The following is a 57671-nucleotide window of genomic DNA, read 5'->3' as shown; positions in this document are numbered from 1 at the left end:
AACACCGTCCAATTGGCTGTTTTTTTACCCAGCCAATTTGTTATACTAAATGTATATAAGAGTTACGGAGGCGTTTTTTATGGAATGGAAGCTAGATAGCGACAGTAAAATCCCTATTTATCAGCAAGTTGTTGACTTTATTGAGAAACGTATTACATATGGAGAACTTCCTCCAGGTAGCTTCCTCCCTTCCGAACGGAAATTAGCTACACAGTTAAATGTAAACCGAAGTACAGTAACGACTGCTTATAATGAACTTCGTGCTATGGGAATTGTAGAAAGTACGACTGGTAAAGGAACACGAGTGAGTACACATATGTGGGGCGTTTCTCCAACATTAACGCCGAACTGGAGAAATTTCGTAGAAGGCGGTACATTTTTACCAAACTTACCGTTACTTCGCCATATTCGGGCAGAAATACAACAAAATGAAAATATTATAGATTTTGCAAACGGAGAGCTCGGTTGTAACCTCTATCCTCACGATCAACTACAAATGATTTTACGAGAACAACCGTTAACGCATTCATTAAGTTATGATCACCCGCAAGGCTATCTCCCACTAAGACAAGCGGTCGTAAAATATATGAAGGAATATTTAAAAGTTGAAGCGACTGAACAGTCCATTATGATTACTTCTGGCGCACAGCAAGCCTTGCACCTTATCGTACAATGTTTATTAAATCCAGGTGATGCTGTTGCTTTTGAAAGTCCTTCACACTGTTATTCCTTACCGTTATTCCAATCAGCAGGTATTCGTATTTTCCCGTTACCTGTCGATGAACACGGTATTAATCCAGATGATGTGCAAGAGCTATATCGGAAGCATCGTATTAAAATGATCTTTTTAAATCCAAACTTCCAAAATCCTACAGGCACAATGCTGCATCCAAGCCGTAGAAAAAAACTATTATCACTTTGTGCAGACTTACGAATTGCGATTGTTGAAGATGATCCGTCTAGTTTACTTACGTTAGAAAAAAAACAACCTTGCCCTACTTTAAAATCAATAGATGAAAATGGAACAGTCATCTATGTACATTCTTTATCAAAAATGATTGCACCGGGATTACGAGTCGGCTGGCTTGTCGCCCCGCAATCGGTAGTAGAAAGGTTATCTGACGCACGACATCAAATGGAATTAGGTATGAGCATTTTCCCACAGTGGCTTATGCAGCAATTTTTTGAAACTGTACCATTTCAGTCTCATATCGTACCGTTACGAAAACAACTAGCAGAAAAAAGAAACGTTATCGTCCGTGCCCTAAACGAGCAACTTCATGATAAAATCTCTTTTTCCAACCCTACTGGTGGTATTTACATATGGGGAAAATTAAAAGAACCGATAAACGAAAAACAACTCATTATGCAAAGCTTAAAACAAGAAATAGCCTTTATGCCGGGGAGTATTTTCGGCGCGAAAGATGGTTATATTCGTTTATCTTATGGAAAAGTGAATATTGATCAAATTGAGGAAGGGGTTTCTCGTTTGCGTGAGGCTATTTTGGTTTGTGAAAAGTAACTTTAGATACAAAACCCTCGTTTGACAAAAACTAAATCTACCATTATCATCAACACGAACCTAGTTATAGGAGTGATACCAATGAAAATCTATGTTGATGCAGATGCTTGCCCTGTAAAAGATGTGATTATTTTTGAAGCTACGAAGGCAGAAATTCCTGTTACCCTCGTTACAAGCTTTTCTCATTATTCTAATGCAGAGCAGCCAAAAGGCGTGGAAACAATTTATGTTGATTCTGGAGCAGATGCTGCGGATTACCGAATTATGCAGTTAGCCCAAAAAGAAGATTTAATCGTAACACAAGATTACGGTCTTGCTTCGCTTGCTTTAGCAAAAGGCTGTATCGTTCTTCATCATAAAGGGTACAAGTATACGAATGAAAACATTGACCAACTATTACAAACACGTTATTTAAGTGCAATGGTTCGAAAAAGCGGTAAGCGTACAAAAGGACCGAAACCATTTACAGCAGAAGATAAAGAGAACTTTAGAGCGCTCTTTAAAAGTATGATCGCACTGTAGAAAACCGTCTATTTGTAGAGAAAGAAAAGAAGAGAATATCCAAATGAACATTCTCTTCTTAAGGCTTACCCGTTTAAAATGAAGGTAAATTATCTAGGTTATTTTCTTTTATTCCATCAGGTTCACTACGTATAATATCTCTGCCATACTTATGAAATACATCCACATGAGCTAACTTCCCTGATTTTGCTTCTTCAAGAGCAGTCATATAATCTAACTCTCTCCCGCTACTTGTTTTAAACGCTATTAAATCCCCATCATCATTTTTACGAACGGCAACAATTTGTTCTGCTTCTGAATTGACTTCATGGTCTACTTCAAATTGAGCTTGCTCTTCTCCTTGATGTAAGTAATCATTATACACTTTTTCAAAATCTTTTTTGTCCATTAAACTCACCTCCAAAACATTTTATTAGTATGGTTGGGATGTATTGGTTTTATGTAATTTCCTCTAAACTTTAGTATTTTCAAATGAAAACATTGTCCCCTCACTATTTGATTGTAAAGTGTATTTTATATCAAACATCTTTGATATATCTTCAATATTTTTCAAACCAAGTCCTGTTCCTTTACTATTTATATCGAACCCAATCCCATTATCTCTAAAATAAACAATATCTTCATCTATAATGATTTTAAGTTTCTTAGCTTTTGAATGTTTAAGGACATTTTGAAAAATATTATCAAATAGCCTTTGAATCCATAACTCATTACTATTCCATATCAACTCTTTATCTTGTGGATTATATACTAATTCAATTTTATGAATGCTATACAAATAGCTCCATTTTTTAATCATATTTTCTATTAAATTATGTATATTCACTTCATCATGCACAATATAAGTATTCTCTAAGGTTTCGGTAGATTGCATATTAAATTCGTTAGTTAAATCACTTATATATTGTATCTGCTCATACAGTGATTCAAGTACTGGTGCTTGTTCCTTGTACTCACCTTCTAAATAATATAATTGTAATCTGACCGCTGTTAAGGGTGTATTAATATCATGCCGTAATTTATTTAATAGTTCCTTTTTTATTTGTTCCTGTTGTTGTAGTTCCAATTCTCGATAAGTTGTTCTTTCTATAAGCAAGTTTACTGATTTAATCAGTTCTCCCATTTCATCATCGCTTTTAACATCTATTATATTAGGGATTTTTTTATCACTCGCTAAATCTCGAATTGTTTGATTTAATATATTAATTTTATTTAATACGGTGTTAATCGACCTTGAAAATACAAAAGCTAATACTAATAGTGATAACAAAAATATGATTAACATAGTAGGATATGCATAGGATTCATGAAAAGGGATGTTCTTATTTTTAGTTTTAAAGACAGCATTATAAATAACTGATACAAAGATACTAATCAACAACAATAACAGTGGTACGCTAATAATAGCGGAGAATAATAGTAACTGATATTTTTTCTTTAAGTTCATTTCTTCATATAGGTATTTAATCTATACCCTTCTCCATATATGTTCTGAATAATATCACCTGTTTTATCATCAATTTTGGTTCTGATTTTCTTTATATGTACGTTCATGATATTTTGATTTCTATCTTCGAGTTGCCATAGGTAATCATAGAAGTGTTCTTTCGATAAAATTCTATCTCTATTTTCATATAAATAGAAGAATATTTTACGTTCAATTGCTGTAAAAGCAACTTCATTACGCAAATCATTAATAAAAACTCTTTTATATTCTGCATCTATAAATACATGGTTAATTTGCGTGAACATACCATATTGATTACCTAACATTTTCTGAATCCTTAACAACAACTCTCTAGGGTCAAAAGGTTTTATCATGTATTCTTCTCCAATAGTTAAACCTTTTAGTTTACTATCCATATCATTCCTTGCTGATAGAAATATAATTGGAATATTTAATCCTAGATTTTTTATTTTCTTTGTAATTTGATAACCATCTTCGCCTGGTAACATAACATCCATTACGACTAAATCTATTTCATGAATTATATCAAGAACTTTCTTTCCCTCTTTCTCCCAATACACATTATACTTCTCACGCTGTAAAATTTTTTGTAATAAATCTCCTATAATTAAATCGTCTTCAACAATTAATATGTTATATACTTTCATTATGTAGACCTTTCATCACTAAAATAACAATTGCTTAGTTCTTCACTACTTTATTCTTAATAAAATCCATAGCAATTTTGTATATTTCATCAGGAGCATATAAATAAATACTATGTGTACCTTCAATTATTTTCACATCAGCTATTAATAACTTGCTAGCAAACTCCTTATAATCTTTGTTTTTTTGCTTTGTATACTTCGAATCTTTATATTGCCTAGCAATCGCATCTATAAATAACATAGGTGTTTCTTTTGGGATCGATAAAGAATTTGATTTTTTACCGCTATTGTAGCTTTGTAAAAGTTCTTGCTTCATATCATCATTAAAAGCCCGCTTATACATAAGCGCTTTATAAACATCTTTTTCCTGTTCGTTTAAAAAGGATTGACGAATGACTTCGGGATTATAAGTAATAGAGGGAGCTAATCTCTGAAAACCAATTTTCGTTAAAATATTCATCCCTTTTATTTTTAATGAATCAACCATACCTATTTTATTAGTCACGTACTGTTTAGGTAAACCAATATCTAACGCAATAATCCCTTTTACTTCACTTGGATATTTTTGTGCCCAATAAATGGCCTCAATACCCGATAGAGAGTGTGGTACTAAGATGTATGGTGGTTTATTCCCACTTCGAATAAGCGCTTCTCTTGTTTGTTCTAGTATCGTATCAATATCTCTATCATCTTGAAAAACATCACTGTATCCATAACCAGCTCTCTCAATTACAGAAATCTTGTTTTCTTTCGAAAATTTACTGTATAAGCCTTTCAACTCATAAACAGGAGCGGCAATTCCAGATCCGGCCATAAATACAAACGTATCTTCCCCGCTCCCCTCATTATAAACATTCACTTTTTTATTATCGAAATTAACAAGTTCACCTTTATTGTTCATTAATTTCGATTCCATTTTTAATTGACAGTTATGATATATAAATACAGCACCTGTACCAAAGAAAATAATACTAATACACATTAAAAAAATTATTTTCACTAACCTCAATATTTTTTTCATTTGACACCCCTTTCAGCCTATACTAAAAGGGTACAATGTAAAAATAAATTTCTAATAAATTTTTCAAAATTAATATTTATTCTTGGTTTCTAAGGCTGGAGCATTTTTAATACCTACGCAAATCCTTCAAAGTTTCCAAAATATCATCTGTAAAGGCTGTACTACCCTCTGTCTCTAAAACTCTAAAGTATAAACTTCTTAAAAAAGCTCTAATATTTTGTACTAAAATATCATGCTGAGGATGCGGGATGTCTTCAACGATTGCTATACTATGTAACCAGTTGCTCCACTCTTCTTCTGTTAAAAGATTTTGATTACGTAATGACATAATTGGCGTTACTAATCTCTCATCCTCAAAGTGTATGTAAACATAGTCATTTAGGCGAACTTTCTGACGAACAGCTGCAAGAATCGCATATGAAAACTCACGATTTTGTATTGTACGTGCTAACGCATCGAGCGCATCCGCTGCATGTGCAGTAGAGTGTGCCCATCCTTTTCCTTCTACATAACCTCTTACATCCTCTTCTAAATATACATATTCCAGCACTTGTTCTGCTACACTGTACAGTTGTTCTTCGGATAACAACGGTTCTCTTTCATGAACAGATAAAATAAGTGGTGGAATTAATACGGAGAATGCACGTTTAAAAACAGAGTCTGTGCCTTTTTCACCAATTTTATAAAATAAATAATCTGGACTAATTGCTTGTAGCATTAACCCTCGTAATTCTTTTTGTCTAAACACATCAGTTGTAATCCATGTATGAAGCGTACTATAAATTAAATCATCGCGTAATTCAGCATCTGGTGATCCGATATAATCTAGCATCCACTGCGCATATGGATAAGCATCTACGTCTTCTGGTACAGCATAATTATTATTTTTAATTTGTAGTAGTTCTTCTTTTAATTCTAGTACTTCATTCATTATATTTTTTCTCCCCTTTTTGCGTTTCTTATTGCCTTATCCCCCGTTTTTCACTTTCTAAAGCTAATATAATTATACGAGAATTATAACTATTAATAAAAGGCTATACATATACTTTTGATTGTGTATTACATTCGCTCTTGAAATATAACTTCTGGATTTGCTAAATCACTATTCCGAAATACAACATCTACACAATCTTTCGGATTATGCTCATCTATATACATCTTACAAGCCGCATGATACCTGTTTAAAAACATTTTTTCAGCTTCTTCATAACTTCCAAAAGCTTCTGTCTCCCGCTTCGCACCACGTTTTCTCGCAATCTCAAAATCTGTATCTACAAAAATTTTGTAATCAAATAAATGCGCAACGTCTTTTTTTAATAGAAACGTTCCATCTACTATGAGTACCATATTGGGTTGAGCGAATATAGGCGTATTATATACAGGAATATCCGTTATTAAGTTATGAGAAATCGTTTCATACTGTAAATTCCCGTTAAGTCCTAAAGGCTTTAATAATCTTTCTTTGAAAGCTGTATAATCGTGTGCATCTTCATAATACCCTTTTGCAGATTCTTTACCTTGGGCATAACGAATCACTTTTGGGTTATGAAAATCATCAATGCTAGCGCGTGTTACTGGTAACCCTCGTTTTTTTATTTCTTCTGCTAATTCGTTTGCAAATGTTGTTTTTCCTGAAGCTGTAATACCGCTTACTCCAACTCTTGTTGGATGAGTTAAGTTTAATTTTAAAATATGATCTACAATTTCTTTAATTTGTTGTTTTCGGTTCATGATATTTCCCCCTCCATTTAGTTTACATAACAAAATTATAATTAACTTTTATGTCACTATTTGTCGGTAAGTCGATATCCTTTGTCGAATCGTCGATATATCAAAAAAATCGTTGATATATTTTAAGTTACGATAGATATATTATGGATTGGTTTACTTCCCCTTAAATCCTCGATACAATGCAGTTCGTAACTCTTGTTTGTATTCTGCAATCTCTGGCATATCAATTTCTTCTGCTAATCGAATTGCCAATTCAATATCATACGGTACACGTACGAGTTGTATGGAAAAGCTCGCTGCTTCTTTTTCATTGTATAGCCCTTCGAATATTAAATAAGAAGCTTGTGTAATTTCAAGCGGATTTCCTACACTACCAGCATTACATAACGTTTTCCCTCTGAAATTTTGAACGAATGCTTGATGAACGTCACCGTAGCAAACGACATCTGGTTTTCTTCCTCCTTCTATATTCTCCGTGAGCTCACTGTTTTCGAACATACTAATTCGCTCTTCTCTTGAAGCGTGTGGTTGAATTCTTTCATATAAACTTCTCGGTGAAGCGTGAAACATTCGAATGAGTTTTCCACTCATATAAAACTCGATTGAAAATGGTAAGCTTCTTAAATAGTCATTTTGTTCTTCCGATAGTTGCTTTTGATGCCATTTTAATGCCTCAAATTCAGTCGGTTTTGTAATAAAATCATCCCAGTTTCCCATTACAACTACTTCACATTCTTTACGAATGATTTCAATTACTTCGCTAGAATGAGGGCCTTTTCCGACTAAATCTCCAAGACAAATTATTCGTTCGATTCCCCTCAATTTAATATCTTGCAGTACCGATTCTAAAGCTGGAATATTACCATGTATATCTGAAATTACCGCAATTTTTTCCATATGTATTCCTCCTTTATTTATTACATTCACTTGATTGATACCATTTTGGAATATAGGATGAAAAATGATTATGATCATCTAAAATTCCGTTTAATCTTTCCTTCATATCATCTACTAAATGCGGCGTGCTTCGGTTTGTCCAAACGATATCCGCTGGGAATGTCATTGCTGCATATAATGAGTACAGTTTCCAAAAATGAAGCGACGGTTCACCTCCGCAATAACCGTGAACTTGTCCAACCGCAAATGGTTTGCTTATTCTTGTAGTAAAAATCGCTACGTTATAAAAATCGTGTATCGGATCTCCAAAATCATATCCACCAAAATCAATAACGATAAATTCCTTATTATGAATCATACTATTTGCTGGATGGAAGTCATCGTGTAAAAATGTGATTGGACGATTTCCCAATAATTGTTTATGCTCCGCTACAAATCTTAATACTGGCTTCAAATCAAGGAAATCTATTTCATAGTTTGCTAACGCTTCTACGTATCTTTCGTATTTATTCCATCGAACCGTTTCCCATTTATCACTTGCACTTTCTCTTTCAATTGAGTGAATTCGCTTTAATACTTCTCCAGCTTTTCTTCCTGCATGATACTGTTCTTCCGCCGATAACTTACTTAAGCCCTCTTCACCATTTACACCTTGGGCCCATTCAAATACTTGAACACATTTATTTAATTCCTCAAGTTTTATGAAGTGAATTAACTTAGGCGTTGGAATATGTAATGACTCTAATTGTTTCATATATGTATATTCTTCTTGTTTACGTTCAAAGTTTACAGCATCACATACTTTCACAAAATATGTTACTCTGTTTTCTAATTTTATTTTATATTTCTCTTCATGTGAAAAACCTTTTGAAATAGCTGTACACTTTACAATACGAGGCCATTCTAGTTTTCTCTCTATCTCTCTAAGCATTTCTTCCACAACGTTCACCTCTATCAATATATGTACAAACTACCTAGTACTTCATGCTCTCGTTTACTTTCACCTTTAAACTCCACTGCAAATGGATTTTCGCCATGATGATTCAATCGTTCTAGCACTAGCCCTTCTCCAATTGGTTCACAAAACTGCACTTGAATGTCGCCAAACGATACACTTTGACATTCCGCATTCCATTCTTCATTTTTAACGATTTGGCTTGCAGTTAGTCCCATTACTTCTTCCCATTTCCGCACTGTTTCTCGAACATTTTTCACTGCGTAATGAATCGTTTCAATTTGTTGCACTTTGTTTTTATGTTCCGTGATTGTGCCAATGTTACGTAAATCGTTTCTTCTTTCTTCATCCGTTTCATTCCACTGTATAAAGAAAGGCAATTTCGGTCCGTTCTCTTCTTGCTTTACAAATAACATTTTCCACTCTAAAAGGCGACCATCTTTTCTCATTCGTTTCCCTTCAAATGGTCCTATCGTATGTAATCCATGTTTATTAAACTTAACTGCTAGTTCTTCAATTGCATCTGTTCGAATTGCGATTTGTAACATTCCTTCTCCATCTTGTAATTTCACTACCGTTTCTTGTACTAATGGATTGTCTGCTTTCTTCGCTTTTTCTTCATGCTGAACTGCCAAAAATTCTATATATGATAAATCAAAATAACATAAACTATTCCAAGTACCCCAATTTGTATGCTCTCCGCCTAGTACAGTATGAAATCCACGCTCCTGCATTTGTTTTGCTGCTTCCTCCGGTGTACAATGTACTGCGTGAACGAGATGATCAAATCGTAACATGTCTTTCTCCCCTTTCTCTCCATCCTTTTATTGTATATTTTATTTTTATTTCATTCAATTTAAAAAACTTTAAAGCCCAGTTGATTTATACGATTAATATGTATTATAATGAAACAAATTTAATTATTGCTGATTGGAAAAACCAAAGGCACTTTTCTCATACGGGAAAAGTGCCTTTTTCATTTACTATTACAGGGGGATTATTTATGCAGAAATTAATTGTATTTGCTATTATTGGATTTTTCGCTCAATTAATCGATGGAGCGCTTGGAATGGCGTACGGTGTAACATCTACCTCACTATTACTAATGTTTGGTATCGCACCAGCTGTCGCTTCCGCCTCTGTTCATTTAGCTGAAGTCGTTACAACCGCAGCTTCTGGTGCATCTCACATCAAATTTGGAAATGTTGATAAATATACCGTTTCCAGGCTTACATTACCAGGAGCAATTGGCGCATTTGTGGGGGCATGTTTTTTAAGCAATTTACCTGGGGATGTCATTAAACCGTACATTTCTGTATTTTTATTTACTTTAGGGGTTTATATTTTATTACGATTCATTATTCAAAAACAAGTTATTACTTCAAATAAACGTATGTCGGCTAAACAACTTGTTCCACTTGGCTTATTTGCTGGATTCGTTGATTCAACTGGTGGTGGTGGCTGGGGGCCGATTACGACACCTGTACTTTTAGCAAGAGGAAATGAAGCTAGAAAAGTTATCGGATCTGTAGATACGAGTGAGTTTCCTGTCTCACTCGCTGCAACAATTGGTTTCTTCATCTCACTCGGCTGGGAACAAGTAAGTTGGGTTTGGGTATTTTCGTTAATGCTTGGCGGTATTGTCGCAGCTCCAATCGCTGCATGGTTAGTGCGCATCGTTCCTTCTCATTTACTTGGCGTATTAGTTGGTGGCCTTATTATCTTTACAAACATTCGTACACTACTTACTACATTTAAAGTGGATCCAACTATTATTTCACTTTCTTACGTGGCAATTGGTCTTGTCGTTATTATTTCTATTTTCATTGCTGTTCGCAATCATTCCAATCGTTCTAACACACCGACAACTGGATATCCGAATGATCAAAAACAAATGCTTCCATAACAATAAAAATACCGCCCGATATACTTCGAGCGGTATTTTTTATTTTTCTAATTTCCAATTCATCATCGTTTCTGTAGTGCCAGTTCTCTGCATATGTAATTTCTCTAATACACGAATGGAGCTTTCGTTTTCCAGAAGTGTCTCCGCAATAATCATTTCTACCTCTCCAGTTTGAAAAGCCCAATTTATTAGTTCTCTTACAGCTTCTGTTGCATACCCTTTATTCCAATATTTCTCAATAAAACCGTAACCAACTTCTACTGTATGTTCCTCATTTGGTTTCCCTTTAAACCCTATATCGCCTAGAACGATGTCATCTTCTTTTCGAATGACATACCAGGCGCCCCAAGGTAATAAATCCTTATCCTGTTTTACATTTTCAACATGCCCTACAATATGCGGACCACTATTATATCCTTGCTCGTTAGCAACGTGTATACTCTCCTCTGTACAAGGCACTATATAGAGCCTTTCTGTTTCTAATTTCATTTTGATTTCCCCTTTTCACTTAAACGTTACTCTAATTATAGCAAAAAATATGACTTTATTATGAATGTCGAATTATATTTTCTGAATTTTCTTTTAATTTTTGAAGGGTTTTTCAATATTTTTTGCGAAACATTTGTATAACAATTTTTTCTTTGCTTATTGTTACATAATAGTAGGTTCGGGTGGAGTTTTGCAAGCGTTTCCTATACAATAACCGATATTTTTTGACTTTTCCTAACAAAATATCTTGCAATATATTCAGAAACTCATTACAATTGCCATATATTAAAAATCTTAGCAATATATAAATCCTCATCAATCCGATGAGGTAGAGGTTGCGACTTTTAATAGTAAAACGGACGAGACACAGAGAATGTCTTAGACTCCGTTTGAAAGGAAAAGTTGCCGAAGTTTATATTTCTTCTCTGGAAATATGAGCTGGGGCTGTCTCCGAAAGGAACAGAACTGTCACGTTTACAAAATTACCGTGTAAACGTGGGGTGCTATCTTAACGGAAGGGTATGATGGGGTGGTTATTTGTGAAACGTTCCGCCAAATTCCTTTGGCGGTTTTTTGTATTTTTCTCCCCCGCTCCTTCCTATCTTACAAGAAAAGGAGTGTTGAACATGAATAGCGCAACGAATCAAGCTACCTCTAAAACAGAAACTACAAAAGGAAAAGGTGAATTAAGACGCGGTCTAAAATCTCGGCACCTTACGATGATTTCTCTCGGCGGTACAATTGGTACCGGACTATTTCTTGCCAGCGGTGGTGTCATCCATTCAGCTGGACCTGGTGGCGCATTAATTGCATACGCCGCAATCGGAATTATGGTTTACTTTTTAATGACAAGCCTAGCTGAACTCGCAGCTTACATGCCTGTTACTGGATCTTTTAGCACGTACGCAACAAAATTTGTTGATCCATCACTTGGCTTTGCACTTGGATGGAACTATTGGTATAACTGGGCAATTACTATCGCTGCTGAACTAGCGGCTGTAACATTAATTATGAAATTTTGGTTCCCAAATACCCCTTCTCTTATTTGGAGCGGATTATGTTTAGCTATTATTTTCCTTTTAAACTACTTATCTGTTAAAGGGTTTGGTGAATCTGAATATTGGTTCGCACTTATTAAAGTCGTTACTATTATTATCTTTTTAATTGTCGGCTTTATGATGATTTTCGGAATTATGGGCGGTGAAACTGTTGGATTTAAAAACTTCACTGTTGCAGACGCACCATTTAACGGTGGTATTATGGCAATTATTGGTGTATTTATGGCAGCTGGTTTCTCATTCCAAGGAACAGAATTACTTGGGGTAGCTGCTGGTGAAACTTCTGATCCAGAGCGTAATATTCCGAAAGCAATTCGTTCAATTTTCTGGCGTATTCTTTTATTCTATATCCTTGCCATTCTCGTTATCGGTTTATTAATTCCTTATACAACTGAAAGCCTTGCAGCAAGTGATGTAACAGTAAGTCCATTTACACTTATTTTTGAAAAAGCGGGCGTTGCCTTCGCTGCTTCTGTTATGAACGCTGTTATTTTAACGGCAGTACTGTCTGCTGGTAACTCTGGTATGTATGCTTCAACTCGTATGCTTTGGGATTTAGCTCGCCAAGGAAAAGCACCAAAGTTTCTTGGTAAATTAGATAGCCGCGGTGTACCTGTTAACGCATTAATCGTAACATCGATTGTCGGTAGTATCGCTTTCATTGCTTCTCTATTCGGTGACGGCGTTGTATACATTTGGTTATTAAATGCATCAGGAATGTCTGGCTTTATCGCTTGGGTTGGAATCGCAATTAGTCATTACCGTTTCCGTAAAGCATATATTGCACAAGGAAAAGATTTAAATGACTTACCTTATAGAGCAAAATGGTTCCCGTTCGGACCAATTTTCGCATTTACACTTTGTATCATCGTAATTTTAGGACAAAACTACGGGGCATTTATGGGTGAGTCAATCGACTGGAACGGCGTACTCGTTTCTTACATCGGTTTACCACTCTTCTTAGTACTATGGTTAGGATATAAATTTACGAAAAAAACAAAAGTGATTCCACTTGATAAATGTGAACTGAAATAAAGGGAGACGAGCAAACATATTTGTTTGCTCGTTTTTTATTGCAAACCTCTTTGCTTCCCTATTGCCCCTGTTTTTGCAATAATAAAGAAAATATAAATAAAGGTTGGGATACCATGAACATTCGCATTACTGATGAAGCAAAAGCAGCTATACATAGATTAGAACGTGAAGACAAAAAGATCATTCGCATTAGAGGGACAATGACAAACTCTTGTAGTATATTCGTTGATGTCGATTTAATTTGGGATACATATGTTGCAGATGATGTTGTATATGAAGATGCAGACCTTATCGTACAAATGGATTCATTTACGAAAGACTACACTGGTGATACGGTGAAGCTTGATTATAAAACGACAGGTTTTAGTATTACGACTCAGAGTGAGACTTTAGTTTATGGGTTGTCGATTAAAAAATAAAGATTGTTTTTATTTGACCGCCGGGGTAAAAAAACGAGTTGAGAACGGTAATAAAAAATGATACTTTACCAAAGGATTTTTGTTTTTGAGTATTTTAAACAAAAAGTCCTTATACTTCAAAAATGAAGTATAAGGACTTTTTCTCTCCCAAGCATTATCCTTTCCTTAAAATATTTTGAAACATTTCCGGCCTATTTCGTTCAAAACTTTCTATTACTCCTTTTCCAAATATCGTTATACTCTTCTCCCAAGGATGACCTAAATAACCCCACTTAATGTCCTTCTGAATAAAAAGTAGTAATCTCCATTCGGAAATATTGGTATAATCCACTCATCAAATTCATTTCTTTCAAACTCTAAGTGAGGATTCACCCAATAACACTCATGTTGCCAATCTAGTGCCATTATATATTCATTCGATGCTGTATTTTCCTTAAACACTTGTAACGCTTTATCTTCCAAATCGTCATACACATCTAAATCTACCGATTCTCCAAAGTAATGAGAAATATTATATGTAATAAAAGGACTTGGCACCTTAAATGATGGAAATGTAGAAACACTTGGCGAAAACTCAAGTTCACTATATAACTTGTTCCAAATTCGATCATCCTCTTTGTCTGTAAACTCCATCCAGTTCTTCATTAAACAACACCTTCCCATGTAAGTTCAAAGGATTTTCACTCTATAATGCCGAATATATAAATAACCATTCTCAAAAGGAGCGAATGTATATGAATCTATTCGAACATGAAACGTAAAACCGCTTCTCTTTCATAAGAGGTCCTCCCTTTTTCCTTTCTCATCATATCATTCATTTATGAAATAGGAGGACAAATTTATGAAACGTGATCCATTATTATTAACTTTATTAGAAAGTGCAAATACAAACTTTAGCGGCTGGGATTTTCTTTCATTTCAGAAACGGGCCGAATGAAGAGCGAGCCTTTATCATGGTCGTATGGTAGCACTGCTTATCAGCTTATGCAACGTGCTAAATCAATGCTCGATATGGGTACTGGCGGCGGAGAGTTTTTATCTATGTTACAACCATTCCCGCCAACTATTTATGCGACTGAAGGTTATGCTCCAAATGTGCCAATTGCTCGAAAGAAATTAGAGCCTTTAGGGGTTACCGTTTTAGAAGTAACTGATGATACTGCATTACCATTTCAAGATGGGCAGTTTGATTTAATTATAAATCAACATGAATCGTATGCCGCTTCTGGGGTAAACAGACTCCTTTCTCCAAGTGGCGTTTTTCTTACACAACAAGTTGGGGGTCTTGATTGCGCGGAACTCAATGAACAGTTTGGCTCACCGCTAAATAGCGAATTTGCAAGTTGGTCTCTTGAAACAGCATGTAGTGAGTTAAAGGAAAATGGATTTACTATTTTAGAAGAAAAAGAAGAGTTTCCTTTCCAACGCTTTTACGATGTTGTTGCTATTGTCTATTATTTAAAAGCGATTCCGTGGCAAATCCCTAATTTTACTGTCGAAAGGTATTATGAGGAATTATATCGTATACATGAAGTCATCTTACAAAAAGGGTATTTTGATGTGACGCAACATCGTTTTCTGATTAAGGCGATTCGCAGTTAATCATGGAGCATATGAAAAAGAGATGGATCTACCATCTCTTTTTTATTTTCACTCAATATTTTCTACAGTTAAATACTTCGTTTCACAGTAATAGCCTTTGCCACCAACATAAACCTTTTCTATTTTATTCTTGCTATCGGTTGCTAATTTAACTAATATTTCAGAAGGCGAGTGTAGAGAATAACCTTGTTCAAATACATAGACTTCTTTTTGTAAGTATTGCTGTTCATAAAGGTAGCAAGCTAATGCACCGTTTGAAGTTCCAGTGGCTGCTTCTTCATTGATATCATATAGTGGAGCAAAGTTTCTGCATATTATTCGATTGTCATTAAAAGTATATAGGTGCATCCCGACAACATTATAAAACTTGCTGATTTCTTTAATTTTTTCAAAATTAGGTTGCAATGTATGTAATTGTGTTTCGCTTTTTATAGGAATTAAAATATCTTTTAAGCCCGTGGAGACAATTTGAATTGGGTATGTATTGTCTATAGCTTTACTATCAAAACAGTCAATGAACTCGTTTGGAGATATAACATCATAGAATATCGGTTCGTTTTGTTCCATGAATATGATGTCATCTTTTATGGTAATAGTAAGAACACCGCTGTTCGTTTCAATCGTATAGCGATTCTTAAAAAGTTTATTTACATGCATCAGTATCGCGAAAGAGCCAATTGTGGCATGCCCACATAAATCAACTTCCTCTTTTGGTGTAAAATACTCAATTTTATAATCCGCAATTTCAGATTCTGATATAAATGCGGTTTCCGCATAGCCCAGTTGTTTGGCTATTGCCATTTTTTGAGTAGTGGTCAATGTATCCTCCATAAATACCACTCCTGCTTTATTTCCACCTTTATGATCCTTGCTAAATGCACTTGCAACATAAACGGATATTTTCATAAGACACCTTCCTCCCTTATAGTAAATTGTAGCATAGAACGTACTACATATATATATTGTTGGATAAATTCTCCATAAAGCAAAAGACAAACTATTTTTTAGCATCTAAACTCTCCAAAAATGTTGTCTACAACCTGAGAGATGGGTCTACATCTCTTTTTTTCCGTTTATTTTTAAAAATTTTGTGGTGGTTTCTAGATTGTTAAGTACGTCCACGTCTTGCAATCACATCAGCTTAATTACATAATGATTGTTATTTCTATTTGATGAGAAGTAGTACCCCTCCCCATCTTTTGCATTACTCATTATACTTTGGCCATCCACTTCTATTTTACTAATCTCATTTCCTTTCTTATCATATGCATATATGTAACCACCGGCTTTCATTGCATTTGAATAGGATACGAGGTAATCTACTTTTTGAATGTCTTTAAGTTCTGTATCACTTTTAGAACAGGCTACAAAAAGGAACATCGTACATATGACGATTATGACCAATGAATTGTATTTCTGGAACATATCATCACCTCACATATATAACGAAAGCAATCAGCATAAAAATACTGATTGCTCTTTAAAATATTTTATCAATTAGAGTATGAAAGTGATTTTTTTATATACCGTTTGTTTACATCATCTTCTGGCAAAAATAAAGTTGTGTAATTAATAATATTCCGGTTATCATATGTGAATATATGCTCTAACTTATTTTCTTCTGTTAATACTATCGGTAAATATTTTGGTAAATTGCTAACTACACCTCTATTATCCTTATTTAATATCCAATCAATTTCTTTCCATTCTAATAATCCTTCCGCCGTACTTACTGGTGTGTCCATATGTACTCCAGCTGGCAGGTCAGCAAGGAATACGTACATTCCTTCACGCCCCTGAGGCTCGTCCTTGCTTTTAAAAACTACATTCCCTTTATACGTTACACTTGGAAGATCTATGCCTGTTTCCTCAAGCGTTTCTCTAATTATTCCTTCATATGGTGTTTCATTGTCTTCAATTTTTCCACCAACACCATTCCACATTCCCATATTCGGCTTTTTGTTTCTATTCAATAAGAGTATTTTCTTTCCCTTTTTAATGAAACAAATTGTGTACTTATACATACGTTCATCTCCTTTCCTTTTCCCCTCATTTACAGATTTAAACTGTAACTTCCTGCAAAAAGTTTTTTATTATACAAACAATTGGTTTTTAATGAGGTATTTTGCTCAATTTTATTAAAAAACATTCTCCTTACAATTATATTTCACATAATATATTGTACAACTTTCGTTTCAGAAAGGAGTGTTCAAAATCGATAACATAAGCAGCGAATTTTTAAAACAATTTTACGATAGTCGAGTCTGGTTATATGATACACATTGGCTTGGAGTCCCCATTCTCAAACTTCCTTCTGATCTTTTTTTGTATCAAGAAATGATTTACGAATTAAAACCCGACTTAATTATTGAATGTGGCACTTGTTATGGTGGTAGTGCACTATATTTAGCTTCTATATTAGATTTAATTGGAAAAGGTCACGTTCTTACTATCGATATATTTCCACAACCAAATCGTCCATCCCATGATCGCATTACGTATTTAACAGCTTCCTCTGTTTCAGTAACCGCTGTGCAAACAATATTAAGTATGCGCAAACCTAATGATGTAATTTTAGTTATTTTAGATTCTGATCATAGTAAAGAGCATGTAGCAAAAGAATTGTTGCTTTATAAATCTATCGTTACTAAAGGCAGTTATATTATCGTAGAAGATACATCTATTAATGGAAATCCTGTTTCTCCCGATTGGGGGCCTGGTCCAATGGAAGCAGTTGAAGAGTTTTTAGCTAAAAATAACAATTTCATAATCGATGAATCTAAGCATAAGTTTTTCATATCCTTTAACCCAAAAGGTTTTTTAAAAAAGATAAAGTGAAACGTTAATAAGTGGGGTTTGGTAACTCCCCACTTATTTGATAATCTTCATTTTTGAAAAAGGATAATATACAAATTCCACTTTTCCTATTATATTATCTTCTTCAATATACCCTAAGCCGTTTCGACTATCTCTACTAAGTTCACGATTATCTCCCATTACAAATAACTTATTTGGCGGGATTTTTGTCTTTTGAAAGTTATAAAACACTTGCGTATTATTGAACAAATCTTTATTTGTATACGGTTCTTCTTGTTTTTTATCATTCACATATACGAATCCATTCGTTATGTTAATTACGTCACCTGGAAGTCCTATTACTCGTTTCACATAATATTTTGATTCATCCTCTTCCTTTATAATGACAATTTCTCCATGCTCTAAATCGGAAAAGTGTACCGCTGCTTTATTTACAAATACGTAGTCTTCTTCATATAAAGTCGGTTGCATCGATTTCCCTTCCACTTTACATAAAGTAAAAGAATGATAGGCTACGACCAAAACAAACACGAAGAGTATGTATTTCCCCCAACCTCTCTTAATCTCCTGTTTCATATCCATTCCCACCTTATTCAAACGCTTTTTAAATCAAAAAATATATCACTGCACCATAAGTCTCAATGCAGTGATATTATTTTTACTGGGCCTTGTTCGGCTGCTCTACTGGGACTGGATTTCCACCCGATCTTTTCGTTTTCAATTCAAAATACGCATCCAAAATCTCTTTACCAATCGCGGAATTAATTCCTGATTTGTCATCATTTACCCATGGTACAACAACTGAAAAAGCTACTTCTGGATCAGCATCATATGGTGCATAACCGGCAAGAGTTAAATTATAACATTTTTTTCTATTATTGTTTTCATCTCTTCCAATTTCACTTTCTCCACCATACACGGTTTCAGCTGTTCCTGTTTTTCCAGCTGGTTTATATGGTAATCCTTTAAACGTTGCAGTACCAGTTCCGTCATTCTCTTGAAAAACTCTTCTAAATCCTTCTTTTACATGATTAATGTATGAGGTGTTCATATCCACTCGATTTAAAATAACTGGCTCAATAGACCGAATAACTTTTCCAACACCCTCTGGTCTATGTGGTTGCTCTCTCACTTCTTGCACAATTTGCGGTTTCATTCGGTAACCACCGTTTGCAATTGTTGAAATATATTGAGCAAGTTGAAGCGGCGTATATGTATCGTATTGTCCAATCGCATAATCGAGTAAAAAACCAGGTATGTTATCTGTTCTACCCATTTGACCAATCGATTCATTCGGCAAATCAATACCAGTCGGTACACCTAAGCCAAACTGTCTAAAATAGTAACGCATTTTATTAAATGTCTCTTGTTTAATGTCTAATGGATTGTTTGGCACATAATTTATACCTGCCATTTTTAAAGCCGTGTTAAACATATAAACGTTTGATGAAACTTGTAAAGCTCTTAAATCATCAATATCACCAAATTCTTTCCACGATTTCTTCGGCTTGGAGCTTCCTTTAAAATACATTGGTGCATCAAAGAAATGCGTATACGGCTTAATTGTGTCAGTTTGATAACCGGCTAATAACGTGGCCCCTTTCACAGTTGACCCTAACTCATAAGAACTTGTCATCGTTCCTAAAGCGTAGTCTTCTATTTGCATCCCGCCATCTTTATTTACAATTTTCTTTCCTGCCATCGATAAAATTTGACCGTTTTTCGGGTTCATCATTACAACGAATGCACGATCCATCATCGGCTCTGCAGAATGAAATGCTCGTAAATTCTTTTCAAGACTTTGCTCTACTTTTTTCTGTAATTCCATATCCACTGTTAACATTAAATTATTTCCACTTTTTCCTTCGGTCACTTTTTCATTTCGAATCACATTCCCTGTTTTATCTGTAATACTTCTAGTCTGTTCTTTCGTTCCATGGAGTGCATCTTCATATTGTTTTTCAATGTAACTCTTACCAATACGATCATTTCTGTTATAATCACGTACTAAGTAATAATCTAATTGTTCTCTTGGCAATCCTTCATTTTCAGTAGAAACGCTACCAAGGATAGAACGAAGTATTTTATCATTTGGATATTCACGTTCCCAGTCTACTGTCGTATCTACTCCAGGCAAGCTTGCCAATCTTTCACTTACGACTGCATATTCATTTTGACTTACATCTTTTTTAACGATTTGTGGCGTCATTTTATATCCCGCATTCATTTTGCTTTTAATTGCTAATACTTCTAGATCCTCTTTTGAAAGTTCGCTTAATTCTTCTTGTGTAATTCTTTCCCTACGTAACTCTTCAACTTTTTTATCTAATTCTTTCCCTTCTATCTCCTGCTTCCTAAATTTACTCTCATCTTCTTTCGTTACTTTTGCTGCTGCCCGCTTTTCATTTAACTGCATCCAAAAATCTTTTTTATCTGTTTCTGTTAACTTGTCTATATCCTCTGGCGACATTTCAATTAACTGGGCTAAGTTTCTTGCTACTTGTAAAACTTCTTTCGAGTCTACTCCTTTCATTTTTGTATATGTAACGGTTCGTAGTGGTTTGTTATTTACAATCACCTGACCTTGTCGATCAAACATTTTCCCTCTAGGAACAGGTGTACTTACCGTTACATCTTCCTTTTTGTTCACTTCATTTCTATACGTTTCTCCATCAATGATCTGTACTTTACCTAATTGAATTATAATAGCTGAAAATAAAAGAAAGACGATAAAAAATAGTACATTTAACCGAAAAGGAATATGAGTCTTTTTCTTTTTCGATTGTTTCTTCTGCTCCTTTTTCTGTCTCATTTCGCTCCCTCGCTTCATTCTATTAACATTTCTACGGAAAATCATTATGTATCAAATTTATTTATATGATATATATAGAATTTTATATTAATTACAAAAGAAATAAAAGATTTAATTTTCAGTTTTTTAATTTTATATCCTATTTATTACCATTCCCTTATTAAGGAATAACATGAATGTTATTCTAAAAGAAAGGTTGTATACTTAAGAAATAAATCAATAAAAGACATTACTAAGGAGAACATGAAATGACAGATTCATTTACAATATATACTAATGCGTCACATTGTTTAAACTTTATGATTTATATTCAAAATATGTATCTCAACCAAAAAGAGAAAAAAGAAAATTTACGTTTTCCTTACATAGTAAAAACATTACATTTCTCAACTGACTTTGAAACGAATTTCAAAGAATTATGGCATACACTTCGCAAACAAGTTGCTAATGACAAGTATGATTCGCAAATTTTTTATGATGAAAATCATATTTTTTATGAGAAGCTTTTTAATGCTGATTTATGTAATGAAGAATCATTCAAAGAATTAATATGTAGTTTTAAAGTATGGTGGACTAGCATAGCAGGTCAGCTTTCATTAGAATGTTCTGTAAGTGATTTTAGTAGACAACTTTACGAGGACTTAGTTTTATATATAAAACAACACCAAATAGAACCTTTACAACAGCTACATATTAACTTACTTTATGACGACTGTGTATTCGTTAAAAATAATACTACTTCTTACTCTGCTATTTTACCTACGAAACACTTCTTTATAAATTATAGAGATGTAGTTACTACGTTATCGACATGTTTTCATATTGCTTAATATAATGATTACTCAAATAAAAAACTGAGGCGGATACCTCAGTTTTTTCGATAACTTATTTCCTTGAAGACAATCCTTCAACAAATTCACCAATCTTATTTTGAAAAACATAATCAAAGTTGTATTCCTGTCCTGTTAACTCTTCATTTACTAAGATGGTTGTTGCTCCTACTTCTCTCTTTGCGATTTGCGGGAATGAAGCGACAGGTTGTACTTTTAATGACGTTCCCATAACGATTAGCACATCTGTTTCATATAAACGTTTTATCGCATTTTGATATTGCGGCAATGTATCTCCGTATAAAACAACGTCTGGATTTAAAATGAAATTACACTTCTGACAGCGCGGCACTTCATGATCTATCATATACTGTAAATCATATCTCGCTTTACACTTCGGACAATGCGCTGTTTGCAGTGTACCGTGTAAATCAATGACATGTTTACTACCACCTAATTGATGTAAACCGTCAATATTTTGCGTTAAAATCGTAATATCTTTCCCTTGTTCTTCTAATTCAGCTAAAAAGCGATGGCCACGATTTGGTTTATATTGATAGAAGGTATTAATTTGAAATATTTCTTTATAATGCTTCCAAAATTCTTTGGGACTTCTATTATAATATCCTCTTGATAAATACATCTCCACATTCGCATCAGCATACAATCCATTTGCTGAACGAAAATCTGGGATACCACTTTCCGTACTTGCACCAGCACCTGTTAATACTGTAATTTTCTTTGCTTTTTCTAAAATTGAACGTACTTCTTCAAATTGTTGCACAAAAATCACCTCTATGTATTTTCCTATACTTATTATACCAGTTGTTTACAGGAGGTGTCGTACAATTCATTCTACTTAATGCGTCGCACCCCCAACCTCTACAATATCCACCTCAACGGTCATCGTTACCTCAACTGCCAACTCTATCCCTTTACGAATAGTAGAAAGAGCCATACTCGGTTGCCCTGGATACTTGCTCGCTTGCTCTGGTAAAAACGGAATATGAACAAATCCGCCTTTTATTTTCTTATCACGCTTCTCTAGTTCATGCATGAGACCATAAAATAAGTGATTACAAACGAATGTACCTGCTGTTTGTGAAACGGAAGCTGGTATGCCTTCTTCTTGAAGTCTTTTTACAATTGCTTTCATCGGAAGTGTAGACCAATAAGCAGCTGGTCCTTCTTCTACGACTGGTACATCTACCGGCTGGTTCCCTTCATTGTCAGCAATTCTTGCATCATCAATATTAATTGCGACACGCTCTATCGTAATATCTGGTCTGCCCCCAGCCTGTCCGATACATATAATTATTTCAGGGTTTAGTTCATCTATATATTCTTTTAAAACTTTTATTGATTTATGAAATACGGTCGGTACTTGTTTACTAATAATCTTGTATTCCCCGGTTGTTTTTTCATGCAAACTTTTTGCGACTTCCCAAGCTGGGTTAATGCTTTCTCCGCCGAACGGATCAAAGCCTGTTAATAATACTGTTTTCATAGTTTTTCCCTCCTAATTAGAAACGATATACGAGACCGTACATAATAAACATATTTATGATGAAGATTGAAAGAGCAATTGGTACTTGTGCTTTAATAACGGCATTTTTATCTTTTAGTTCTAAAAGCATTGCTGGAACGATATTAAAGTTTGCTGCCATTGGTGTAAGTAACGTTCCGCAATATCCAGCAAACATACCGAGCGCTGCCATAATCGCTGGGTTTCCGCCGTGCATTTGTACAATTAAAGGTAAACCAATTCCACCAGTAATAACAGCAAACGCTGCGAAAGCATTTCCCATTACGACTGTGAAAAGCATCATCCCTAAACAGTACGCCATAACAGCAACGAACGGATACTCTGTCGGTAACACTTGGCCGACTAAATCAGAAACGACTTGTCCAACGCCAGATTTTGCGAAAATACCGCCAAGTGCCGCTAACATTTGTGGTAAAATGACAGCCCAGCCGACAGCTTGTAATAGTCTACTTCCTTCTTGTACAGGAGTTGTTATCTTCGATTTTGTAATACGCATCGCCGCAACGAATGCAAGTAATGCTCCTAGTGCTAATGCTACTAGCGTTACTTTATCTGGATCAACAAGGGAGACATTTCCCCATTTAATTTTCCCTAACGTTAACGTACCTATAATTGTAAAAATAGGAATTAATAGTGCAGGCATAAAGATTTTATTTTTTAATTTCTCCGCATGTTTTACACGTTGTTGTACTGGAACTTCTTTCTCCTCTGATTTTGTTACTTTATTTAGTGAAGCTAACACAACCATAGCGAGTACAATACAGCCAACGTAAAACGAAGGGATTACATTTCCAAATAAAAATGTAACTGCAAACAACGCCCAAAATAAACTAGAACCAAATCGGTTTGGATGCTCACGATCAAAGGCAATACGTACAGCGATAAAGGCAACGATGATACCTAATACATAGTAGATTGTATCCATTGTGATGATGTTCATTTTATATTGCCTCCTTCTCTTCTTTTTCTTTTGATTCCATCGTTTTTGCTATATATTTATCAAATCTTCTAAATCTAATCCAGCTTACGATAAGTGCAGATATTGCAGTTGGAATACCCCAAAGCGCCATATCCCATACACCGACATGCATACCTACTGAATCGAAGAACCCTTTCATTAATAAAATAGCTCCAGTCGCGATAAATATATCCTCTCCGAAAAACCAAGCTGTATTTTCCGCAGCTGCTGCATTTGCTTTAATCTTTTCTCTTAACTTTTCAGGAAGCTTACCGTATTTACCTTGCGCAGCCCCTTCGGCCATCGGCGCAACGAGTGGTCTTACCGTTTGTGCATGACCACCAATATTCAGTCCAAGTGCTGCTGACGATTCTCTTATCGTAAAATATGACATTAATACTCTTCCAGTTGTTGCTCCTTTTGATTTCGTTATAAGTGCTTCTGCTCTTTCTTTCAAACCGTAACGCTCTAAAATTCCGATTACCGGTAAAGTTAATATAATTGGCATAGACATATATCTATTTTCTATGAAAAATTTACCGAACATACTGATGACATCATAAAAGCTTAATCCTGAAACCATACCCGTAACAATACCTGCAACCATAACGACTAACAATGTGTTTAGTCTAAATAAAAAACCAACTGCAACGAGTAGTATCCCGATTAATTTAATCATTTCAGCACTTCCCCTCATATTTTTACTTCGGTGCACAAATAGAAATACCATTAAGTTCGAATGTTCTGTATATTCTCTCCGCAAATTGTACTGCTTTTTCACTATCACCATGTAAACAAATCGTTTTCGCTTGAACTTCTACTTTCTCGCCATTCACCGAATTTACATACCCTTCTTTCACCATTTGAAGCACTTGCTTTATCGCTTCGTCTTCATTTTTTATAAGCGCATTTTCTTCCGTACGACTCGTTAATGTTCCATCTTGCTTATACGTACGATCTGCAAAGGCTTCTTGTACGAGAGTTATATTATATTTTTCCGCAGCCTGTATAAACGCCTCGCTATTTGCTAATCCGTAAAGTAATAGATTTGGATTACTATGATATATTGCCTTTGCAATTGCATCTGCAATTTCCGGATTAGTTGCCGCCATATTATATAGAGCACCGTGTGGTTTCACATGATGCATCTTCCCGCCAGCTGCTTTTACAAAACCGTCTAATGCACCAATTTGATATAAAACATAATCGTATACTTCACTTACTGAAACATTCATGTTCCTTCTACCAAATCCAATTAAGTCTGGAAAACCTGGGTGTGCCCCTATCGCTACGTTATGCTGTAGAGCTTTTTCAACCGTTTGCCGCATAACAGACGGATCACCTGCATGAAAACCGCAAGCAACATTTATAGAGGATACGAATGGAAGAATTTCATCATCATTCCCCATTTTATAAGCGCCAAAACTTTCTCCTAAATCACAGTTTAAATCAATTGTAGTCACAATGTTTCCCTCCTAAATTCAACTTCGTAAAGCTATAAATTTTTTTAATAGATTCATATTTACTTCTTGTTCTATGTACAATTGTTCCGCTTCTTCAAGCGTAATTTTCTCAAAAGAAACATAGTCCCCAGGTTTTAGCTGGGCAAGAAGAGGTAAATCTACTGAAATGATATTTCCCATTCTCGGATAGCCACCTGTCGTTTGCCTATCTGACATTAATATAATTGGCTGTCCACCATTTGGAACTTGAATGGTTCCAAATGTAACAGGGCTCGATAAAATCTCTTTTTCAACGGATCTATTTAAAATTTCTCCTTCAACCCTATAACCCATACGATCAGCGTAATTAGATACTTTATACTCTTTCGTAAAAAATGCCTTTTTGCTTTCTTCTGTAAATTGATCATATTCAAAATCAGTTATGACGCGAAGTTTAGGATTTTTCTTATATTTTGGTCGTACGCTACTACTAATTGCCCATTTCGTTTTTATTCTCTCATCTTTTTGTAAGTCTTGAACGAAACGATTCGCCATTTCTGGTTGTACACCAATTTGAAAGTAGTCACCCTTTTTCAACATTCTCCCTTCTATACCGCCAATCGCAGCACGTATGTAAGTACTTTTGCTTCCCATCGTACGATCAATGTGGATACCACCTGCAAAAGTCACATACGTTCTGCAACCACTTTTCACTTTTCCAAAGCAAAGCATACTACCTTCTTCCGCTAAAATGGGACGCCATAATGGTATACGCTCCCCATTTAGTAACGGTTCCATATCCGCACCGCCAATCGCAAGTAACGTCGTTTTCTTTATTAACAATTTCGGTCCCATAATCGTCATTTCGAGTGCCGCTTCATTCTCTTCATTACCAACTAACATATTGATCATCCGAAGTGCACTTTGATCCATCGCCCCGCCAACTGGCACACCGTATTGTTGATAATGAGACCGTCCTAAATCTTGGACTGTTGTAAACATTCCCGCATGCAAAACTTCTACATCCATTCTTTAGCCCCCTCAAGTGATACGTACTCTTCCTTCGTTATTGGAATAAATCGTAAATACATACCGCTTTGAATATAGGTTGGTGTTTTTTCTTCCGGATTAAATAAGGAGATTGGTGTTCGTCCAATAATATTCCATCCACCCGGTGTTTCAAGCGGATAAATACCTGTTTGATTTCCGCCGATTCCTACCGAACCAGGAGAGATTTGTAACCGCGGTGTTTCTTTTCTAGGCGTTTCTAGTTCTTTTGATAGTCCTCCTAAATACGGGAACCCTGGTGTAAAACCTAACATATACACAAAATACGTTATTTCACTATGTATTCGAATGACATCTTCTACTTGTAAACCGTGATAATGTGCGACCTCTTCTAAATCAGGTCCATATTCTCCCCCGTAACAAACGGGTATAGAAATATGTTTCACATCTCGTTTCAGCTCTTCCTTATACGTATCTAACATTCCAGTTATGTATTGGCATACGTAATCATACGGTCTTATCTGTCTATCATTTTCCTTCCATACTTCATACAAATTGTAGTAAACAGCTAATGAAGTAAACGACGGAACACATTCAACCATCCCTACAAACGGATGTTGCTGCAGCGCTTGAAATAATCGCTGCACTTTTTCGTAAGTATCCATTCCAATTCCTTCACCAAATGTAACAATAATTGCTTGATCCCCTAACGCAGAAAATTTCATCCTACTCCCTCTTTCTATGCCAAAAAGCCGAGTTCTTTCGAAATGCGATTCGCTGTCTCTTTTACCTTCGCGATAAAATAAGGAATGTTACTTTCGCTATACTCAATTGCTAATCCCGAAATACTAATGCCTGCTACAACCGTTCCATCGCTTGCGAAAATGGGCGCTGCTATAGCCGCTGTATGATTTTCTAACTCAGAGTAGCTAATTGTATGTCCTTCCTTTTTTGCCATTTGTAACACTTCTAGCAATTGTTTCTTATCTACAATTGTTCCATCTGCAAATTGCTTTAAATCCGTTTCCTCTATGTATTTTCGTTTTTCTTCCTCAGAGAAATACGATAGTAAAATTCTCGGACATGCACCCGCATAAAGTGGTGCTCTTCTTCCAACCGCCGTATACACACGTACAGGTTGAGCACCTTCCATCTTTTCCACATAAATCGCATCATTACCATCTTGAATAATTAAATTAACTGCCTGCCCTAAACTATTTCTAAGCTCTTTCATATATGGAATCGCAATATTTCTTACGGATAGTCTTTGTGAAACAAGTTGACCGAACCGTAAAAACACGACTCCTAAACGATATTTCCCCTTTTCGTTTTTTTGTAAAAACTCCATTTCTTCTAACGAGCCAATTAAACGATAAACAGATGTTTTCGGCATACTTGTAAGCTGAACCATCTCTGTTAAACTTAGCTCTTCATGCTCATAAAACAACTCTAAAATATCCATTGTCTTAACTGCCGTTTTATTTATACTCATTCTATCTCCCTCTTGTTCCAAATTTCGGAACTTAAATTCCGTTTTTCGAAACAAACATATAATTTAAAATTATAAAATATTCTTTCAATTCTATCAATATATTTTTCAGCTACTTAATCTTTATGTAAGGTGAATACAAAATAAAATTTAGAAATAATGATGGTTCTCTTTCAAAAGCTCAAGCTATAGCAAAACCAAACGTTTAAATAAATAGGCATAAAAAAAGTATGGAAGAATATTTCTCCCATACTTTTTCTTTATAACGCTCTCACTTGTTTCAACGGCCAGAAAACAGCTTGTCCTTTCCCGACAATTTCATCTTCTGAAATAAATCCAAACATACGACCGTCTTTAGAAACTTCACGATTATCTCCTAAAACAAACACTTGGCCTTCTGGCACTTTCGTTTTTCCTGTGATTTGTTCTAACGTAAAGTCTGGAGTTAATACACGGCCTGCTGCTTTTTCTTTAAACTCTTTTAAATATGGTTCTTCCATCGCTTTTCCGTTTACATATAAAACATCATTTTTATACTCCACTGTATCGCCTGGTAAACCAATTACTCGTTTTACTAAATCGTATCCTTCTTTTCCGTGGAAGACGATAATATCAAAGCGTTCTAATCCACTTATACTATAACCAATCTTATTCACAAGAACTCGTTCGTTATTTTCTAGTGTAGGCATCATCGATTCGCCTTGTACTAATGACGGTGTAAATAATACACCGCGAATAATTGCAATTAATACAAGGGTAAATCCTATCGTTTTAGCCCATGAGAATAATTCTTTCTTCGTATTTTCCTTCATCGTTTCTCCTCTTTCTTACGCATTTATTTTATGATTTGAACTAATTCTTTTACTAAATTAAGATCAATTTCAGCAAAACATGATTTCCCTTCTCTTACGGCTGTACCGACATGAGCTTGCGAAATGCCAGTTTCATCTAGCAATTGCTTTATATTTTCTTTCGTCACGCCAGCTCCAACTACAAGTTGAATTTGACCATCGCTTATCTTTTGCATTTCTGTTAGCAGCGGAATATTCTCCACTATATTTCCTTGTCCACCTGAAGTTAAAACGTGAGTCACTTTATGAAACTTCTTTAAAGTTCTCATCGCTTCTACTGGATTTTCTATGTCGTCTATTGCACGGTGATATGTAACATTTATCCCATCTACCACAGATAATAAATTCGCTAGTTTCTCTTCATCCACTTCATTTTTTTCATTTAATACACCTAATACAACACCAGCTACTCCTAATTTATGAGCAACTACAATATCTTCTTTCATCATTTCAATTTCTTCTTCCGTATATGTAAAAGACTTCGCATGCGGGCGAATCATAACGTGAATCGGTATATGTACTGCTTCTACCGCTTTTTTAATAAATGCATAACTCGGCGTTAAACCGCCTTCTGTATAAGATGAAATTAATTCAATTCGCTTCCCGCCAGCTCGTTCAATTCGTTTTACATCTTCTAAACATGTTGCAATAACCTCTAGCATGAGATGACCTCTTTTCGTGCTTTTTCCTTATTATACAGTAGGTGAAATAAGAAGCATAGCATTCTCCTATAAAACTAGAAAAAGAAGAATGAAAAGAAAGATTTTTTAACTACTAACATCTATTGGTGATTTTATATTCTACAAAAAAGGAGTAACCCCCTAGCACTTCTGACTAGATGTCACTCCTTTTTATTTTAATTATTTTTCTTAGTTACTTCATTATAATAGTGGCTAAATGCTTCTACTAATGCATCAACGGAAGCATATAATTCTTCTGGTGTATTATCTACGCCTCCCATTTCAATAAGTAAAGCATTTGGAGAAAGGTCTTGATTATATACTCCGTTCCCGCTTTTACGATCTTTAATAAAAATGCCTCGGCTTAAACCGTAATACTTTTCATCTAAATATGAATTGATTGCCGTTACTATTTTTTTATTTTTTTCATAGTTAGGATTTTCTCGACCTAAAATAAAATAGAGTCGTGCATAATCCTTTCCATTAATCGTTTTCTTCGTAATATTTTTTCGTGCATCGTCCCTATGAAGATCAATGGGAAACATAATATTTTTATCTTGTGCCAATTTATCTTGTAATATTTGACGGGATCCTTTGTAGGATTGCGCCCAATTTAAATTTTTATTTCGCAGAAAATCTCTCATATTTGTCGTATCATGTGAAACACCTATTCCTTTTTCTTCTAGCTTTTGTTTTAAATAGTTTCCAACAAACGTAATGTTCACTTCATTATTTGTACTTGAGGCATCATCAGGTATAGTAGCACCTGGGATGAGAGGAATAAACGACTCCCAACTATGTGTATGATAAATAAAAACTTTATTTTCAGCGTTATTTTGTGTATTTGAATTGTTTTCTTTCTCACTCTTTGGGTGTTTAACAGCAGTACCTTCATTCTTAATATTCTCTAAAGGAATACTAGATTCTTCAGGAATATTCGTATAATCTGTTCCTTCCCCGGCAATTAATATTTCCGAATAAAATTGATTCATATTTGGAAGTTCTCGAGTTAATAAGCTTCGGAGGTCATTTACATTAATATTTGTAGAAAGTGAAAGTAAAAAAGATTCCAAAGACGCTCGTCCTTTTTCTTTATGAAATTCTTCTGCAAAATAACGATTTTCACTACCTATCATATACATGAGACCTTTCGTAGAATTCGTTCCTAATAATTGATTAACATAATACGATTTAAATACGTTTGAATTACTAGAAATGAAGAATGAAGTGAGAATACATATAATCGTGAATAAAATACATATCATTACATACTTTATATGAAATACTTTCAGTTTCACTTTATTCATTTTATATCTCCCTTCATTTACTATATTCTTACGCTTAATTTCTAAGTAATATGATTACTAATTTAATAGAATTCCCTTTCTATTAATTTTTATAAAAAAAGAAGATCCAACAATAGGATCTTCTTTCTCTTGCTAGTATGTTTTTAAACCTACGACCGAAACGCCGCATCCGCCAACATAGATAGTGTTGCATCATCCATCGGCGGATTGTGTAGTCCTGCTCTAACGTTTAAATAATAACGGTGAAGCGGATTTTTTTCTGATAAACTTTTTGCTCCTACGATGCGCATTGATTTATCCACTATGGATATCGCCGCATTTGTTACGGCATATTTCACTGCCGCTAATTCTGTTTGCAGTGACAGTTTATCTTCTGCCTCATCGTATTTTTTCGCAATTTGATATAAAAAGACGCGAGCTTGCATAAGCTCGAGTTCTAATTCTCCAACTAATCTTCTAACATTCGGTAATAAACTAATAGAATGGTTTAAACTATTTGGTTTGTATGATCCCGCAAACTGAACTGCATAATTTCTTGCTGATTGTGCAATTCCTAAATAACATGCTGGTATATGTAGCAACCAGCCAATACCCTTTTGTTTCACTTTCCCGCCTTTTACATCCGTAAAAAAACGGTTGTCTATCTCTACATTTTGTAAGACAAGGTCGTGGCTAGCAGTCCCTCGCATTGCAACGCTATCCCACGTTTCTTCAATGGATACACCACGTGTATTTCTTGGAATGACAAACTCACCAACTTCTTCTTGGCCTTCCATACTTGCTGAAATAATAAAATAATCAAGTACTGGCGCCATCGTTGTAAAAGTTTTCCTTCCATTTATAACCCACTTCTCGCCTTGTTGAACCGCTATTGTTTCTGGTTTACCGCCACGCGTCGGGCTCCCTGTTTTCGGTTCTGTTGCTGCCCTGTTAAAGAGCGCTCCATTACGCACTTCTTCGCAAAACCATTTGAACATCTCATCATTCCAAGAACGATTTTCCGCCAGCTCTTTCACAATACCAAGATGCCAGCCAATCGATAATGCAGTAGCTCCGCAACCTTCCGCAATTTTCTCTTGAAATAAAACGAAGTCATATAAAGAAATCGCACTACCACCAAATTCCTTCGGTAACGTTAATTTCGTATATCCGATATCTTTTAAATCATTTATATTTTCATACGGAAATGATCCTAATTCACTTAGTTGATGCTCCCTTTCCATGAACTTCGGAATCAATTTATTTATTTGTTCAATAATGAAAGATTGTTTTTCTGTTTCAACAAATGAGAGTGCCATACTATAATCTCCTTTATGTTCGATTCATGAACCGTTCATTTTGTCATTATGATTATATGAAGCTACCTCTCTATTGTTTCACTATTCCGATAAAAATACAATGTTTTTGACTAATAAGAAAAGTTCCTATTTAAAGATAGGTTCTTTTCTTATTAGTCTCCCTTCAATGCCTTTAATGGCAACGAGGTTACATATCCAATATACGAGAATAATTCTTTAAAGAAGAATGGTATTTCTGTATCTAACGTTTTATATGCTGATGTCGGCGTTGGTGAAGCATACGCTTCAATATTAATATGTTTTGCGATTCTCATTGCGCGTTTCATATGAAGTGGATCACTTACAATCGTGTATGTGCGTATTCCGTTCTCTATTCCAACTTCCTTCGCATTCTTTAAATTTTCTTCAGTGAAAAGAGATTTTGTTTCAATTAAAATATCTTCCTCTTTTACACCTTGTTTCATTGCATATACTCTTGCAGTACGCGCTTCCTCAAGCTCTGCCTCAAACTTTGTACCACCTGTAAAAATAATCTTTTTAATATTTCCGTTCTTATATAAAGAAATCGCATGATTAATTCTTTCTTTAAATACAGGAGATGGTTTTCCGTTCCAAGAAGCTGCTCCTAGTACGATACCAGCATCCGTTTTCACGCTATCATCTGTTTTAAAACGATAACTCCAAATATCGTAAGCTGCATAACTTACATATAAAATAGCAGAACAAATCATTAGTAAAAATACTTGAAAGATTCGTCTTTTCTTACTCTTCTTATTTTCTTTCATTTGTAATTGCCTCCGTACATCATCCATACTTCTATAAAAAAACATTTATATCAAATCGTTTTGTTTGAGTTTATTTAAAAGAAGGAACTTTACTTGTTATTTATGTATAAAAGGGTTTTCATTTAAAATTGAGGATTATCAATTCATTTTCATTTGCGGTTTTCATTACATGTTTTAAATTCATAAGTTTATTACCATACAACTACATTGTAACGAATTTTTTCTCAGAAGGGAACGATGAAACAAAAGGAATTAAAATAAAGTAGCATTTTGTAAGAAAAAAGGTATATTTTTTATGTATTACAAATAATATACCTTTCAAAACACGAATTATAGCTTTTCTTTATACAATTCTAATTTTTCTAACAGACGTGCTTTCACAACTGGCCATTCGCTTGCGATAATACTATACACAACCGCATCTCTCACATGTCCATTCGGTAATTTTCTTTCATTTCTAAGCACGCCCTCTTTTACTGCTCCTAACCTTTCAATTGCTCGTTGTGCTTTTTCATTTCTTGCATCCGTCTTAATTTGTGCCCTCAGCATATGCAGTTTTTCAAAAGCATACTGGAGAAGCATATACTTACACTCTGTATTTATACTCGTACGCTGGACACTTGGATGATACCACGTTTGTCCTAACTCAACTGTTTTATCTTCTACTGAAATATTATATAGACGTGTACTTCCTACAATCGCATTTGTCTGTAAATCCACTACAACGAAAGGAATTTGCGTACCTTTTCCATAACCTTGTATCGCTTTTTGCACATATTGCTGCATATCTTGCACACTATCCATTTTAGAGATTAAATACGCCCAAATTTCCCGATTTCCTTCTACAATCGAAAACAAAGTTTCGACATCATCACTATCCATTAACCGTAGCTTTACTCTTTCGTGAATGATTTCCATTTGTAAGCCCCCTTTTTCTTACTATATCATAGAAATATAAATTTTATTATACGGATATTGAAATTAAAGTTTTAATACCTTCTTACGTAAGAATCGGCAAAAACCTCTAACAATTACCGTGTACATCCTATTATAGCAAGCCGAATTTATACTGGTTTTATTTCATGTAAGGTTTTTCTTTTTCTAAAGGTCTATATACGTTCTTTAAAAGTTCACATACCAAAAATACTATTCTTTCTACAAAAAGATTCTTTTTTCATTTATGAATCAATTTTTCAACTTAACAGTATGGATAATTCTGGATTAAACCAAAAAAATACTATATGATAATAAAGTGAGAGTTTTACAGTTAATTAATATGGGGTAAATGGGAGGATATAAACATGCTAGATCAAATTACTTGGGGAACGCCAGGAAGCTTATTATGCTTAGGATTCTTTTTTGCAGGGTTAGGAATTTTCTTAAGAAGTATTACGTCATATTCGAAAAATAAATAAAACATCAAAAAAGTATACATTTTAAGGTATTTAATTGATAAAAACACTAAACAAAAGAATCCTTCCTTTTATAGAAGGATTCTTTTTTATACCTTTCCCCTTTTTAAAGCAACAAATAAGCAATTGGTGTAATGATAAGCAACGTTAATATCGTTCTTTGTACATAGAGAATGATAAGTTCTGATACTTTTAACGGAATATCTGTCGATAAAATGCAAGGGATGGAAGCTGAGAAGAACAATATAGATGATACTGAAACGACCGCAATGACAAACTTTGTCACAAGTGGTGCACTAACTACTAATAATGATGGTAAAAACATTTCTGCAATACCAACGGATGCTGCTTTAGCAGCTAAGTCTGCTTCTGGTAATTGTAATAGCCATGTAAAAGGATAGAAAATGTAGCTGACCCAATCAAATATTGGTGTAAACTTCGCTAAGACAATACCAATTAACCCTACAGACATAATCGATGGTAAAATTCCCATCGTCATAATAAAACCATCTTTTAAGTTCACTGCAATATTTTTCATAATGCTCGGTGCAGACTTTGATACCTCTAGCGCATCTTCCCAAGCACGTTCTAGCATTTTCTCTTTATAAATGGGCTCTGGGAACCCTTCTTCCGTTACATATGTATCTGGTTTTCTACTAAGAGGCGGGATTCTTACGGTGATAGCAGTTACGATGAATGTTACAACGAGAGTAGTCCAAAAATAAACATTCCATAAATGCATAATGTCTAATGTTTTTGCGATGATAATCATAAATGTTGCGGATACTGTAGAAAAACCTGTAGCGATGATCGCTGCTTCTTTTGTCGTATACTTTCCTTCTTTATACACGCGATTTGTAATTAATAAGGCCAACGAATAACTCCCCACAAAGGAAGCAACCGCATCGATTGCTGACCGGCCTGGAGTTTTCCATAACGGTCTCATAATGGGACGGCAAAACGTACCGATAAATTCAAGTAATCCGTACCCGACTAATAACGCTAAAAAAGCCGAACCAATCGGAACGAGTAAACTTACCGATATTACTAGTTTCTCATACAAAAACGGTCCAACATCTGGCGCAAAGAACCAAGCTGGCCCTACTTTCAAACAATATAATACACCGAAAACGACGCCAACCACTTTTAAAATCGAAAAGCAAATATCTACGATAGATGTATTCCATTTTTTCGTATAAAACGGATAAATCGCACCCATTATCATAACGAGTAGTGCGTAATAAGGTACGACGCTTGGAACCGAAGCTCTAATCCACGACACGATATGATCAATCATTATGGAAGAAGCACCATTTATCGTAACTGGTACGAAAAACATAAATACCCCAACTAGACTAGCGAGTATAAACCGAAGAATAACCCCCTTCTCACTCCCAGTCTTAATTACATTCCTTTTTAATTCAATTTCACTCAAAATTCGACACCTCCTATTATCTAAATATTCTGTATAATTATATTGAATCCCTTCTTTTCATTTGAAAATTACACAAGCAATAATCTTACATTTTTATTGTCAGTCTCCAAAAATTATCATATAATATCTTTCATACATGTTACATATAATCATTTCAAACATATATTTTGTAACTAAATTATTTCTTTTTTTCAATTTACTCTTTAAATTAACCTACATAAAAATAGAAGGAGAATGGAAATTTGAAAACAATAAAAATAACTATGGCAAGTGCGTTGCTATTTGGTGCTATCATCGCTCCATCTAGTTCTTTCGCTGTGAGTGAAACTGTAACACAAAAAAATAATGCGCAATTGGGGAATTACGAAGACGAAGACGATTACTACTATCAGTTTCCTGATGTTATTGGCTGGGCAAAGCCGTCCGTTGATTATTTAGTAAAGAAAAAAGTCTTATCCGGTTTACCAGACGGTACATTTGGACCTAATCTTGAAATTGATAGAGCTTCTGCCGCAATTATCATGGCAAAAATATTAAACTTACAAATAGACGCTTCAGCAAAGCCATCATTTAAAGATTCTCAAGAACATTGGGCTACTCCTTATATTGCTGCAGTTGAAAAAGCTGGGATTATTAAAGGCATCGGGAATGGAAATTTCGAACCTTCTGGAAAGCTAACGAGAGCTGCTATGGCCTCTATGCTTGTTCATGCATATAACTTAGACAAAAAAGCCACTGAAAAACTACCTACTGTATTCCGAGATTTAAAAGGACATTGGAGTGAAAAATCGGCTAATCTTCTTGTTGCTCTTGGTATTTCACTGGGCTATGGTGGTAGTCATTGGTATCCAGATAACACGATTACCCGTGCAGAAGCTGCAAGTTTAGTTGCTCGCACAGACCAATCGAAAGATAAAGAAATTAAATTAAAGCAAGTTACTATGAAACAACATTATTTTATTTATCCTGAAACCTCTCTTCATTCAGGTATACTTGCTGAATATGCACCACAAACCGTTACTGTATTCGATGAATCTGAAAACGGCTGGATCAAAATTGCGACGGATCATGGGTTAAAGTGGACACCATTAAAAGAGAAACAAGTATACATTGATAAAAACTTTGTTACCTTTGATAGACCGTCAAGAACAGGATACGTGGTTGGTAAATATCCCCCTCAAACTGTAACAGTCGTTGAAGAAAATAGCATCTGGTTAAAGATTCGCACTAGCGAAGGGCTTCAATGGATGAATCCATATTTAAAAGAGGGGGAAGGAAAAGAACTAACATACATACCACAAACATTTTTCGCTTACGATAGCCCTAATTTTTCTTCTAAAATATCTGGAAAGTATGCTCCAGAAGGCGGCATCGAAGAATTAGCTATGGGAGATGACGGATGGGTACAAATTCGTACAGATAAAGGACCAAAATGGATAAACATGTCTTATCTCTTACGTCCAAAGCTCCTCTTAAATGTTCCTGCCATTAATCAATTGCCGGAACTACAAAAAGGAAGTGCAGTTGTTTCACTCCAAATGCTTTTAGAATACTATACAGGACGTTCATTAAATAAAGTAGACTTTGCTAATCAAATGCCATTTGATACAACGAGATATCAGATGGCAGAAGGCGGAAAAATTACAGTTTGGGGTGATCCAGACATCGGATTCGTTGGTGACGTAACAGGAAAAAGATTGGGTTACTCTATTAACCCGGCACCATTGAAACAATTACTTGATAAACATGCAAGAGGTACAGATTTAACAGGACAGGATTTCTCTGTATTAGAAAGCTATGTACGTAATGGTAAACCAGTTGTAGCGTGGGTAGGAAACAGAATAACTGCTCCACAACTAGAACAAACTTGGAAAACACCTCAAGGAAAAACCGTAAATGGATACAGAAATGCACATACTATTATCATAACTGGTGTAGATGATCGTAACATTTATTATAATGACCCATTAGACGGTAAAAAAGACCAGCCAATGGTAAAATCCCGATTTGAGCACAGTTATAATCAAATGGGTAAAAAAGCTTTAAGTATCGATTAATCATATAAAAAAGCCTATTTTGATCGTATGATTCAAAATAGGCTTTTTCTATTACTGTCCATAATCATCCACAATTACTTGAATGACACGATACGATTCTTCTGCCACTATCTTATTACTAATCTTATTCGCATCATACGTAATTAACGCCTTCCAAAGTGCCCACCCTCTCGCTCTATTCCACGTTTCTTCATCTATTTGTAGTACTTCTTTAAATATCTTTCTACTACTTTTATCAAAAAACGTCCATGACATCGCTGCATCACAGGCCGGATCCCCTACTCCTAAAATACCAAAATCAATTACGGCACAAAGCTTTCCGTCCTTAACGAGTAGATTTCCTGGTGCAACATCTCCATGAACCCAAACTTGCTTACGGTTCCATGTTGACTGAAGTGCTAAATCCCAAAGATGCTTTAATACTGTTTCATTAAAAACGTCCTTATTATTTTCAATAGCCCCTCTCGCCTCTTCATCATATACAGATATAAGCCCGCCTCGGTAAAAATTATGTGCTCCAGCTATTGGGCCGTTACTCGCATCAATGGATTGCAATTCCACTAAAAATGATCCTAAGTCCGCCGCAAATTCATTTAGGTCACGAACATTTTGTTTCGTAACAGTATCTCCTTCTACCCACTTATTAATAGACCAAGGCCACGGATATGCTTTAGACGGATTTCCTTTCGCAATTGGAGAAGAAATCGGTAAAAAAAGCTCCTTACTTAATATAGGTAGCCACTTATTTTCTTTCTCTACTTGCGGTACATATGCTGCATCACTTGGCAATCTTACACTCATTTCATCACCTAGGTGGAACGTTCTATTATCATGCCCGCTAAACTTTACAGGTTTTACCTCTAAATGTGCCCATTCAGGAAACTGTTCCCCTATTAACCGTTTAACTAAACCCGTATCAAATTGATTCATTCACTATCCCCTTTTCTTTTGAAACTTACTAAGTTCATCTGTACTGCCAACATATTCAAAACCATTTCTCTTATAAAAATCATTTAATATGCGATTATGCCCTACACAATCTAGTTTTAAAAACTCTTTATCATGTTGTACATTCTCTTCTATCCACTGTAACATCCATTCTCCTATTCCGTTCCCCTTATACTTCCGTTTCACCGCAAATCTATGAATATATAATGAATTAGAAACTTCCTCTTTCCCAAAAATATATTCATCCCATTCATTTTGTTTAGGAGATACTGTAACTGTACCGATAATTTCATCTTCTTTCGTAACCACATATGTATATTTCTCTTTTATACTTTCTAGTATTTCAGCCGTAGCTTCTTCTCCTAACAGATACTGCCACTGATCCACTTCTTTATGTTGTAACCACTGTGCCACTTCTTTTAATAGCGTGATAATGCTATCACTTTCCTCTTCAGTAGCAGTTCGAATTGTATATTCTATAACTGTGTTTCTCTCCATATTACCGTTCCCCTTTCATATACTTACTTTTCTCTTTACTAATTTCGTTTTTATACATTATATACCAAAATTAGCTACTATATTTACAGCTTGTATTTCACAAAAAAACCGTCCCACTACTAGTGAAACGGTTTTAATTCCTTAAGCATTCACTTCGTCTTCACAAAATAATATAAAAACCACACCGCATGATTTTGTTCATCGGCAGCTATTCTGCGCATTAACTCTTTCAAATGTGCATCCGATGTTTCATCTGAAATTTCTAAGTAAAAATCTACTGTCTTCTGTTCATCTTGTATAGCGAATTCTAATCCTTGTAAATACGTATTTGGACAATCTTCCGTAATTTGTGGTTTCGGCTGCTGACCAGTTAAATTTGTATAGATTTGTACAAAATGATGGAAATGCTTTATTTCATCGTTACGAATTTCAAGAATTTGATTTCGTTCCGCCGTATTTGGAGCCATGTTAGCTAATTTCGCATAGCAACTTATTGCACTAAACTCTCCATTAATTGCTTTCTCAATATCGCGAATCAGCTTATCATTTTGCCTATACGAATCATAATAATTCCAATTATACATTGTATCCCCTCCATTATTCCGCATAACATTTTATGCAATTTGTAATAGCAGGAGCATGTATACAAAAAGAACCACAAATGCGAACTCTTCATTTCCCTATAGACTAATCATTATTTCATCACAAAAAGAACGCTTCACTACGAGTGAAACGTTCTTTTTTCTAAGCGTTTAATTCTGTTTTATGTTCCTTTATTGCACTACGTTTGAAAGCAGTCAATAGAATAATAGCCATACTTACCGCACCAATCCAAACGAGCACAGTAAGAGGTGTACTCCAGCTTAACCCTTTCCCGAAGAAGAATATTTCTCTCAGTCCTTCAATCATAAATCGCATTGGCAACCATGCGTACACCCAGTCTTGATAAAATGGCGACAACATTTCCGGTGCTAATGATAATAACGGTGCCCCAAAGAATAGTAAGAGTGCGAATACACCAATTCCTTTTAGTCCAACTAATGAAAGTACCGCCGATATCATTAAGAAGAAACTAAAGGATGTAATAGATAAAAATAGTGCTGTATCAGTGAAATTTGAAATATTTAATCCTACCATTCCATCCGCAATCCATGTAAGACCGAACCCAATAACAAATGCGGCAATTGCGCCTGTTACGATTTGCTTTAGTTTTAATACGAAGTTTTCTTTTCTTGTACGAATCGGCATTTTACTTATCGCCATAAAGATAATTGCTGCGCTCGCTAAACTTGCAATCCATAACGGTTGGAATAAAGACATTGGCGAGTTACCATTCGCACTATTTTTGCCGGTTTCATTTACATTTGTCACTTTCTTTGTAATCGGTGTTACTACATTTGAAACTTGATCTGCTGTTAATGTAGCTCCTTTTGCTTTTAATCCATCTAGGAGCTGAGTACGAACAGTATTGTTCATATTATCAACGATCCCATTTAACATTTGTCCTGCCATAGATGATGCTGCTGTATTCATTCCTTGATTGATGAATATTTCTACCTCTGGCGAAGATGGCTGTGGTGTTCGTAATGATGCTTGTTTTTTACTAAAGTCTTTTGGAATAACTAATGCTGCGTAATACTCTTGATTATTTAAGCCTTTTTGAACTACTTCTTTATTTTTCACTTCTACCCACTTCACTGCGTGTTCTTCCTCTGATTTTGATGTTTTTTTCATATTATCAACAATCGTTTGCCCCATATTCATCTTCGGTTGATTCGGAATTTCTACTCCTTGATCCTCATTTACAATTGCGATTGGCAAGTTTTTCGGCTGAGGCTGAACAGTTGGAAATAACGTTAATGAAAAAATAAAAACAACAAGTAGTGCAATAACTGGTGATAACCATAAAAGTTTATTATTAAACATTTTCTTTTCTCCTCCTATCATTTGATTTATAATAACCAACAACGTGTTGTTTATTTATATTTGAATTATATGTTTGAGTTGAACCTTATACAATAATCAAAAATCGTGAATGTGTCGGTTATAAGACACATTCTTAAAATATGTTGGCTAAAATTAAGGAGGAACCTATTTTGCGTGATAGTAATTTAGATTTACGTGTTGTTCGCACGAAAACTGCCATACGAAATGCATTTGTGGAATTAATTGAAGAAAAAGGCTTTGACGCCATTACAGTGAAAGATATTACAACGAAAGCAAACATAAATCGCGGTACGTTTTATGCACATTATCAAGATAAGTTTGATTTAATGACGAAATGCCAAGAAGAAATTATGTATAAGTTTTCTAACATTGCTAAACAGAAACTTCCGGAAGTTATTGCCGATCTCGGCTCAAGCCCTTCCCCAACAATGCCGTTTATACTCATCACTTCTATTCTTGAATTTCTAAATGAAAATAGTGATTTTATGAAAGCTGTATTAAGTCCAAAAGGAGATTTATCTTTCCAAACAAAACTGAAAGACTTTATGTGGAAAACAATATTTGAAGATACGAATGGCGCTCTCATTAATAAAGAGAATTTACTTGTCCCAAGCCAATACTTAGCCTCTTATATGGCATCTGCTCATATTGGTGTGATTCAGCAATGGTTAAATAACGGACAAAAAGAAACACCAGAGGAAATTGCTCATATTTTATCAACAATCGCAGTTCATGGACCTTTTTATGCGGCTGGTTTAAAGAAATAAGTCAAGTATATATGAAAAGATCATCCACTATAATAGCGGATGATCTTTTATTTCATTACAACACTTCAATATACCCTTCAGTCCCATGTACCCGTATTTGTTGTCCATCTTTTATTAATTTTGTAGCATTCTCTACTCCAACAACTGCTGGTAATCCATATTCACGTGCAATTACTGCTCCATGAGTCATAAGTCCGCCAACTTCCGTGACTAACCCTTTTATAGACACAAATAATGGTGTCCAGCCAGGGTCAGTAAAAGCAGTAACTAATATATCGTCCTCTTCTAGATTCGCTTCTTCCATGTTTAAAATAACGCGAGCTCTTCCCTCAATCACTCCTGAAGAAACAGGCAAACCTACAATCGCATCAGCTGGGAGGTTTTCTCGTTTATATTTACCTGTAATGATTTCTCCATCAGACGTCATGATGCGAGGAGGCGTTAGTTTTTCATATAATTTGTAATCATTTTTTTGTTTTTGAATAAGCTCGTAATCTAGTTTATTCGTGCGAACAACTTCGTGAAGCTCTTCAAAAGTTAGATAGTATATATCATTAACTTCATGAATGACACCGATCTGCACAAGTTGCTCAGCTTCTTTCAGCAACGCCTGCTTATATATGAAATAACGATTAATCATACCATATTTCGGATATTCACGATAACCGATAAAATTACGTATATTACGAATCATTCGCTTCGTTTCTTCTACCTTTTGTTTTCCATCCGGCAATTGCTGCAATCGCTCTAATAATTCTTCTTCCTTTTTCAAAGCTTCTTGCAGTCCTTCTTCAAATTTCCGTTTACTAGCACCCGCTTCAAAGTCTCTTATATTATTTAAAACCATCGGAATAATTGTAGTTGGCTTTTCACTCCAGCGCGTTTTCGTAATATCAATTTCTCCGCTACATCTCATTCCGTATTTATTTAGAAAAGTTAGAATTGCATCTCGGGCTTCTTCTCCACCTTTAAACTGAACTATTTCATCTAAAAAGTTATCGTTTTCTACATGTTGTAAATGCGCAATAACTTCTGGGTACGGTCGAATCACATCCGCAACATCCATTAATGCTAAACCCATTTCTGACGTAATATTGTTTTGTACCGATTGAGAAAGTGTATCTGCTGCATTTTTTTCGCCTAACCATTGCTCCATCTTTTCATTCATCCATATTGAAGCATTCATACCTGCCATAATGACAGCGATACTTTGCGGGTTAAATAATACTTTCTTTAATTGCTGAATATCTTCCAAAATAAAATCAAGTACATCCGTCCCTGATTTCGTTTGCATGTTTCGTTTTAACTCTTCGATTGATGCTTCACTATTCTGTATTAAATTCGTAACGATTGCCGGATCATTTTCGATTTCTGATTGCGGATTTACAGGTTGCTTACTTTTACTAACAATCTTTTCTTTTTCATCATCCGGCAACAATGTAATAAAATTATCTCGCTCGATTATAGTCGTTAATGCATCTCTTACGAGTGGATCTGATTTTCCTAAAGTATTTATTAAATAATCTCTGCTAGCAGGTGAAGCTAATTGTTGTGTAGCATCAACAAACAGCCGTCCTCCCGCTTTACGCATAGGAGCATTAGTCGTTAACAGGAAAAAAGATAACCCAAGCGGTTTCATCGCATCGGTCATCATTTGTTGGTGACCAACTGATATATACACATGATTTCCCCCATCATTTTCTTCAGGAATTGGATATACAGTCGTAATGGGGCGACTTTGGACAATATAAAATACGTTATCGACTAAACACCATTCTATATCTTGTGGACAGCCAAAATAAGCTTCAATCTGTCTTCCGATCTGTTCTAGTTGTAATATTTGTTGTTCAGACAATGTTTGAACCTTTTGCTGAGCCGGATCAATTTGTTTCGTCTCTGTTCCGCCCTCTTTTACAGCATAAATAGCTAATTTTTTAGTCGCTATCATCGTTTCGGTAATTTTGCCTTCTTTTACTTTATAATTATCGGCAGAGGCCAGTCCTGATACTAACGCCTCACCAAGTCCAAAACTGGCATCAATTGATAGCACCTTTCGGTTAGAAGTAACCGGATCAGCCGTAAATAAAATTCCCGAAGCCTCAGGGAAAACCATTTTTTGAACGACAACACATATAGAAACTTGATTATGTTCAAAACCATTTTGCATGCGGTACATAACGGCTCGCTCTGTAAATAAAGACGCCCAGCACTTTCTTACATGCTGCAAAATCGCTTCTTTTCCGATAATATTTAAATACGTATCTTGTTGACCAGCAAATGAAGCATACGGTAAATCTTCAGCCGTCGCACTAGAGCGCACGGCATACGCATGTTCATTTCCAAAACGTGAGAGATACTGAGTTACTGCTTCCACTACATCAGTAGGGATTTGTACTGCCATAATGACTTCTCTAATCTTCTTGCTAACTTCACCAATTTGAGCTCGGTCTTCACGCTTCAACTTGGTTAGCTGCTGCAACAAAGTACGAAAATCTTCATTTTGCTCGATGGCCTTTTCATATCCTACTGTTGTCACACAAAATCCTTCTGGCACTTGTATCCCTTGAATATTAGATAACTCCCCTAAATTCAATCCTTTTCCACCGACAAGTGAAAGCTGCACCTTTTCTATTTCCTGAAAATCGAGAACGAAAGAACTCATATAACATCTCTCCTTACTTTGCATGTGTTCTTGATTGTAGCAGGAGTAAATGAGAAGAAACAGTCTATTTTGAACTTGATTTACATGATATAATTAAGTTAGGAAGAGATTAAATAATGCCCTAGTTGCATAATGAAGCAACTAGGGCTTCTTATTTCCTCTCGATTTTAAATTACAATTTGCTCACAACTAACTTCAATGTATTTCTGTTTTGCCCCTTTATTATAGAAACGCCATGAATTATCACTCACAATTCTTACCTCAACAAATGGTACATAACTCGAAATACGCCTTAGTTTAACCTCCTGTGAGCCTTTTCACAGGAGGTTTTATACATACATATATTATTTATAATTAACCCGTTCTCCTATTTTTCAAAAGCGTATTTCGTGTCATAATAACGCTTTTTAGAATTTATATATACCTTCTAATTTTTCTAAAAAAGGATGATTGTATTGGAAATGAAAAAGCTTCAAGGAATGTATGATGATGTTATTAGTTTAGGGGAAAATTGTTATACTGCTATTCATCTAAAAAAATATAAGCTGCGGAAATATTCAGGTCCTCTAGATTGGTTTGTATCACCGAATCTTTCTTCTATCAACAAATTATTGAAAAATAATTTCGTAGACTTTATGGATTTAAAAAACATGCAAGCAATGCCAGAGAAAAATGTCGTGTTTAATGATGGCGTGATACAACCTGTTTTTTCTCATATTATAAAAGATACAAAATATAACGTAACATCTTATCATGATTTTCCTGTTATTCCGAATAAAGATTGGTTCATCACATACCATGATTTTAAACAAAAATTAGATCGAAGAATTGATAACCTTTACGAAAGAATTCATAATTCTCAATCCATTTTATTTGTTAGATGGGGCGGAAGCTTGACTGAAGCGCTTGAATTACAAACAGTTTTATCAAATATTGTTAAAAATAATTTTAAGATCCTTTTCCTCCATCCAACAGGACTTGAAAATGAAATAAACGAATTAGAATGGGGGCTTGATCATGTTTTGCCCATTCAAGTTTCAAGTAATTATCAAAATAAAAGAACTTGGTATGTCCTCTTAAAAGACATACACTTACACTCAAAAAAATAATATAAACTACGACTTTAAAATCAATATTCTTTGGTTACATTTTATATAAATTGACATATCTCCCCCTTAATTTTAAGACTAAATTATTATTTTTTGTAATCCCCCACTCATTCTTTTCTCAAATGCTCCAAAATGGATTTTCAAAATTAGGGAACTATAATGTGTATGAAGATAACTTAAGGGGGATAAAAAGTGGACAATGAGATGAATTATGGAAGTGATTATAAGTTTATTCCAGCAACTTCAATTGAAAGTGGTCATGGCATCGACGTATTGCCTGATTTATTTTGTTACAGTGAAATGGGAATACCCATATACAGTAATTACTCAGGAAAAAAATAAGCGATTATCAAAAAAAACGGGTTACGCTATATAAAAGCATAACCCGTTTTTTTCCGCTTATAAGCGGAAACAGGTCTTTCATTTTGTCATCGACGACTTTTGTTAATTCCTTCCTATATAGAAGGGATTATTATTCTTTTAATAGAATTAGATTCACTATTAAAGATGAATCTATATTTTAAATTATACGGAAAAACCTATTTTACAAAAGGAAATGACTTGTGCCTTCATTTTACTAATTAGCTTGTTGACAAGTTTTTCGAAAATTGAATCGAAATACAATTTAATTTATAGATAACAGGCTATTGTAAGCATTAATTTTACCATAGCCAAATTGAAAGTCCTTCCCGTCATTACCTAAATCAACAGTTCCATCTTTTAAGTATTGAATGACCTGTTTTGAATTTGGTTTTTGGTGATGGATTTCTTGGTACTTTGAAATGATTAAAGCTGCTGTAGCACTTACTTGAGGTGAAGCTAAACTAGTACCTAAGGAGAGTGTATATCCTGTAGGTATTCCTAAACCTTTTTCTATTTCAGAAATTTCTATATAATTAGAAGACGTCGTGAGAATCCATTCATTAAAATCAATTTGGAAATCATTATTGAAATCAGGTCCATAATCTCCGGAAGGAGCTGAAAAATCAATAACATTTCCATAATTAGAGTAAGAAGCTAGTGTATTATTTTTTTTGTTGCTTGAAACTGTAATAACATTTTCAAGACTGCTAGGTAGATATATTTGAAAGTCTTTTTCTCCATCTGGACTAGTTGTTTCCAATGGCTGATCTAGATTAATACCATGGTTTCCTGCTGAAGCGACAATTATGCAGCCCTTACTTTCAGCATATTCAATTGCTTTTTTGTACGCTCGTATTGTTGCTTGATCAGAGCTTTTTTCTACCGATTTAAATGTACCTAAACTTAGATTGATTATGTCATTTTCATCTCTGGCTGCTTGTACTATAGCTTGAATTACCCATTTCGACTCACCATTTTTTTCTCCAATTACTTTGTATGGAACAATTTGAGTATCAGGGGATATACCTTTCATATTTCCCTTACCTGAAATGATACCTGCTACCTGAGTACCATGCCCCAATTTATCTTCTAAGCTAGAATCTCCTTCTACAAAAGATTTTGCTTTACTTAAATTAATACTATGTTTTAAATCCGGATGCATAGTGTCTACACCGCTATCTATCAATGCAATAGAGGTGTTACTATTTCCTTTACTTATACTATATGATTGATAGTTATTCGTCACATCTGATATATTCCATGTATACTTAGTATATAAATTATTAGTCTTATCTGTATTTATAGTAATAGGATTAGATAGGAAACTATATTTTCTCATTTGATGTTTTATTGACTTTTTGGGCAAAGTTATTTTTGAACTTTCTCCATAACAGTCAACAGAATTCGGGAATTTATTTTTTATGTTTTTTAAGACAGATTGCATTTTTTTTGAATTGTCTAATGTTAAATTAATCATTCCAATTTCTTTCACACTATCTGTTTGAATGTTAGAAAAATTCGCATTTATAAACGCTTCTATTTTCTCCGTTTCATTCGAATTTTTTAATAATAAAAAAAAGATATTAGTATTTATTTCTGCTTTTACTTTATATGGGGCATTAAATAAAGGAGAACAGATAGTTAATAATATTGTTATAAGAAATGCCTTTTTAATCATATCCATGTATATTCCTCCGTTTTTAATCATATTCATTTAATAATTTTTGATTGATAGTATTTTTATTTAATGTAAGATAACTAAAAAACACTTAAATTTAACATTTGTTCCAAAAAATTATTAAAAGAATTAAAAAGCAACCATATCGTTTATATTGAAAAAACATATAATTAAAAAACACGTTATTTATTTTCTAACTGCAAAATTGCTACAATATAGTTTTATGTATATTGTTTTCGTAATACAGTCTTATATTCAGATAAACCAACCATTAAGCCCTCTTTTTTCTTTTATAAAATCAAAGACTTGTTGTGGTATAGAATCAAAAATATTTTATGAAAAATAGGAATTTTAATTATTTACTACATCAGCATGGTATCTGTCTTTTAAATCAAGCGACTAAGTAGTATCTTAGGTGAAGCTATTGAAGCAATTTTTTATAAGGTGTAAGAATAAGCTTGATGCATCGATATATTCCCAAAATCAATACAATGATGCAGTGAATCTTAGGATAAATGTAAACGGGCCAAATATCTCTAAAGAATATTTTGTGTTATTCTTATATAACTACTGTACGTATTCTATCCATATGCATCTCCTATTACACAACAAACATAAACTACTAAGCGAATATAAAATAAGGTACATAATTAAAGATTTCTCTTTATTTTTTCATTAAGCATTACACAAAAACACCCAAAAATCATCAAAAGCCCCCCTTCGGTCATTCAATCTCCTAAAGCAAAATAAGTGAACATCTCATCTATATGAGAAAAGTATTTTTGATATTTTTGGGTGTAATTTATAAATATATCTCTTCTACTCATCAGGTAGTACTATAAGAAACTGAAAACTTTCAGTATTTATTTGCTACGCTTACTAACCTAGTAATAGAATTTCATCCCAACGAGCTTCCTGACTTTTTATACAACTCACCAATGAAAGCAATACACCAGCAACCCCTTCAAGAAACCCTATTTTCTCCTCTCTTTTAAAACTGTTATTTTGATATATTACGTCATAAAATCCATATTCAGACTTACTATCGAATTGATTAATTAATACTTTCAGTAATTCAGTTTTCCGTTTTTCAAGAAGATTCCTTAACTTACAATCTTCTTGGATAACCTTAGAATGAGAAAGTCGATTTAAAATTTGCATATTCCCACCATAGCCATGACATAAGATAGATGATTTAACATTCATCTTTTCAACAGGAACTGTGACTAACGAATACAGCAACTCACTTGTCATCTCTTTCATTTCCTCTCTCTCCAGTGCCTCATACGCCAGTGATAATGCCCTTGCAATTCCAAAACTTCCATAACACCATGCATCGAATCTCCCATCTTCCTCTTTATTACAACTTACTCCATTTAGAATATCCTCCAATCCCAACATACGTTTGAAATAATAACCATATCCATCTTTGGATGCCATTCGGTGTAAAGTTTGAAAAAGTATATCAATTGCCTGAGATTGCCCTTTGACAACAATTCCTTTGGTTATTGCCAAAGAAAGTAACGCAAGAGGGCCAGCAATACCATGAGATAGCCCAAGATTCATATAACCGGAAGTAAACCTTAGTTTGTCCTCCTCAACAATGATGGTTTCTGGCGGTGAAAAGAAATTTGTTACTTTTTCTCCTTCTACAAGTTTTTCGGTTGCTAGATGCACCAGATGAGTCAAAATTCTTTCGAGTAATTTTTTCATTCCTGGATGTCGGCTTTCCAAGGCATAACGTCCTATACCGGTTATTCCCATTACAAGATCATAACAAAATTCAAATGATCCAAATGGTAAATCTTCATGTTTTTTTTCAACTTGTTCCATGAATGAATCAGCCAATTTGTATAGATGATCATCAAGTGTGTTGAGCATAGAGGAATATCTTGTCCCCTCCTTAGAAGCCAAGAGAACAGTATAATTGATACCAGAAAACCCATTAAATAAGGAAACATTTCCTTGTATATCAGCCGTTTCTAATAAGTCCCTTAATTTAATCATATACTGATGGGCTACATTATCAAAATTTTTGTCTGGATAATATCTATCCATTTCGGAAAAAAGAATAATAAGGCCCGGATACCCATGGGATAAGGATAATGGATTCCAAGGTTGCAAGTTTTTTCTTTCAAATTCAAATTCTACTAATTCCGGATTTGAAAGTTTTCTCACTAATTTTTGTATGATTATTTCAACTTCACTATTGATTGCAGAAACACTACCATTCATGTTGAATCCTCCTATCATTGATTAAGAAGTAACACTTAATTCCGCTTCGTTTCCTTTAACATATCGGCCAGCCTGAGCATTATATAATCTATTGTACAGATCGCATCTTTCCAATAATTGTTCATGAGTCCCAACGTCATGAATTCTACCATCCTTTAAAACAACAATTTTGTCAGCATGTATAACATTAGACAAACGATGCGAAATGAAAAGGCCTATTTTATTACTGCAAATCTCTTTAAAATTGTTGAAAATTTCCTCTTGGGAGAATCCGTCAATAGATGAAGTAGGTTCATCCATAACATATATTTCTGCATCTCTGATAAACGCTCTAGCAATAGCTAATTTCTGCCATTGACCTCCAGAAAGCTGTACACCTCCTTCAAACCAGACACCTAATTGGGAACTATACTTTTCTGGAAGAGATTGAAGAAACTCCTCTGAGCATGAAAGGCAAGCTGCTCTCTGAACATCCTTCTTTCCATATTCAGTACCACCTAGAGTTATATTTTCATAAGCGGTCAGCTCATATCTATTAAATTCCTGGAACACAACACTTAATTTTGACTTCCACTCTTTTATTTCAAATTGTTGAATCAATTTTCCCTTGTACGTAATCGTCCCCTCAGTAGGGTTAAATAACCTACTGATTAATTTTGTTAACGTTGATTTACCTGAACCGTTCTCACCGACCAAAGCAACTATTTCACCAGGTTTTATCGTAAGACTAATGTTTTGTAAGGCTGCTTCTGCTCTATTTGGATATGTGAAAGAAACATCATTAAACCGCAAGGATGATTCATCTATTTCCATGTCATTTGGTATAGTGGGTTGCATTAAACCCTTTATTTGTGTAGATTCAGGTAGATCCATAAAGGAAAAAAGTTGGTTTAAAAAGAGATTGTTTTCATAAAGACCAAAACATAGCCTTAAGACGGAAGATGATTGAGCCTGCGTCCTGTTGACAGCCTGGATATATGCAACAAGAGAACCAATTGCAATCAAGCCCATATAAGCTTCATAAATAAGATACAACAATACAAAACCAACAATGGTTATTGTCAGTAAATCAAAAATGGTAGTCGTCCTGAACCTTCGCATCGTCATCTTCTTATTCTCCTTAAAGATTCGATTGTAGGTCTCCACATATTTCCTCTTCATAGTATCAGTCTTATCAAAAGTTTTTATTTCCTTCACATTTTGGTCAGTCGTCATTAAAAGCGTAATATAGTATAAAATTCTTCTCTTTGATGCCTGAAAAAAACTGAGCATAAATTCCTGTCGTCCCAGCTTTAGGAAGGAAAATGCAGATAATAAAGGGATAATTAGTAATACGATTATTAGCCACCACTTCCATACTATTAGTATCACTGCTACCGATGCTAAAGTAACCAAACCACTAATGATTCCAAGGGTTTGATCGAAGATCTGGAAGGGACGGTATGTGGATTCATTCCTCGCTCTTTGTATGTTGTCATAAATCTCATGGTCTTCAAAATATTCATAAGGTAATACGGATGCCTTTTCAATAATCCTCATGTCTATCTCTTTAGTTAACAATTCTTGATAAATAGTCTTCACAGTATTCATTAACGTATCAAGGATTGTCGAAACTATCATCAATCCCATATACAGGCCAAACAGGCCAAATACGATTTTTGTATCATTTTCCTGACTGATCTGATTAACTAGTCTCTCCATCAGGATAATCATAGCTGCTGGTATAAGACCATTAATGATAGATAAGATGAGAATTCCTATAAAGTAGCTTTTTTTTGCCATCCAGATAAGACGGTACATTCGAGGCCACGCTCGGAATGTATCTAGGAAATTACCTATACTTATTTTCTCCCTCGGCATAGACATTGTTGTTCCCCCTTTCTATTCAAATTTATACGTTATTCATTAGAATTTATTAATTTAATGATAATTCTGTCCTAAAGGATTCTTTATTCTTAATGTAGATATGGGATCTAGTCGTTAATTTTATGAGGGCCCTTACTTCATCCTCTATTTTATTTGGGCCTAACAATCGGTTACAGTGCATGTGGACAAGACTGTCAATCAATATGCTTATTTGCTGTGGAATTATATGTCCATTCTGGATGGATTCCTTTATACTTTTGACTAATAATTGGATGTACTTTTTTCTTGGTTCTAGTATTGAAAGCAATTCTTCCCCCCCTACATAATTTCTCAAGCTGGCCCAATTATCCATAATGTTAAGAAGCGGTATCAACTTTTCCTTACTTCTTCTGAAGTTTTCCATAAATTTGTTAAGATTGGATTCATGAAATATATCTTGATGAATTTCTTCAGTGGTTAAACCAAAAGAATCTAACATCTCCACTATGCTGATTGCCGCTACTATTTCTTTATTAAATACATTTCCGTTTTGTTTATTATTAAGAAATTTAAGAAGGTTAGCGGCGACAACACTATCAGTCCAGAATACATCTTCGACCTGCTCAATCAAGCCTGTTCCCCCGTATCTTTCAAGTTCCCTTTCATATGGGCTAAGAGAATAGGTTTGTAGATACCCATTATGTATGTTAGCTTTTGCGAATGTGTTGACTTTGGCAATCACCGATCCATTCAACTTATAAGGCGGACCGAATAATCTCAATCTTATATGTGGCTCAGGGTCCAAATATCTAATAAAAAACCACTTATCGATTTCCCCACTCCGTCTCAAACTCTCCCCAAACTCCAACAGTTCTTGGTTGATGAACTCTTCCTGTTCTCCCAAGGAGCCATATAATTTTATATGGAGGCATTCTTCCCCTGGATATATCGTTCTTTTGACAGTACTATGATGTACATCCTGTACATTAAGATCTAGATAGTTTGAGAAGGTAGCCTCTCTTCTAATTACAGGAATCACCACTTCCATGATATGTTTACCTTCATCACTTTCAACAATTCTATCTTCAAATGTACCTATGAATTCTTGCAGTTCAAATTGTTGATTTTTCTTGACTTCATTTACTAACTCTTTAAAGTGTGCGGGGTTATGTAAATCTATCAGTAATCTGAGATCAGAAAATGTCAAATAAACATACCGAGGAATATCCCAGTCCTTAAGCCATTTTTTTATACCATCTTCTAGACCTAATTCACAATATGCAGGGTCTATCCTTAATTTTAGGTCTTGGAATCTCCATGTCTGTGGATATAGGATTATATTTTTTCGTTTTACCCTAGGTAGATATTCGTTATATTGCAATACTCCCCAATTAAACAATCCCCAATTGGCATATTGAGTCGCAGTAAGTTCTAATAAGAATTTACATAGCTTCGGGGCATTATGATAGTTATACATATTACTAGCGATTACTCGGATTTCTTTATTAAGGGTTCGGGACTTTATTAAAAGTCTGTCCGGGGTGGCCATTAAGAAAAGGTCACTCAAATCAACCTGCTTTGCCTTACCATTCCTTATTCCAGTCATACTTAACTCATATTCAGTAGGAGTGACTCCCTGCATAACGTTCCCCACCCTTCCCCCCGTAGGTATATAAGTGAGTTCAACATATTCCAAATGACAATTCTGAATCCTTACTTTTTGGTGGCTTTCTAAAAACTTATTCTTTAATTGATAATCATTATATAAAAAACGTCCACTTGACTTTCCTACCCCCTGTGCACCAGCCTGCGGATTTAATACGATTCTATAACCCTCGGATCCGTTCCGTATTATTTCAGCATAGATGTCAACCCCTTCTGGTGTTTCTCCGATAAAATTTTCTGAAGAAATTGTATCAAGAACCTCATTCGTTAGTATTATTTCCCTTTCCCCCTGCTTTATCGCATTAGAAACAAGGTTATTTAGAATAATTTGCTTCGAAGCATCCAAAGACAGCATCATTCTATTCAATTTTTCACTTTGATTTAATCCATCATCATTTTCTGGGAATCCTATCCCTTTCTCAGCACTGATAGCATCCATCAAAGGAACTTCTCTGAACACTCCGTATGTTTCAATAAATTTATTCTTGTACTGATTCATTCTCTCATTCTTAGAATCACGGTTTAGCTTCCATAAGCATTCGGCAGCGTCCGCTATTTCATCCTTCATTTTTTCAGGCAAGACATTCCTTTCTGTCTTTATAAAAGAATCTATTTGCAACGGGGTTATACATTTAAATAGTTTCTTCATATCTGTAGAAAGTGCATGGAATTCCTGTCCCAGCGGTAGAATATTTTCTTCGTTATACTTGTCTATAGAACTTTTGATTTGTTGAATTTCATCAATACATTCTAAATTACGAGAAAGACCATTATTCTTCCTAACTTTGTAAACGTTATTCAGTACAGAGTTAATGTAATCCAATGGATTAATATCATTCATTGGTGGTTTCAATTCAGTATAAAGGATTTCTTGATTCACTAATTGTTTCAAATAGCTATATATAACATCTTGATCTACATCAGGGTATTCATTAAATAACTCCCTCTCTAATTCCTTAAAGAAGATGGGAGCCTCTGTTAACATTAAAACTTTTTCCAGCACAGCCGTATAAGCTACAGAAATTTCCTTTTCGGCATTCCCCTTACTTCGACCGTGTAAACTCATAAACTTGATATTCAACCTTTTCCCCACTTTATGTAATGACATATTCTTCCTGACTCTTAAGTAAGGTAGTACATCATCATTCTGTTCAAGAACTCTGACAACGCCTAATAGCCATTCCATATCAGGCCTTGTCCTTCTGTCAAATCTATTTACTATTTTTATGTCAAAAGATGCTTCAGCTGAAAACCTGCCCGTTGCAATACCCGAAAATAGGCCGAAAGGAGTGGGACGGGAACAACTACGGAGTGCATATTTCATTAGACTCGATATGATTTGTCTGTTTTTTTTCGATTCCTTATTTTGAAGAATTGAATCCATTTTTTTTAAGAACATTTCATAAAGATTAGGACTGGAAACAGAAATGGCCGACCTAAGAAACATATCCTCTCTGAAGTGTCTTAACATTTCATCTTCATCGCTTTTTGATAGATTACTAAAATAGTTTAGAGATTTAGAGGGAGTTCTTAACATATAATAATCTTCGGTTTCGAATACAGCATGTCCACGATTACCTATTTTTTCAATTTTGCTCATCTTAACCTACCTCGTTTCTTTTACGTTTAAGTAGAAAAGAGCTGAATTCAGCTCTTTAAACTGGAATCAGCTCCTCGAATTTTAGAAACATCCTCGGCACGTAATACGTGTGCAATATCTTACGCTTAATATTATAGCCTGAACACAAGGTGCTGAAGTTGTAACAGTATTAGGATCTACATCACCATTTGTTGAAGAAGATTTAATCTTCACATCTAAGTCAAACTGATTAGCATTATTCATTTTAGTTCCTCCTTTCCTTAATTTTCAGAACTATCATACAACTAGCTCTTGTTTTTATTTTACATTTTTTACACTAACTGTCAAATGTTTTTTATTAGATATACCTCATTTTTTATAATAATTTTACGATTATATAAAAGTGGAATATTAACAAAAAACTGAATATTCTTATCATATCGACATTGATTTGAAATTTTAGATTCTTTTACTAGATATGTCCTTCTTCACTTTTTTTATGATTAAAATATAGTGGCGGACGCACGTCCTTAAAAAACAGAAGAGCATCATAATGCTCTTGCGGATAAAGAACTTTAGGAGCAAAACTCATCAATCCAGATTCCAACAACCACCATTTCTGGTCATACCACATATTTTTCTTTCCTTTTTGATTTATTATGTCCAAAGGCAAAAATATGTCGTTTTTTGAGGCTTCATCCAGTAAAGACTCTAAATGATTCTTTTTTGTAGTGTCTATTTCTATGTCAACTCTTAATAATGAAGCTACATTTCCACTTCCTGCATAGAGTCCCAGAGAAAAGCAGTCATTATCACGATTTTGTCTCAACAGATGACCAACACTTTTTATACCCAATAATTTCGAGGGCCACGTTTGTTTTTTTCGAATATGAAAGTTATGAGCCCAAACAATAACTTTTTCATTTTTATAATAATTATCGAGTAGCCATTCTAAGTTTTCAAACATTAATTTCCCTCTAAGTATCCCAGAGGACAAGTACCCTTTCAAATTGGTCTTCAGCCATTGCACCCTATTGATCATCCCTCGGTGAATCAGTTCCAGCATCCTGTTATTCACGCACTCTGCATATTTCATTCGTTTTGAATTGAAAAAAACTAACCACTTTTGGTATTCCTCAATTAGCACTTTCATCCTAGACTTCAATTGTCTTGTTACCTTGTACATCATTTCTTTATCCAACTCGAAGAACGTCATTTCAACTTTCTTTAAAGAATTATATAAGTCATTATCTGTATGATCCTTTACCCATTCCAGCATATATTCAGATATTAAAGGATATGTTGGTTGAACATCCATACCACTTATTTTCAAGTGCTGAGCCCATTCTCCAGTGAAAAGTGCCTTCATTTCTTCATTATGAAAGATATCAAGAAAACCATTCCGTATCTTCTCTTCGGTAGAGTGGTTACTTAGAAACATCTCACACATTGTAGCTTCCAGTAAGCCGCTTTCAAAAACAACGACATTATATCCATGATTTTCATGCAAGTAACGGATTATATCGATTTTGGTTGAATAATAATTCGCAACTCCATGACAGTTTTCCCCCAGAAGAATGATTCGCTTGTCCTTGATATACTGGTCAATAAATGAGTAGCCATTTTCTCGAGTTACACTACTAGCGTTTTTTTGAATTTGCGTTACCCAGCGATTCCTTGTTTTCTTTCTTACAAAATACATAAAACTCCCTCCTTTTTCGCATGAATATTATAAATATTTCTGTTCACCTTGATACAGTGGCCCAATCCCTGATTGGAAGCAAGGAAGCTACGTGGAAAATATACTTCCCATAAAACCTCCACTGATCAAATTTTCACTTTATGATTCATCCTGTCTTCTAATCCATTTCATTCAAACTTCCCTAATTATCTTTATTCTTAAACTTATAATAGAATCATTTTCCATAAACAAGTTACATTATAAGAAAATTCTTACATCAATTGAATACATACGACAAAATTTCCCATAAAATGACATGCTTATTTTTGACAAAAATTTTTAACTAAAATCAGAAAATACTTTCAAAAGTCTAAGATAGGTTAATAAGTAAATATATATCTACTAACCAACATTAAGATTTAAATTTTATTTCTTTATCTTATTATGGTTCAATTATTTACTCATACTGCTTAACTTATTTCTCGAAATTTTGATATAAAAATTGAATTTACCTTAATACAAAAAGAACCATAAGAATAACAAAACAATCGAAAAGAAACCGCCAGTTCTTCTATAACAATCTTTATTGTGTTGTCCATGGATTTTACCATATGTAATAATAGTTCAGAGGAATTTATTTTTCCTTTCATCCTTTCCAACATGTTTACTGTTGCTAAAAAATTTTCATATGGACG

Annotated in this window: 50 protein-coding genes, 5 pseudogenes and 1 riboswitch (1 of these 56 cut by a window edge); of the genes and pseudogenes, 13 read left to right on the top strand and 42 right to left on the bottom strand. The window is 34.6% G+C overall.

The annotated features are described in order from the left end of the window. Positions 1 to 79 precede the first annotated feature (79 nt). Positions 80 to 1522 carry a MocR-like pyridoxine biosynthesis transcription factor PdxR gene (gene pdxR, locus ACTFRS_RS03155; RefSeq protein ID WP_000454912.1) on the top strand — a complete coding sequence of 481 codons (1443 nt, stop codon included), beginning with the start codon at positions 80 to 82 and terminating at the stop codon, positions 1520 to 1522. A gap of 81 nt (positions 1523 to 1603) precedes the next feature. Then, complete coding sequence (locus ACTFRS_RS03150) at positions 1604 to 2044, top strand: YaiI/YqxD family protein (RefSeq protein ID WP_242293280.1); 441 nt, start codon at positions 1604 to 1606, stop codon at positions 2042 to 2044. 73 nt (positions 2045 to 2117) lie between these two features. Here the strand turns inward: ACTFRS_RS03150 and ACTFRS_RS03145 are convergent, their stop codons facing one another. The 9 genes from ACTFRS_RS03145 to ACTFRS_RS03105 form a co-directional block, all read right to left on the bottom strand. Continuing rightward, entirely contained in the window at positions 2118 to 2432 is a 315-nt protein-coding gene (locus ACTFRS_RS03145) for a DUF3892 domain-containing protein (protein ID WP_000358165.1), read from the bottom strand. A 63-nt stretch (positions 2433 to 2495) separates the two neighbouring features. Continuing rightward, positions 2496 to 3491, bottom strand: a complete 996-nt coding sequence (locus ACTFRS_RS03140) for a sensor histidine kinase (protein WP_196470632.1) — start codon at positions 3489 to 3491, stop codon at positions 2496 to 2498. Continuing rightward, a complete protein-coding gene (locus ACTFRS_RS03135) occupies positions 3488 to 4159 on the bottom strand; it encodes a response regulator transcription factor (protein ID WP_134197792.1) in 672 nt (223 codons plus the stop codon). The genes ACTFRS_RS03140 and ACTFRS_RS03135 overlap by 4 nt, the downstream gene beginning before the upstream one ends. Positions 4160 to 4193: 34 nt before the next feature. Further along, on the bottom strand, positions 4194 to 5180 hold the full coding sequence (locus tag ACTFRS_RS03130) for an alpha/beta fold hydrolase (protein ID WP_439194817.1): 987 nt from the start codon (positions 5178 to 5180) through the stop codon (positions 4194 to 4196). Positions 5181 to 5286: 106 nt separating this feature from the next. Then, positions 5287 to 6111: a DUF2785 domain-containing protein gene (locus tag ACTFRS_RS03125; protein WP_001006692.1), complete on the bottom strand. Its 825-nt coding sequence runs from the start codon at positions 6109 to 6111 to the stop codon at positions 5287 to 5289. 128 nt (positions 6112 to 6239) lie between these two features. Further along, entirely contained in the window at positions 6240 to 6911 is a 672-nt protein-coding gene (locus ACTFRS_RS03120) for a hypothetical protein (protein WP_439194818.1), read from the bottom strand. Positions 6912 to 7064: 153 nt separating this feature from the next. Further along, entirely contained in the window at positions 7065 to 7808 is a 744-nt protein-coding gene (locus ACTFRS_RS03115; RefSeq protein WP_440024273.1) for a metallophosphoesterase family protein, read from the bottom strand. Positions 7809 to 7821: 13 nt separating this feature from the next. Next, on the bottom strand, positions 7822 to 8748 hold the full coding sequence (locus ACTFRS_RS03110; protein WP_439194820.1) for an aminoglycoside phosphotransferase family protein: 927 nt from the start codon (positions 8746 to 8748) through the stop codon (positions 7822 to 7824). A gap of 14 nt (positions 8749 to 8762) precedes the next feature. Then, entirely contained in the window at positions 8763 to 9560 is a 798-nt protein-coding gene (locus ACTFRS_RS03105) for a VOC family protein (RefSeq protein WP_439194821.1), read from the bottom strand. Between the two features lie 98 nt (positions 9561 to 9658). On the opposite strand from ACTFRS_RS03105, the gene ACTFRS_RS03100 reads away from it, so the two are divergent. Continuing rightward, positions 9659 to 10669, top strand: a complete 1011-nt coding sequence (locus ACTFRS_RS03100; RefSeq protein ID WP_029141140.1) for a sulfite exporter TauE/SafE family protein — start codon at positions 9659 to 9661, stop codon at positions 10667 to 10669. Between the two features lie 39 nt (positions 10670 to 10708). Here ACTFRS_RS03100 and ACTFRS_RS03095 read toward each other — a convergent pair whose 3' ends face one another. After that, a complete protein-coding gene (locus tag ACTFRS_RS03095) occupies positions 10709 to 11158 on the bottom strand; it encodes a GNAT family N-acetyltransferase (RefSeq protein WP_000764619.1) in 450 nt (149 codons plus the stop codon). A 321-nt stretch (positions 11159 to 11479) separates the two neighbouring features. Beyond that, positions 11480 to 11672: riboswitch (Lysine riboswitch) on the top strand. A 112-nt stretch (positions 11673 to 11784) separates the two neighbouring features. Between ACTFRS_RS03095 and ACTFRS_RS03090 the strand changes: the two genes are divergently transcribed. Next, positions 11785 to 13251, top strand: a complete 1467-nt coding sequence (locus tag ACTFRS_RS03090; RefSeq protein ID WP_440024276.1) for an amino acid permease — start codon at positions 11785 to 11787, stop codon at positions 13249 to 13251. 113 nt (positions 13252 to 13364) lie between these two features. After that, positions 13365 to 13670 (top strand): iron-sulfur cluster biosynthesis family protein, encoded by a 306-nt coding sequence (locus tag ACTFRS_RS03085; RefSeq protein WP_440024278.1) that lies wholly within the window; start codon positions 13365 to 13367, stop codon positions 13668 to 13670. A 154-nt stretch (positions 13671 to 13824) separates the two neighbouring features. Here ACTFRS_RS03085 and ACTFRS_RS03080 read toward each other — a convergent pair. Continuing rightward, a pseudogene (locus ACTFRS_RS03080) lies at positions 13825 to 14315 on the bottom strand (DUF2716 domain-containing protein). Positions 14316 to 14511: 196 nt separating this feature from the next. Between ACTFRS_RS03080 and ACTFRS_RS03075 the strand changes: the two are divergent. Next, positions 14512 to 15272: pseudogene (locus ACTFRS_RS03075) on the top strand (class I SAM-dependent methyltransferase). A 48-nt stretch (positions 15273 to 15320) separates the two neighbouring features. On the opposite strand, the gene ACTFRS_RS03070 reads toward ACTFRS_RS03075, so the two are convergent. The 3 genes and pseudogenes from ACTFRS_RS03070 to ACTFRS_RS03060 all read right to left on the bottom strand — a co-directional run bounded on the left by ACTFRS_RS03070 (position 15321) and on the right by ACTFRS_RS03060 (position 17296). After that, on the bottom strand, positions 15321 to 16178 hold the full coding sequence (locus ACTFRS_RS03070; protein ID WP_440024280.1) for a PhzF family phenazine biosynthesis protein: 858 nt from the start codon (positions 16176 to 16178) through the stop codon (positions 15321 to 15323). A 237-nt stretch (positions 16179 to 16415) separates the two neighbouring features. Continuing rightward, positions 16416 to 16697 (bottom strand): annotated as a pseudogene (locus ACTFRS_RS03065) (hypothetical protein); the annotation flags it as partial. Between the two features lie 68 nt (positions 16698 to 16765). Beyond that, complete coding sequence (locus ACTFRS_RS03060; protein ID WP_440024282.1) at positions 16766 to 17296, bottom strand: NUDIX hydrolase; 531 nt, start codon at positions 17294 to 17296, stop codon at positions 16766 to 16768. A 181-nt stretch (positions 17297 to 17477) separates the two neighbouring features. On the opposite strand from ACTFRS_RS03060, the gene ACTFRS_RS03055 reads away from it, so the two are divergent. After that, the gene (locus ACTFRS_RS03055) at positions 17478 to 18110 is read left to right on the top strand and encodes a CmcI family methyltransferase (RefSeq protein WP_139866004.1); all 633 of its coding nucleotides are present in this window, start codon (positions 17478 to 17480) and stop codon (positions 18108 to 18110) included. Positions 18111 to 18143: 33 nt separating this feature from the next. On the opposite strand, the gene lepB (ACTFRS_RS03050) is transcribed toward ACTFRS_RS03055, so the two are convergent. Continuing rightward, positions 18144 to 18665, bottom strand: coding sequence for a signal peptidase I (lepB, locus tag ACTFRS_RS03050; RefSeq protein WP_139866005.1), 522 nt, complete (start codon positions 18663 to 18665; stop codon positions 18144 to 18146). Between the two features lie 82 nt (positions 18666 to 18747). Beyond that, positions 18748 to 20901: a peptidoglycan D,D-transpeptidase FtsI family protein gene (locus ACTFRS_RS03045; protein WP_139866006.1), complete on the bottom strand. Its 2154-nt coding sequence runs from the start codon at positions 20899 to 20901 to the stop codon at positions 18748 to 18750. 248 nt (positions 20902 to 21149) lie between these two features. On the opposite strand from ACTFRS_RS03045, the gene ACTFRS_RS03040 reads away from it, so the two are divergent. Beyond that, positions 21150 to 21731: a hypothetical protein gene (locus ACTFRS_RS03040; protein WP_440024284.1), complete on the top strand. Its 582-nt coding sequence runs from the start codon at positions 21150 to 21152 to the stop codon at positions 21729 to 21731. A 55-nt stretch (positions 21732 to 21786) separates the two neighbouring features. Here the strand turns inward: ACTFRS_RS03040 and ACTFRS_RS03035 are convergent, their stop codons facing one another. The 15 genes from ACTFRS_RS03035 to ACTFRS_RS02965 form a co-directional block, all read right to left on the bottom strand. Further along, positions 21787 to 22515, bottom strand: coding sequence for an NAD-dependent protein deacylase (locus ACTFRS_RS03035; protein WP_440024286.1), 729 nt, complete (start codon positions 22513 to 22515; stop codon positions 21787 to 21789). 75 nt (positions 22516 to 22590) lie between these two features. Then, positions 22591 to 23238, bottom strand: coding sequence for a pyroglutamyl-peptidase I (gene pcp, locus ACTFRS_RS03030; protein WP_440024288.1), 648 nt, complete (start codon positions 23236 to 23238; stop codon positions 22591 to 22593). Positions 23239 to 23254: 16 nt separating this feature from the next. Continuing rightward, positions 23255 to 24217, bottom strand: a complete 963-nt coding sequence (locus tag ACTFRS_RS03025) for a DUF979 domain-containing protein (RefSeq protein WP_029438821.1) — start codon at positions 24215 to 24217, stop codon at positions 23255 to 23257. 1 nt (position 24218) lies between these two features. Further along, positions 24219 to 24914 carry a DUF969 domain-containing protein gene (locus ACTFRS_RS03020; RefSeq protein ID WP_060631398.1) on the bottom strand — a complete coding sequence of 232 codons (696 nt, stop codon included), beginning with the start codon at positions 24912 to 24914 and terminating at the stop codon, positions 24219 to 24221. Between the two features lie 22 nt (positions 24915 to 24936). After that, a complete protein-coding gene (pxpA, locus tag ACTFRS_RS03015) occupies positions 24937 to 25698 on the bottom strand; it encodes a 5-oxoprolinase subunit PxpA (protein ID WP_242293291.1) in 762 nt (253 codons plus the stop codon). 18 nt (positions 25699 to 25716) lie between these two features. Beyond that, on the bottom strand, positions 25717 to 26706 hold the full coding sequence (locus tag ACTFRS_RS03010) for a biotin-dependent carboxyltransferase family protein (protein ID WP_139866011.1): 990 nt from the start codon (positions 26704 to 26706) through the stop codon (positions 25717 to 25719). Further along, positions 26697 to 27410, bottom strand: a complete 714-nt coding sequence (pxpB, locus tag ACTFRS_RS03005) for a 5-oxoprolinase subunit PxpB (RefSeq protein ID WP_139866012.1) — start codon at positions 27408 to 27410, stop codon at positions 26697 to 26699. The genes ACTFRS_RS03010 and pxpB overlap by 10 nt, the downstream gene beginning before the upstream one ends. A 14-nt stretch (positions 27411 to 27424) precedes the next feature. Continuing rightward, positions 27425 to 28177, bottom strand: coding sequence for an IclR family transcriptional regulator (locus ACTFRS_RS03000; RefSeq protein ID WP_440024291.1), 753 nt, complete (start codon positions 28175 to 28177; stop codon positions 27425 to 27427). A 257-nt stretch (positions 28178 to 28434) separates the two neighbouring features. Beyond that, positions 28435 to 28986 carry a signal peptidase I gene (gene lepB / locus ACTFRS_RS02995; RefSeq protein WP_000662493.1) on the bottom strand — a complete coding sequence of 184 codons (552 nt, stop codon included), beginning with the start codon at positions 28984 to 28986 and terminating at the stop codon, positions 28435 to 28437. A 23-nt stretch (positions 28987 to 29009) separates the two neighbouring features. After that, positions 29010 to 29687 (bottom strand): copper homeostasis protein CutC, encoded by a 678-nt coding sequence (locus ACTFRS_RS02990; RefSeq protein WP_440024293.1) that lies wholly within the window; start codon positions 29685 to 29687, stop codon positions 29010 to 29012. 194 nt (positions 29688 to 29881) lie between these two features. Next, entirely contained in the window at positions 29882 to 31012 is a 1131-nt protein-coding gene (gene spoIIP, locus ACTFRS_RS02985; RefSeq protein WP_440024295.1) for a stage II sporulation protein P, read from the bottom strand. A gap of 149 nt (positions 31013 to 31161) precedes the next feature. Beyond that, the gene (locus tag ACTFRS_RS02980) at positions 31162 to 32310 is read right to left on the bottom strand and encodes an acyl-CoA dehydrogenase family protein (protein WP_029438831.1); all 1149 of its coding nucleotides are present in this window, start codon (positions 32308 to 32310) and stop codon (positions 31162 to 31164) included. A 152-nt stretch (positions 32311 to 32462) separates the two neighbouring features. Beyond that, positions 32463 to 33095, bottom strand: coding sequence for a YdcF family protein (locus ACTFRS_RS02975; protein ID WP_000662223.1), 633 nt, complete (start codon positions 33093 to 33095; stop codon positions 32463 to 32465). A 330-nt stretch (positions 33096 to 33425) separates the two neighbouring features. Continuing rightward, positions 33426 to 34013, bottom strand: coding sequence for a GNAT family N-acetyltransferase (locus ACTFRS_RS02970; protein ID WP_242293294.1), 588 nt, complete (start codon positions 34011 to 34013; stop codon positions 33426 to 33428). A gap of 600 nt (positions 34014 to 34613) precedes the next feature. Next, entirely contained in the window at positions 34614 to 35942 is a 1329-nt protein-coding gene (locus tag ACTFRS_RS02965; protein ID WP_139866016.1) for a YjiH family protein, read from the bottom strand. Between the two features lie 242 nt (positions 35943 to 36184). Here ACTFRS_RS02965 and ACTFRS_RS02960 point away from each other — a divergent pair, with 242 nt between their 5' ends. Next, positions 36185 to 37999, top strand: a complete 1815-nt coding sequence (locus ACTFRS_RS02960; protein ID WP_440024298.1) for an S-layer homology domain-containing protein — start codon at positions 36185 to 36187, stop codon at positions 37997 to 37999. A 51-nt stretch (positions 38000 to 38050) separates the two neighbouring features. On the opposite strand, the gene ACTFRS_RS02955 is transcribed toward ACTFRS_RS02960, so the two are convergent. The 4 genes from ACTFRS_RS02955 to ACTFRS_RS02940 all read right to left on the bottom strand — a co-directional run bounded on the left by ACTFRS_RS02955 (position 38051) and on the right by ACTFRS_RS02940 (position 41371). Further along, positions 38051 to 38929: an aminoglycoside phosphotransferase family protein gene (locus tag ACTFRS_RS02955; RefSeq protein WP_440024300.1), complete on the bottom strand. Its 879-nt coding sequence runs from the start codon at positions 38927 to 38929 to the stop codon at positions 38051 to 38053. A 3-nt stretch (positions 38930 to 38932) separates the two neighbouring features. Then, the gene (locus ACTFRS_RS02950; protein WP_440024301.1) at positions 38933 to 39445 is read right to left on the bottom strand and encodes a GNAT family N-acetyltransferase; all 513 of its coding nucleotides are present in this window, start codon (positions 39443 to 39445) and stop codon (positions 38933 to 38935) included. A gap of 149 nt (positions 39446 to 39594) precedes the next feature. Then, positions 39595 to 40029 (bottom strand): ferritin-like domain-containing protein, encoded by a 435-nt coding sequence (locus ACTFRS_RS02945; RefSeq protein WP_073530846.1) that lies wholly within the window; start codon positions 40027 to 40029, stop codon positions 39595 to 39597. A 160-nt stretch (positions 40030 to 40189) separates the two neighbouring features. Beyond that, complete coding sequence (locus tag ACTFRS_RS02940) at positions 40190 to 41371, bottom strand: YhgE/Pip domain-containing protein (protein ID WP_440024303.1); 1182 nt, start codon at positions 41369 to 41371, stop codon at positions 40190 to 40192. 170 nt (positions 41372 to 41541) lie between these two features. On the opposite strand from ACTFRS_RS02940, the gene ACTFRS_RS02935 reads away from it, so the two are divergent. After that, complete coding sequence (locus ACTFRS_RS02935; RefSeq protein ID WP_277932953.1) at positions 41542 to 42159, top strand: TetR/AcrR family transcriptional regulator; 618 nt, start codon at positions 41542 to 41544, stop codon at positions 42157 to 42159. Between the two features lie 55 nt (positions 42160 to 42214). On the opposite strand, the gene ppsA is transcribed toward ACTFRS_RS02935, so the two are convergent. Continuing rightward, entirely contained in the window at positions 42215 to 44821 is a 2607-nt protein-coding gene (gene ppsA / locus ACTFRS_RS02930; RefSeq protein ID WP_242293301.1) for a phosphoenolpyruvate synthase, read from the bottom strand. A 446-nt stretch (positions 44822 to 45267) separates the two neighbouring features. On the opposite strand from ppsA, the gene ACTFRS_RS02925 reads away from it, so the two are divergent. Then, positions 45268 to 45930: a DUF1796 family putative cysteine peptidase gene (locus tag ACTFRS_RS02925; protein ID WP_242293302.1), complete on the top strand. Its 663-nt coding sequence runs from the start codon at positions 45268 to 45270 to the stop codon at positions 45928 to 45930. A 192-nt stretch (positions 45931 to 46122) separates the two neighbouring features. Further along, positions 46123 to 46227: pseudogene (locus tag ACTFRS_RS02920) on the top strand (MBL fold metallo-hydrolase); the annotation flags it as partial. Positions 46228 to 46555: 328 nt separating this feature from the next. Here ACTFRS_RS02920 and ACTFRS_RS02915 read toward each other — a convergent pair. After that, positions 46556 to 47977 (bottom strand): S8 family serine peptidase, encoded by a 1422-nt coding sequence (locus ACTFRS_RS02915; protein WP_242293303.1) that lies wholly within the window; start codon positions 47975 to 47977, stop codon positions 46556 to 46558. A gap of 589 nt (positions 47978 to 48566) precedes the next feature. Between ACTFRS_RS02915 and ACTFRS_RS02910 the strand changes: the two are divergent. After that, a pseudogene (locus tag ACTFRS_RS02910) lies at positions 48567 to 48813 on the top strand (IS4 family transposase); the annotation flags it as partial. Between the two features lie 37 nt (positions 48814 to 48850). Here the strand turns inward: ACTFRS_RS02910 and ACTFRS_RS02905 are convergent. From ACTFRS_RS02905 to ACTFRS_RS02885, 5 genes are all read right to left on the bottom strand, one after another. Further along, a complete protein-coding gene (locus ACTFRS_RS02905; RefSeq protein ID WP_242293304.1) occupies positions 48851 to 50206 on the bottom strand; it encodes a lanthionine synthetase C family protein in 1356 nt (451 codons plus the stop codon). Between the two features lie 21 nt (positions 50207 to 50227). Continuing rightward, the gene (locus tag ACTFRS_RS02900) at positions 50228 to 52072 is read right to left on the bottom strand and encodes an ABC transporter ATP-binding protein (protein ID WP_242293305.1); all 1845 of its coding nucleotides are present in this window, start codon (positions 52070 to 52072) and stop codon (positions 50228 to 50230) included. A gap of 49 nt (positions 52073 to 52121) precedes the next feature. After that, positions 52122 to 55316 carry a lantibiotic dehydratase gene (locus ACTFRS_RS02895; RefSeq protein ID WP_242293306.1) on the bottom strand — a complete coding sequence of 1065 codons (3195 nt, stop codon included), beginning with the start codon at positions 55314 to 55316 and terminating at the stop codon, positions 52122 to 52124. Positions 55317 to 55767: 451 nt separating this feature from the next. Further along, positions 55768 to 56997 carry an erythromycin esterase family protein gene (locus ACTFRS_RS02890; RefSeq protein WP_242293307.1) on the bottom strand — a complete coding sequence of 410 codons (1230 nt, stop codon included), beginning with the start codon at positions 56995 to 56997 and terminating at the stop codon, positions 55768 to 55770. A gap of 449 nt (positions 56998 to 57446) precedes the next feature. Beyond that, a protein-coding gene (locus tag ACTFRS_RS02885) for a hypothetical protein (RefSeq protein ID WP_440024308.1) crosses the window boundary here: on the bottom strand, positions 57447 to 57671 show its 3' portion. The gene runs 111 nt beyond the window's last position; only the last 225 of its 336 coding nucleotides appear in the window; its start codon lies beyond the right edge, outside the window; the stop codon is at positions 57447 to 57449.

It is taken from the genome of Bacillus cereus group sp. MYBK139-1, from assembly GCF_051916915.1.
GTDB classification, from domain to species: Bacteria; Bacillota; Bacilli; order Bacillales; family Bacillaceae_G; genus Bacillus_A; species Bacillus_A pacificus.
Note: the sequence above shows the minus strand (reverse complement) of the source record. Positions and strands in the feature narration are given on the sequence as shown.

What these genes read in the sequence shown, in the direction of transcription:
- ACTFRS_RS03070 (WP_440024280.1), bottom strand. Translation starts at nt 16,178, where the DNA reads ATGAAAATATCCGTTTATGTTGCAAGTGCATTTAGCAAGGATCATAAA.
- ACTFRS_RS03145 (WP_000358165.1), bottom strand. Translation starts at nt 2,432, where the DNA reads ATGGACAAAAAAGATTTTGAAAAAGTGTATAATGATTACTTACATCAA.
- ACTFRS_RS03020 (WP_060631398.1), bottom strand. Translation starts at nt 24,914, where the DNA reads ATGATTAAATTAATCGGGATACTACTCGTTGCAGTTGGTTTTTTATTT.
- ACTFRS_RS03140 (WP_196470632.1), bottom strand. Translation starts at nt 3,491, where the DNA reads ATGAACTTAAAGAAAAAATATCAGTTACTATTATTCTCCGCTATTATT.
- ACTFRS_RS03090 (WP_440024276.1), top strand. Translation starts at nt 11,785, where the DNA reads ATGAATAGCGCAACGAATCAAGCTACCTCTAAAACAGAAACTACAAAA.
- ACTFRS_RS02975 (WP_000662223.1), bottom strand. Translation starts at nt 33,095, where the DNA reads ATGAAAGAAAATAAGAAGAGTAAGAAAAGACGAATCTTTCAAGTATTT.
- ACTFRS_RS03045 (WP_139866006.1), bottom strand. Translation starts at nt 20,901, where the DNA reads ATGAGACAGAAAAAGGAGCAGAAGAAACAATCGAAAAAGAAAAAGACT.
- ACTFRS_RS02970 (WP_242293294.1), bottom strand. Translation starts at nt 34,013, where the DNA reads ATGGAAATCATTCACGAAAGAGTAAAGCTACGGTTAATGGATAGTGAT.
- ACTFRS_RS03120 (WP_439194818.1), bottom strand. Translation starts at nt 6,911, where the DNA reads ATGAACCGAAAACAACAAATTAAAGAAATTGTAGATCATATTTTAAAA.
- ACTFRS_RS02940 (WP_440024303.1), bottom strand. Translation starts at nt 41,371, where the DNA reads ATGTTTAATAATAAACTTTTATGGTTATCACCAGTTATTGCACTACTT.
- ACTFRS_RS02945 (WP_073530846.1), bottom strand. Translation starts at nt 40,029, where the DNA reads ATGTATAATTGGAATTATTATGATTCGTATAGGCAAAATGATAAGCTG.
- ACTFRS_RS03125 (WP_001006692.1), bottom strand. Translation starts at nt 6,111, where the DNA reads ATGAATGAAGTACTAGAATTAAAAGAAGAACTACTACAAATTAAAAAT.
- ACTFRS_RS03000 (WP_440024291.1), bottom strand. Translation starts at nt 28,177, where the DNA reads ATGAGTATAAATAAAACGGCAGTTAAGACAATGGATATTTTAGAGTTG.
- ACTFRS_RS02890 (WP_242293307.1), bottom strand. Translation starts at nt 56,997, where the DNA reads ATGTATTTTGTAAGAAAGAAAACAAGGAATCGCTGGGTAACGCAAATT.
- pxpB (WP_139866012.1), bottom strand. Translation starts at nt 27,410, where the DNA reads ATGAAATTTTCTGCGTTAGGGGATCAAGCAATTATTGTTACATTTGGT.
- ACTFRS_RS03115 (WP_440024273.1), bottom strand. Translation starts at nt 7,808, where the DNA reads ATGGAAAAAATTGCGGTAATTTCAGATATACATGGTAATATTCCAGCT.
- ACTFRS_RS03025 (WP_029438821.1), bottom strand. Translation starts at nt 24,217, where the DNA reads ATGAACATCATCACAATGGATACAATCTACTATGTATTAGGTATCATC.
- ACTFRS_RS02950 (WP_440024301.1), bottom strand. Translation starts at nt 39,445, where the DNA reads ATGGAGAGAAACACAGTTATAGAATATACAATTCGAACTGCTACTGAA.
- ACTFRS_RS02905 (WP_242293304.1), bottom strand. Translation starts at nt 50,206, where the DNA reads ATGAATGGTAGTGTTTCTGCAATCAATAGTGAAGTTGAAATAATCATA.
- ACTFRS_RS02990 (WP_440024293.1), bottom strand. Translation starts at nt 29,687, where the DNA reads ATGCTAGAGGTTATTGCAACATGTTTAGAAGATGTAAAACGAATTGAA.
- lepB (WP_139866005.1), bottom strand. Translation starts at nt 18,665, where the DNA reads ATGAAACAGGAGATTAAGAGAGGTTGGGGGAAATACATACTCTTCGTG.
- ACTFRS_RS03095 (WP_000764619.1), bottom strand. Translation starts at nt 11,158, where the DNA reads ATGAAATTAGAAACAGAAAGGCTCTATATAGTGCCTTGTACAGAGGAG.
- ACTFRS_RS02915 (WP_242293303.1), bottom strand. Translation starts at nt 47,977, where the DNA reads ATGGATATGATTAAAAAGGCATTTCTTATAACAATATTATTAACTATC.
- ACTFRS_RS03085 (WP_440024278.1), top strand. Translation starts at nt 13,365, where the DNA reads ATGAACATTCGCATTACTGATGAAGCAAAAGCAGCTATACATAGATTA.
- ACTFRS_RS03105 (WP_439194821.1), bottom strand. Translation starts at nt 9,560, where the DNA reads ATGTTACGATTTGATCATCTCGTTCACGCAGTACATTGTACACCGGAG.
- ACTFRS_RS03040 (WP_440024284.1), top strand. Translation starts at nt 21,150, where the DNA reads ATGACAGATTCATTTACAATATATACTAATGCGTCACATTGTTTAAAC.
- ACTFRS_RS02925 (WP_242293302.1), top strand. Translation starts at nt 45,268, where the DNA reads ATGATTGTATTGGAAATGAAAAAGCTTCAAGGAATGTATGATGATGTT.
- ACTFRS_RS03060 (WP_440024282.1), bottom strand. Translation starts at nt 17,296, where the DNA reads ATGTATAAGTACACAATTTGTTTCATTAAAAAGGGAAAGAAAATACTC.
- pdxR (WP_000454912.1), top strand. Translation starts at nt 80, where the DNA reads ATGGAATGGAAGCTAGATAGCGACAGTAAAATCCCTATTTATCAGCAA.
- ACTFRS_RS03130 (WP_439194817.1), bottom strand. Translation starts at nt 5,180, where the DNA reads ATGAAAAAAATATTGAGGTTAGTGAAAATAATTTTTTTAATGTGTATT.
- ACTFRS_RS03135 (WP_134197792.1), bottom strand. Translation starts at nt 4,159, where the DNA reads ATGAAAGTATATAACATATTAATTGTTGAAGACGATTTAATTATAGGA.
- ACTFRS_RS03100 (WP_029141140.1), top strand. Translation starts at nt 9,659, where the DNA reads ATGTATTATAATGAAACAAATTTAATTATTGCTGATTGGAAAAACCAA.
- spoIIP (WP_440024295.1), bottom strand. Translation starts at nt 31,012, where the DNA reads ATGAATAAAGTGAAACTGAAAGTATTTCATATAAAGTATGTAATGATA.
- ppsA (WP_242293301.1), bottom strand. Translation starts at nt 44,821, where the DNA reads ATGAGTTCTTTCGTTCTCGATTTTCAGGAAATAGAAAAGGTGCAGCTT.
- ACTFRS_RS02900 (WP_242293305.1), bottom strand. Translation starts at nt 52,072, where the DNA reads ATGTCTATGCCGAGGGAGAAAATAAGTATAGGTAATTTCCTAGATACA.
- ACTFRS_RS02955 (WP_440024300.1), bottom strand. Translation starts at nt 38,929, where the DNA reads ATGAATCAATTTGATACGGGTTTAGTTAAACGGTTAATAGGGGAACAG.
- ACTFRS_RS03010 (WP_139866011.1), bottom strand. Translation starts at nt 26,706, where the DNA reads ATGGATGTAGAAGTTTTGCATGCGGGAATGTTTACAACAGTCCAAGAT.
- ACTFRS_RS02980 (WP_029438831.1), bottom strand. Translation starts at nt 32,310, where the DNA reads ATGGCACTCTCATTTGTTGAAACAGAAAAACAATCTTTCATTATTGAA.
- lepB (WP_000662493.1), bottom strand. Translation starts at nt 28,986, where the DNA reads ATGAAGGAAAATACGAAGAAAGAATTATTCTCATGGGCTAAAACGATA.
- ACTFRS_RS02895 (WP_242293306.1), bottom strand. Translation starts at nt 55,316, where the DNA reads ATGAGCAAAATTGAAAAAATAGGTAATCGTGGACATGCTGTATTCGAA.
- ACTFRS_RS03150 (WP_242293280.1), top strand. Translation starts at nt 1,604, where the DNA reads ATGAAAATCTATGTTGATGCAGATGCTTGCCCTGTAAAAGATGTGATT.
- pcp (WP_440024288.1), bottom strand. Translation starts at nt 23,238, where the DNA reads ATGAAAACAGTATTATTAACAGGCTTTGATCCGTTCGGCGGAGAAAGC.